The following is a 57671-nucleotide window of genomic DNA, read 5'->3' on the forward strand; positions in this document are numbered from 1 at the left end:
TGCTGTGCCCTTACGAAAGATATGGTTTTTAACCTTGATTCATATTTGGTATTTCTTGTCAATGCGTAAGTCCTAACATTATTCACCCATTTAGCCGTTAGCAAAGTGCGTAGTTTACCGCACTAGGCATCGCCTAATTCTCACGCCAAAGTTCAACTAAGCTGCAATTAGTGCTAGCTTTAATAAAAGAATTTTATATGAGAGCAGCACACCATGTCATCCGCAGCGATCGCTACTGTAGTGAAGATGATGGAGTCTTTATCTGTTGAGGTACAGGATAGAGTTGCAGAGCATCTTCGAGAATACATTAATGACTTACAAGATGAAACTCAGTGGAACGAATCTTTCCAGAGAACGCAACAAAAGCTTATAGCTGCTGCACAGCGTGCTAAACAAGAAATCGCTGAGGGAAAAGCTAAATTTTCCTAACTCCCTACTCCCCACTCCCTATCCCAGTTATTGGTACATTTGCGTTGCTTTCAACATATGGTAGGTAATTATTAACTGAGTCAAAGCCAAGGGGTAACTTTGCAGTGTTTCTCCAGTTGTACCAGCAATTTTGCCCAGTTCTGGATTACTTTCGCGATCGCAAATACTTCGTAAATGGGGCATATCAGAACAAATAATATGCTCTAGCTTATTCACCTGTTCTAAGGTTGCATGGCCATCAACTTCTAAGACATCCACGGGCTTACTCATATCCCTGTCTAGCCCCAGGCGGATCGCTGAAGAGGAATTACCATAGCCAGGGCTGATAATCTGGGTAAAATCTGGATGGGGAATTGTCGGACGTAGTACCAAACGCACATTTAAATGTCCATTGGTTTCATCAGCTTCCTCAGTGGGTGGATAGAAACTAATGACTATATCAGACCATTGTCGTTGCGGACGAATAAATTGTGCTGAATCTGGTTCACGCTTTTCTAATTCGGCTAGCACCTGTTCAGCAGTGTAGCCGCGCTTTTGCGTGTCTCGCCTGACTTTCCACTTAGTGCGTAGTGTTTCCGGGGGTGCAAGGTAAACTTTAACATCGTAACAGTCACGGGCGGCACGAGTAGAATAACCGAGTAATCCCTCAATAATTACGAATTTATTCGGCTTGATATATTGTGGTGGCTCGAATGTGCCGGTTTTATGGCTGTAAACTGGTTTGAGAATTGGCTGTCCTGTGCGTAGCAGCGACAGATGTTGCTGCATAATATCTAAGTGGTTGCAGTCCGGGTGCAGGGCAGTGATGCCAATATCTGCACGTTGTTGGCGATCGTAACGGTGATAATCATCTGTGCAAATGAGCGTAACATTTTCTGGGCCGAGTACCTGAGCGATTCCTCGCGTTAGTGTTGTTTTCCCAGCAGCGCTGTCGCCTACAATACCAAGAATTATTGGACGGCTCATGATACCTCCCAGAATAAAAGCAAGTTTAGTAATAAAATTTCCCTACAATAGTTTTTATTCTAGAAGGGTTTAGGCAAGTAACTCAAGCAAAGGCTTGGTATGCAATATCTCTACATATATAATGTCTGTGTGCTGGTTTATTGCATAACAATTACAAACCACATCGCTTTTATAGTCGTCTGTACGCATAATCATCGATATAGCTGCTGAGTTTCAGAATAAGCATCCTAATTTTGTGGTATTTTACCCTGGCGATAGAAATAGCTCAGGTTGAAGTACCAAATTTGACCTAACATTATCTTTCACTCAGCGCCATCAAGATTAAACTAGAGCGTACACTTTTGCTTCCCAAGGGAAGATACCTTCTCTGCCTACCCATTCAGATGGAACTATCCGCTCTTGAGTAATTTCCTTCCACTGCTTGCCAACTGGGGTTGCAGGCCAATTTGGGACTCTGTACTCAGAACCAACAGGAGTGCCGTAGTCAGAGAAATTCGCTACTACAATTACTAATTGATCGGCTTTATTACCACGCTGCCAGACTAGAACTCGTTTACCATCATTAAAGTCAACATGAATAAATTGAGTATCATTCACAGCTAAAGCATCAGAAGTTTTACGCAAACGAACCAACCTGGCAACGTATTGGAAAATGCGTTGCCGCCAATCATCTTTCACACGGCTGTAGTTAACAGGGTCAATCTGCTTATGATCATCTGTTGGTGGCAAATCCTGCTGATCGGCAAATTCATCTCCGGCAAGGATCATCGGAATTCCTACAGAGGTAAGCAGGGAGACAAATGCTAACTTAATACGCGGTTCAGTATGATCAATTCCATTACTAGCAAGGTAGGTGAAAAAACGCTCGTTACCATAACCGCCAACATCATGAGAAGTGATATAGTTTACCGCCTGAGAACCATCTGTAAAACCTAAGTTTCGGCAATCAATTAGTTTGCGGATACTCCATTCAAAGCTGGGTTCGTCCCAGGCATTTTTACCTAAAATCACCTGTCGGATAATTTGCTTAAACTTTTCATTCCAAAGTCCATCCAGACGATTTTGTTGGATGAGAGATAGGGGTACACTCAACTCTTCGCCAACTACGAGGAAGCCAGACGCAGTTCCGCCTCTTTTGTCCCAAAGGCTGCGGGCAAAATCCTTGAATTCCTGCAAAAAGTCATAGTTGGCAATATTGTTGACACTATCCAACCGCAGACCATCAACCCGATAGTATTCCAACCAGTGAGCAATATGGGCTTTTAAATATTCACGGGCTGGGACAAGCCATGACTTTTGCCCAGTAATCGGGTTATAGCCCTCTACCCAATAGTTGTACTTAAATAAATCCCCACCAAAGCCATCTCTTGATCCTTGTTCTGGATCGCCACTGGCCCATTTGATGTAAAATTCCAAAAAATTAACGTTATGGTAAGGATTATTCCGCGAGAATGCCATCACCAGATCCACAAAAAAGCGCAAGCCTTGCTGATGGCAGACTTTGATCAGATTAGCTAAATCAGTCGAAGCAGTAGGTGCTGACTGGCTATCTGGGCGTCCTAAGTCAAAATCTGCTGCAAAATAATTTGCTGTACCATAGCCCCAATTGAGATTATCATCACTGTCTTCAGGTGGCAGAAGTTCTAAGGCGTTGATTCCCAGTTCCACAAGATGAGCGCGGTCATTTAAGGCGCTGAGTATGGGAAAAGTCGGAGCGATCGCTTCTGGTATTAACAGTGCCAGTACGTCACGAAATGTACCCGTTCCTTCTTCAATCAATCCATTTGAGTTAATCTTTGTCCATCGGGTTGGTAATTCGTAAATCACCAGTTGATTATTGGTTGGTAGCGTCTCTAAAGGAGCATCGCCTTCCCAATTTACAGTTTGCCCTTCGGGATCACAGGGAATCAGCGTCCCATTTTGATAAAGCACGACGCTTGCCGGATCGAAGCTAGTAACGCCTCCCGATTCTAACGGCGTTGGTGCAAGTAAGCGTCGATCCACAGTCGTCGCTGTTGGATCTGTGCAGTAAAGAATTTGGTTAGCATTGGCAGAGTCGTAAGGGTCTGAGTTGCGGACTTTAAACCAGTAAAAGTAGACCTGTCCTTCAGTTAGACGAGATTCTTGAGCCGAAACTTCCCACAATTCTGGAAATTCTGTTGATTGACGAAGCGGAATTTCTCTGAATTGAGCTAATCTGTCTGGGCTTTCGGGAGCAGTGTTGCCAATGTAGAGAGTGGGAGCTAGTTCTGAAGCACCGGGACGCCACAAAACAAAATGAGTTTTTTTGCGCCTAAATAGATCGATAGACATTAGAAAAACCTCTGGGTGATCAAAGTTCAGCGATGAAGTTGTTACACAACAGCCAAGTGTTATTCCAGACGATAGGTTGAATTTATTTAAACTGTCAATATTAGGCAGTGGATTGAATATTTTGCTGGTAAATTTAGCTTTATCAAACAGAATTCAGGAGTCATACCATTTCACACAAACCCTGATACATATAGATTTCTCGTAGGGGCACAGCATTGCTGTGCCCCTAGAATATATGGGTTTAGTAATGGTAGTTCTTTTCTCACCTTCTACCAAAAAGGGGACTGTATTCAATCAGACACCCCTTTTTTCTTGCTGATTATCATTATTGTATTATTTTATCGGCAAGCATACTACACAATAATTGTTCAAGGTCGCGGATGCTTTGAGGCTGACAAGATAATATTTTTAACCTCTAATTCCATTTGGTTTGCGTTCTCTCATATCGCTTTTAGTCTAAACTCCAGTACCAGAGAGTTAGTGGAGTATATTAAAAAATTTAGGGAGACGCGATAATTGTAATAAAGGCATTTTATTCATTTGGAGGGGAATTATGTCAGCAAGAGTAGAGCGGCAGAATACTATCACTAGAAAGAATCTTGTTTCTAGCTTGATAATTGGGTTAATTGTTGGACTATTGGCTGGTCTTCCCTTGGGTTGGATAGCTCATCGGTTCTATGCTGAAGGACGGTTAACTGATGTGTTAGTTTGTCGGGAAAAGAATCGGAACTTGCCGGAAGTTCAACTTCAGTCTCTTTGCGGGTCAAGATTCTAAAGTAAATCGCCAATAATCAATACCTGTCCATGGACAGTATGTAGGGCAGACGGACACAGGTAGCGTTAATGTGGTTTAAATACATGAAAAGTGCTGTAAGTACTAAGTGTAGTGTTGAGTTGGCGATCGCTAACTATCAATAAATCTTGTTTACTCCAGCAAATCTGGTTAGATAGGTTCATGAATATATCTATATGTTGCTTTTGAGAGATTTACAGACGTTGACGTATTTCTCCCGTGGGACTTGCCCAAGGGAGTGGAGAGAATTAGTGTATAGGGTTTAGGCAAAATAGGAACGCATATTATGACAACTCAAACACTAGGACTCGAACAAAACCTCTATGACTATTTACTGTCAATCTCTCTCCGAGAACCGGAAATTTTGACCCAACTGAGACAGGAAACAGCCCAGCATCCAATCGGGAGAATGCAGATTGCTCCCGAACAGGGGCAATTTTTAGCGTTACTGGTACAGTTGTTGGGAGCTAAAAAAACTTTGGAAATTGGGGTATTTACAGGTTATAGTTCCCTGGTGGTGGCGTTGGTGTTGCCGAGGGACGGTAAGCTGGTAGCCTGTGATATTAGTGAGGAATTTACCATGATCGCTCGGCGCTATTGGCAGCAAGCAGGAGTGGCGGATAAAATTCAACTGCACATTGCCCCTGCTTTGGAGACTTTGGATCAACTACTGGCAACAGGAGAAGCGGAAACTTTTGATTTTGCCTTCATCGATGCAGATAAGAGCAACTATGATGGCTATTATGAGCGATCGCTGCAATTAGTGCGATCGGGGGGACTGATTGCGATCGATAATGTTCTCTGGTCAGGGAAGGTTGCCGACCCCGAAGTGCAAGATAATAGAACTAAAAGAATTCGTGCCTTTAATCAAAAGCTGCATCAAGACCAGCGAGTTAGTCTGAGTTTAATTGCGATCGCAGATGGCTTGACTCTGGCACTGAAGAAGTAATGTCTTTGAATCCCTATTTATCCATTTTTTACGAACGCAGAAGCGGCCGTAGTGTCGCTTTTACAAAAAATGTATTGATATTACACCTAATTTATTTTTCCAATAACTCAAAGAAAGTTTCCTTGTTAATACCAATATCCTGAATCATGCCCATTAGAGTCCCTTATTTAAGGTCTTTTCCAGCATGAATAGCAACAACAACCCTTTGTCCATGACTATCGGTAAATAGCATGACTCCCCTTTTGACGGTCAAGATAAAAACCTAAATTTTCGATGACTTTGATAAATTCTTTAGCTTTGACACAGGGAAAATTACTCATACCAAGATGCTTAATGACTTAACAATTAAATCTTCTCTAGGAATTGACTGATTATCAGCCCTTAAACTTTCAACATATAATTCAATAGCTTCTGTAATATTCTCGATGGTCTCTTCAAAAGAATCTCCTTGAGAATGACAACCTTTTAGGATTGGAGAAAAAGCGTGATAACCTCCATCTGATTCTTTTTCCAGAAGAACTGTGTAATTGTAAATTTGTTTATTGTTGTTGTCCATAATGTTTTCAAGTTGTTTGCTATCTACCTACTTTTACTTCAGCATGATTCCATGATAAAGGCTTTTAAATTATGTTGGTTAAAGCAGTGCGATCGCCTGATATTGTAGCGACAGTCTTAAAAATTTAAAAATCAAGAGCCGTTACAGAAAGCCCAGAATAATGGTCATTAAAAAACTTAGCTAGGGACTCAGCTTGAGATTGGCTAACTTTACGTTGACCATTAAGCACTTCTCTAACAATCTCAACAGTGCCAAAAACTCCCACTAAAGAAGTTGGCTCCACATCAAACTCATGCATGAGGGATTCTAAAGTAGCCACAGGTTTTGATTCACCCATCGAATAATGACGTTCTTCGTAATTCTCAATGAGAAGAACCAACAACTCAAAAAGTGCAGTTTCTGCCTCTGTCAACTCGCCAGACATCATCCCCTCTACTGCTGTTAAGGCTTTGTTATACTCCTGTTCTGTTTTAATTGGCTTAGGCTGATACTGAATTAGTAAGTCAGTGTAGGTTTGTTGACTAGAAATAGGGGTCATCTTTCCACCTTTCTTTATCGTATTCAGGATGTGTAAGAACGTATTTAATAAAAATTGTCTGGCTGGAATATCTAATGTCTACTATCAAACGATAGTTATTACCTTTGATGTTAAACACTGTAAATTTACCAACGGCTTCTGCCTTTGGATATCTTTTCTGAACATCTACTAAATTAGACCAGTTCGCAGTCGATGCAAACTTGTACCAGTCATTGAGAGCATCTTCAGAATCAGCGTGTTGAACCCAGAATTTCCGCAATTTCACTTTACTGATTACATGCATCCCTAAAGTTATAAATTTGTGTTAATTTTAGCATTGATTGAGACGAACGCCAGGGCAATAGTGTGATCACTAATTTTCTCGCAACTATTTCAAAAGAAAAGCGATGTCTACGACGGGCTATCGGTGACGCTCATGTATGATAATTGAGTTAGTGCGATAAGTTAACATGAGTTTGACGAAGCTAAAAAAGCAATGAGGGTAAGACTTATAAGTTTATATCTTACGAGTCTGTTATCAACGCAAATAATTAAGAGGATGAAGCAATTGAGTAACCTAGATAAAGTTTTAGATGCCGCAATGGAGCTTACTTTAGAGCAACAAGAAATACTGGTACAAATTCTCAAAAACCGAATTATTGAAAGTCGGCGAGATGAAATTGCCTCAGATGCAGCAGCTTCCATTGCTGAATTCCAAGCAGGTAGGCTCAAAGTCCAGACTGCTAGTGAAGCAATTCAAGAATTACGGGAATATCTCAATAACCCAAGTGCAGCCGATGTATAAGTTGGTTATCACGAGCAAATTTAAAAGAAGTTTCCGAAAATTTGCTCGTCGTAATGCTGACTTGCAGTCCAGAATAGAAGAAACTATTGCTGCTATGGAGAATGATATATTTGCAGCTAACTTGGGCACTCACAAGCTAGAGGGAAAGCTATCAGGGCTGTTTTCATGCTCTTGTGGATTTGATTGTCGCATTGTTTTCTCACTGAAAACCGATGACGATAGTGAGGAAGAAGTTGTTCTTTTGCTAGACATTGGTACTCATGACGATGTTTATTAGCTCAATACAAGTAAGATTGCCGATTTTTTAGCGACTGTCTAAAAAGAAAAGCGATGTCTACGACGGGCTATTCGGTGACGCTCATGTATTGTAGGTTGATGAGCGTGCGATGCCTGCGGCGGGCTATTCGGTGACGCACAACAGAAACGCAGTCCTTCCCAAAGCTACGGATGATGTGAGTTAAAATCCTGATATCTTCAATAACTACTCACGCAAACAGCCCCCGAAAAAGCGATCGCTATGCTTCAGTACCCCAATCTCGAACAAGCGCTGAAATATCACTTCGGTTACGACAGATTCCGTCCCGGACAACGGCAAATTATCGAAGATGCGCTGCAAAATCGAGATTTATTGGTTGTGATGCCTACGGGTGGGGGAAAATCTCTGTGCTTTCAATTACCTGCATTGATCAAAAAAGGTTTAACGGTGGTGGTGTCGCCATTAATCGCTTTGATGCAAGACCAAGTGGAAGGATTGCGAAATAATAACATTGCTGCCACATTTCTGAATAGTAGTCTGAATCCCTATAAGGTGCGATCGCGGGAAGAAGCCATTCTCAGTGGTAAAGTGAGATTACTTTACGTCGCCCCAGAACGTCTGTTGAGTGAAAGATTTCTCCCGTTTCTCGATTTAGTCAAGGAAAAAATTGGGATTGCGGCTTTTGCTATTGATGAAGCACACTGCGTCTCTGAGTGGGGACACGACTTTCGCCCAGAATACCGTCAGATGAAATCTCTGCGGAAACGCTATCCTGATGTTCCTACCCTCGCCCTCACCGCCACAGCAACCGATCGCGTCCGTGCTGATATTATCCAACAACTAGGGCTAAAGCAACCCAGTATCCACATTGCTAGCTTTAACCGCCAAAATCTTTACTACGAAGTTCGTTCTAAAACCAAGTCTGCGTATGCTGAATTATTAGAACTTATTCGAGAAAATGAAGGTTCAGCAATTATTTATTGCTTGACGCGAAAAAAAGTTGATGAACTCACCTTTAAATTGCAAAATGATAAAATTGCCGCCTTGTCTTATCATGCCGGATTAAGTGATGAAGAACGCAGCAGCAATCAAACTCGATTTATTCGAGATGATGTGCGCGTTATGGTGGCAACAATTGCCTTTGGTATGGGAATTAATAAACCAGATGTACGGTTAGTAATTCACTTTGATTTACCGCGGAATTTGGAAAGTTATTATCAAGAATCAGGTAGGGCGGGAAGGGATAGCGAACCCTCACGTTGTACACTTTTTTTCAGCTTTGGTGATATTAAAACCATTGAATGGAGTATTAACCAAAAAACTGACCCCCAAGAACAGTTGATTGCTAAACAACAACTACGTCAGGTAATTGACTATGCTGAAGGTACTGTTTGTCGGCGGACAATTCAGTTAGGTTATTTTGGCGAACGTTTTCCAGGTAATTGCGGTAACTGCGATAATTGCCGTTATCCCAAACCAATGCAAGACTGGACAATTGAAGCCATGAAGTTCTTATCTTGTGTGGCGCGTTGTAAAGAAAGATTTGGGATGCTGCACATTATTGATGTGTTGCGGGGGGCAAAAAAAGACAAAATTATCCAGTACGAACATGATAAACTTTCTACCTACGGTATTGGCAAAGATAAGAGTTTAGATGAATGGCGAATGTTGGGGCGATCGCTTTTACATCAAGGGTTGCTAGAACAGACTAGCGATGGTTACTCAGTTTTGAAACTTAACCCCCTCAGTTGGGAAGTGATGCGGCGACAGCGTACAGTTTCCCTTGTTGTTCCCGTAGCACAGAAGGTTACTTGGGAAGAAGGGAGTGAGAAGGCTGTTGAAGCAGAGATATTAATGCAGAGGTTGCGATCGCTGCGTAAACAACTTGCTGATGAACAGTCTGTTCCACCTTACGTTGTCTTTCAGGATTCTACCCTGAAATTGATGGCACAAGTACAACCTACAACACTAACTGAATTTGGTAAACTTTCGGGCGTAGGTAGTCACAAACTTTCCCAATATGGCGATAAGTTCCTCGCAGAAATTCGCGCCTACCGCCAAGAAAAAGGTTTGGTAGATCCGCCACAAGTTAATTTTACACCCTCTGTTGGCTTACCTTCTGACACAGAAATATTCACATTACAACTACATAAACAAGGTTTGAGTGTTGTTGAAATTGCTAAAAAACGTAACATTCGCCCCACAACAATTATTCGCCATTTGGCAGATTTAATTGAGAAAAATCAGCCTGTAGACATAAATCAGTTAGTACCTATTGAACATCAACAAAAAATTTGGCAAGTTTTAGAAGTGCTTGGTGATATTTCTTTAACGCCAATTCGAGAACAACTCGGTGAAAGCTACACTTTTGATGAAATTCGCTTAGTACGGGGTAAGTGGCGGCGCGAAAATCGTAAGTGATAATTAAATTTTAGAAGGTGTTTTCAAAGGGCGAATAGAATTCGCGGCTACACAAGCAAAGTCCACCTCCGTGGACTAAGAGAAAATCAAGGGCTTCAAACCCACGGAGGTGGGTTTTGTCTGTATAGCCGCGATTTCTAATCGCCAGGGCTAGTATTAATTGAAACTTTACAAATATCCTCTTATTTTGTTGCGAATGCACCCCTCATGGCTGTAATTGGAGATGAACTAAAACTCTCCGAAAAATGGGCCGCCTTTGATAGTGCCATCGGGCATAGTAGTCTGGTAAACAAAATTCCCATAACTCCAAATAATGTTTGGAGCAATGTAAGCATCTCTGAAGTTAGTTTTAATCAGAATAGCGAACTCAAAACTACTGATGTTTGCTCCACAGAAGACAGCACTACTAGCATTCATCTGAGCCAAATTGGTTCCTCCCAAATCAGCTTCAGTCAAATCACACCAACTCAAGTTGGCGGAATACAAATTAGCATCCCTGACAATAGCACGTTTCAACCAAGCGCCTTCCAAGGAAACACCAAACAAATCGGCTCCAGTCAAATCGGCTCGACACAAATCGGCTTGTCTCAAATAGGCTCCACGCAAGTTGATATCTCTCAAAATAGCCCCTTCAAGGTCAATCGAACTGTCGAGGGGAACACCCTCGGATTGGATCAACTCAATCCCTCGAAAATCGCGCTCTCCATCAGCATACCGAGCCAACAACTCCTCAGCAGTTATTTCCCAAGGCATGATTTAACCTCCAAGTTTTTTCTAATCTCAAATATATCGATGTCTAAGCCTTTCTGGGCGGTTTCCGTCTAGAAAAAAATAGCCCTTTATAGTATAGTTTCTGAATTTTAAAACATCCTTTTATGATTAAAATACAAGAGCAAGATTATAAGGAGTTAGCCGATGAGTCAGATGCTAACAGCAGGAATACGCTGGACAATTCACGATGTGGAACTCTTCGCAGAAAATGAAGGGACGCGCTACGAGATAGTTGATGGAGAATTATTTGTGACTAGGGCACCTCACTTTAAACATCAGCAAACTTGTGGCAGAATTTTCCAACATCTTAACATTTGGTCAGAATCTACTGGTTTAGGAGAAGCTGTAATCAACCCCGGCGTTTTGTTTTCAGAATCAGATAATGTGATTCCTGATGTAGTTTGGGCTACTAAAGAAACCTTGGCCCTAATGTTGGATGAAGAGGGACATTTAACTGGCGCACCAGATTTAATAGTAGAAGTCTTGTCTCTGGACAAGTCAGATGAAAGACGGGATAAGGAAGCTAAACTTAAACTTTATTCTTCCAGAGGAGTAAAAGAATATTGGATTGCTGATTGGCGATCGCGTAAACTAGAGGTCTATCGGCGCGAACAAAGTCAACTTAAGTTGGTAGAAACCCTATTTAGTAGTGATAATATAATTTCTCCCCTATTGCCTGGTTTTAGCTGTACTGTAAACCAGTTTTTTCCTGTATAAATTTTAGGTTTAATGGAAAAACAAATCTCAAGTAATACATTAACTAAAGTCCAGGTACTGATTATGGCGATCGCATCTGGTGTCTGTGTTGCTAACGTCTATTATAATCAGCCAATCCTCAAAGATATTGCATCATCTTTTCGAATCAGTGAAGGCGAAGCGGGTAGCATATCTGTGCTTACACAAGTTGGTTACGGTTTTGGGCTTTTCTTTTTAATCCCCTTGGGCGATAAAATCAATAAGAGAAAATTAATTCTTTCCTTACTGATATGTTTGTTCTGTTTGCTGATATTCATGACGTTTTCACAAAACATCATCGAAGTTTGGATATTGAGCGTAGCAATTGGGATTGCGACAGTCTCCGCTCAGATTATTCTTCCTTTAGCAGCAAGTATAGATAGAGTAACTACAGGCCAAACCGTAGGTAATATTTTTACTGGTATATTAATTGGAGTTTTAGGAGCAAGGGTTTTTAGTGGATATATTGCTGAATGGTTGAGTTGGCGTTATGTATATGGATTTTCGGCAGTAATGATTTTAATTGTTATTGTTTTACTAAATATATATTTGCCTAGTGTGGAAAATGAATTTAATGGTTATTATTTGGAATTATTAAGCTCAACACTTCACCAATTAAAACGCTTTTCGTTATTAAGAGAAACTTCTTTAATTGGCGGGTTATTGTTTGGTGTATTTTGCTCATTTTGGACAACATTGACTTTCCATTTAAGCGGAGCGCCTTTTAATTTTCAATCTGACACAATTGGGATGTATGGCTTTGTGGCGATCGCAGGTGCATTGATGGCACCAGTTTTTGGTAAACTAGCCGATCAAGGTAACTCGCAACGTTCCTTGACTTTTGCTGTATCAATGGTGATTGCAAGTTTAGTAATTGCTAAAATTGCTTCTAATTCTGCGATAGCGATCGCAGTTGCTGTATTGTTACTAGATATAGGTGTACAGGCAACCCAAGTTACTAATGTTGCAACAATATACACTCTTGATGCTCAATCGAATAGTCGCATCAACACAGTTTACATGACTACCTATTTTATCGGCGGTTCTATAGGTACTAGCATTGGTCTATTATGCTGGCATTTTGGTGGCTGGAATTTGGTGACTTGGCAAATGTTAGCTTTTACTTTGCTCGCATTTTTTATTATTGTTAGACCGAAAACAACTACAGCAAGAACAAATAATAAATAATCAAACTCTGATTTTTGAATATTACCTTGAGACATCGCCTTGCACCAATAACTAAATTTTCTCCTCATCAAGGCGATATCTGTAGATAGTCAGCTTATATTAAGAAAAGCTGGGGATTTCAGAGTTGGAAACTTCTGAGGTTGCAGCAGATGCTGATATTGTAGTATTTTGGCGTTTTGCGGACATAATTGCTAGCAATTTAGGCAGCGCTAGGCAAGCAACAGTATTTAGCAGCGTCAGTAATATACCATCCATTAAACTCATATTGCGATTCTCCAGATTTCAAAATTGGTGTTTACTATATTTTTAGTTTGCAGCAAAATTAGTACAATTGCTTTAAACCAATATTTTGAATTTGCTTTATTAGATATAAGCTAACTAAATATATTCTTACAATTTCAAGGTGACTAGTACTGCAAGGCAGAAGCCAAATATTAAAAGAGTTAGCCGATGAATTAGATTTTGCTGATAAAGCAAGGCTTTGAAAAAGATTCAAAGTCATCATCTTATTTTTGTCTCTTCAGAGATATAAAAGATCGCTAGGATATCTTACTTCAAGCATCAGCAAACCTGTAAGCTCACCCTGTAACAAAATGTAAACCCGTCAAAGTCTTTGTGATTGCTTCTCTACGAGACGCTACGCGAACGTTGTACTGGCAATGATATAGTTATAAATTTTTATAATTACCTATTGAAGACAGGAACTGGTAGTATTTATGTTGTCCTTTTTTATGTAAAATAAGGGCAATAAAACTTAATTTTTCAAAGGAAAATACTCATGTCTTATTTCGCAAAGCTAAGTCGTTCACCACGTTTAATGACTCTTGCGGCTTGTGGTGCAATCATAGCTACAATTCCTATTAATGCTGCTTTTGCAGCACCCACCGATCCTAGTAGTTATCCAGCTTCCTGTCGGAATATTCGTGTTACTGGAGCTACCTTAACGGCAAGTTGCCGCAAAATTAATGGCACATATAACTCAACATCAATCCTGATTCGGGGAATATTCAATGGTAATGGAATTTTGCTTTATAGTGGTAATCCCAGATCCGCTAGTAGTTATCAAAACTCTTGTCGGAACATTAGTGTTGCTGGAGCTACTTTAACGGCAAGTTGTCGCAGAATTAATGGCACATACAACTCAACATCAATTCTGATTAAGGGAATATACAATAATAATGGAGTTTTACGCTATTCATAGGTAGACATTAGAGGATGTTTTAAAAGTCATCTTGTCGGTATCAAAAGTTTTTGATCCTCCTAAATCCACGCCAGTTGCTCATGGGGAGCCACTGCGTTGGACGGGTTAAGAGGCTTAAAGCAAGTGGCGTGGAAACCCCCTTCTCTACGAGACGCTCCGCGTTCGCGGAGCGTTCCGTTGGCGTAGCCTCTGGCAGAGAAGGAAAGGCGCTAGCCTCTCCCTTTGGGAGAAGATCGCACTGGCTCCACGATAAATTGGGGGACTTTGATTCCGGTTCCCCCCAATTTATCGGGGGGTTAGGGGGGATCAATAAGTACCTAAAGTCACAGTGAAACACTTTTCAAACAGCCTCTTACCCTGCCTGCGTTAAAGTCGGTTGTGTTGCCAAAATTTAGGTGAGGTAGTTTATCTACCTCACCTAAATTTTAAAATAATTTACTGGTAACTTGTCCATCAATTTGGAGAACACTTGGCACAAAAATCAGGACTGAATTTACAGTATTGGCTACCTGTCAATTGGTAAGCTGTACAAAAAGGAAAACTGGTAAGTTGAATTTTAGCTGCTTGGAATTTGGAACCATTTGGCAACGCTTCTGTAAGTTTGGTTTTCTGGGCCAGAAGAAGAGATAAAAGCTTAGGCAACGCCATGCAAGCAGTAATATTGAGCAGCGTTAACAGTATAGGGTCTATCACATTCATAGGTAATCATCTCCTGTGAAACGTAGGCGATTGCTGTTCTTAGCTGCAAACCCAATCATTGCTTGCAGTCTATCTTAATTCACTTTAACATAAATTTTTGTAAATATAAACGTGGAATTCCTGGAATTCTCATATACAGAAGAGAATGTGGATAATAAGGACGGTTATTGTAGCGTAATAACAAAATAAACTGGAAAACGATCAGTTTACAATATTTAGGTAAGGTGTTATGTCAAAAACCCAAACCGCGTCTTCTTTTTTATCTAACATCAGTGAGCGAGAACGCGAGGCATTAAAGCAGTTGGTAGATTACACAAATGTGGAATCGCTGCCAGAAATTTGGCCTTTGGCAGCTCAACGATTTGGTGATGTTGTCGCCCTCCGTAACCCTCATGTTAAACCAGAAGTAGCAATTACTTATACCCAGCTAGCAGAGCAAATGCAACTATTTGCTACTGGGTTGCAGGGGTTGGGAGTAAAAGTTGGCGATCGCATTTCCCTAATTGCTGACAACAGTCCTCGCTGGTTTATTGCCGATCAAGGCATAATGACTGCTGGAGCAGTTGATGTGGTGCGTAGCTCCCAAGCGGAAAAAGAAGAACTGCTGTTTATCATCGCTAATAGTGGCAGTACGGCAATAGTAGTTGAGGATTTAAAAACACTTAAAAAACTGCAAGATCGCCTCAAAGATTTACCAATTCAGGTGGTAATATTACTTTCAGATGAAGCACCACCAACAGACGAAACCCTAAAGGTGCTGAACTTTGCCCAGTTGCTCGAAATTGGGAAAAATGATAATTTGGTGGCAGTCAAGCAAAATCGTGACGCTCTGGCAACCCTAATTTACACCTCTGGCACTACAGGTAAACCCAAGGGTGTGATGCTGTCTTATAACAACTTGATGCACCAAGTACTCACTTTCAGGACAGTAGTGCAACCAACCCCTGGCGATATCGTTCTCAGTATCCTACCTTCCTGGCACAGTTACGAACGAACTGTTGAATATTACCTACTATCTCAAGGTTGCACGCAAGTTTATACTAACTTGCGCTGCGTGAAAGCAGATTTGAGACAATTTAAACCCAACTACATGGTGGGTGTACCCCGGCTGTGGGAATCGATTTATGAAGGAGTGCAAAAGCAGTTCCGCGAACAACCAGCGAATAAGCAACGCCTAATTAACTTTTTATTGGGCAATAGCGAGAAATATATCAAAGCGCGGCGAGTTGCTCAAGGATTGAGTTTAAATAATCTTCATGCTTCAGCCATTGAACGATTAGCAGCTAAGATCCAAGCATCAGCTTTATTACCCCTCCATGCCTTGGGAGAACGACTGGTTTATGCCAAGGTGCGAGAAGCCACAGGAGGGCAAGTTAAGCAGATGATTAGCGGCGGCGGTGCGCTTCCCAGACACATAGATAACTTCTTTGAAATTATTGGTGTGCAGATTTTGCAAGGTTATGGCTTGACAGAAACTTCTCCTGTTACCCATGTGCGCCGTCCTTGGCGAAATTTGATTGGTGCATCAGGGCAACCACTTCCGGCTACAGAAGCTAAAATTGTAGATCCTGAGACAAAAGCGCCTCTACCAATAGAGAACCGAGGCTTAGTATTGTTGAGGGGGCCGCAGATTATGCAAGGCTATTACCAAAATCCGGAAGCGACAGCGAAAGCAATTGATGCTGAAGGTTGGTTTGATAGCGGCGATTTGGGTTGGCTGACACCGCAAGACGACTTGGTGCTGACTGGCAGGGCGAAGGATACGATTGTATTGACTAACGGGGAAAACATCGAGCCGCAGCCAATTGAAGATGCTTGTTTGCGATCGCCATACATCGATCAAATTATGCTCGTCGGCCAAGATCAGCGCAGTCTGGGAGCCTTAATTGTCCCCAATCTCGAAGCCATAGAAAAATGGGCAGCAAGACAGAATCTGACACTGGATACGCCCAATGATCAGGTGATTTCCTCACCTAGTCAAAAAATTGACTTGGAGAGTAGAATGATCCAGGATTTATTTCGGCAAGAATTGAATCGGGAAGTGCAAAATCGTCCAGGCTTTCGACCGGATGACCGCATCGGGACGTTCAAACTCATTCTGGAACAGTTTTCCATCGAAAACGGCTTGATGACACAAACACTGAAAGTTCGGCGACACGTCGTCACCGAACGCTATCGCGATATTATTGACGGCATGTTTGCCTGATGATTCCACCTGCTAACTACAAGAGTGAACGTGAAATATTTATGGATATCTCCAAATCTAACTTGCTCCTGAAACGCGTCGTTAACGTCAAAGTAATTGTGACTCCCCTTTGGAAAGAGGAAGTACAACAGCAGCTGCAAACGCAGATCAATCAACTAAATCAGCAATTGCAACAGCTGGAAGTTGAAGGACAAAGAGCGATCGCAGCAATTCAAAAGCAGAGTCTGCAACCACCTGGCCCCCAGACCCTCCAACAAATTGACAATATCCAACTCCAAGTCAATCAAAAGAAAAGTGAATTCTTAGAGCAGAAAAATCAATTGCTGCAAAACCTTGAGCAAGTACAGGTTCTCCAGCAGGATCAGGAAGTTAACCAATTCCAAATGGAAGGCTTTTTCCGAGTAGAAATCGGTGATAACCTAATTAGCAAAATGCAGGTTGAAATCCTTCTGCGCGATGGCGTTGTCGAAGAAATTCGCGGCGACATTTAAATAGTTAGGAGTTATGAGTTATGAGTTTAAATTCCTAACTAACTCCTGTACAGACGCGATTAATCGCGTCTCTACTCCAAACTCCTGTACAGACGCGATTAATCGCGTCTCTCCTAACTCCTAATTTCTCACTGCTCACTGCTCACTCCAGCCCAAACAATTTGCCACACCGGAGGAGAGCTTATAAAAAGCGATCGCCCAAAGGTGGTCATCTCAACTCGATATTTAATACCAACTGAATCACCATCCCCCTTGATTTGCGTAATCGTCACAAAGGACTGATTTCGTTGCGGATAAGCTACCTCTACCTTTCGCGTTCCTCCCACTGATCCTATGTCGTCAAAGGCATTCAGGGCAAGCGTAGCAGGATCACTACCTTGGAGAGATGAGTTGATCTTTTCTAGGGGTATAGTTTTATAATCGGAACGCTCTGGGTATGCCACAACCTCTTGAGACTGATGTATTGCTGCCACTTGCTGGGTTTGCCCATCAGTAGTCTCAACAATCGGTACAGATGGCTGGGACTGGATAATATAAACTCCAGCGCCAGCAGTGGTAAAAATACTTAGTATCACAATCAAAAAGAATTTCAACTTGGCCGACATAAAAGTAAACAGGAATTTCAAATAGGTTTATTACCAATTTTGAATTCTAGATTGAACTGCGTGCCATATCCTCTACCTGTGAGAAGCTCCTGTATTTTAAGCAGTGGTTATGAGGAATATAAATAGCAATCCCATTTAATCTGTGAGAAACTCATGGTGGTTTTTGCAAGTCAACGACTAAAACGAGAACGAGATATTGGCTAACCATTGGGGATAGCTCTGTATTATAGACTTCTAAGTTATATTTAGGTTCCAAGAGTTGGGAGTTAGGAGTTAGGAGTTAGGAGTTAGGAATTGGGGGAGATCAGGGAGATGGGAAAATTTCAATGCCCAATGCCCAATGCCCAATGCCCAACCTAAAATATAAACAGTCCAAAACTCTCCCACCAAGATACAATTCGATCTGATAAAAGCTGTTAAAGTCCATAAACCATTGATTCCCAAACCACCCTATGAGCATTCACGAAGTATTTATGCCGGCGCTGAGTTCTACCATGACCGAAGGCAAAATCGTCTCCTGGGTGAAATCGCCAGGTGACAAAGTGGAAAAAGGCGAAACAGTGGTGGTTGTAGAGTCAGATAAGGCAGATATGGATGTAGAAACCTTTTATGAGGGATTTCTGGCACATATCATAGTTGAAGCTGGTGAAACTGCCCCAGTAGGATCTGCGATCGCCTTCATCGCCGAAACGGAAGCTGAAATTGAAACTGCCAAATCTCTTGCCAATTCCGGCGGTGTGGCTGCTAGTGCTACTGCTTCCCCTGAACTAGTCCCCGCCACAGCTTCAGCTGCAACACCTGCCTTAGCGTCTCAAAACGGGTCTAACCACAAAGAAGGAAGGCTTGTAGCTTCACCCCGTGCCCGCAAGTTAGCCAAAGAACTCAAAGTTGATTTAACTACACTCCAAGGCAGTGGCCCCCACGGTCGCATTGTCGCTGAAGATGTAGAAGCATTGTCTAATAAGGACAAACAACCCGCCACTGCCCCAGTTGCCCCACCAGCACCTGTACCAACCAGTGCCCCAGTTACACCCCCAGCACCTCGGACACCAGCACCCGCGCCAGTAGTAGCGGCTGTTCCTGGTCAAATCGTGCCTCTAACTACCTTCCAAAATGCCGTAGTGCGGAACATGGTAGCTACCATATCCGTGCCCGTCTTCCGTGTCGGTTATACAATTACCACCGATGGATTAGACAAACTTTATAAACAAATTAAATCCAAAGGCGTGACAATGACAGCGCTACTGGCGAAAGCTGTAGCGGTAACGTTGCAAAAACACCCATTGTTAAATGCTAGTTACTCAGAGCAGGGTATTGTTTATCATTCTGATATCAACATTTCTGTAGCAGTAGCGATGGATGATGGCGGATTGATTACACCTGTGTTGCAAAATGCAGACGCAGTGGATATTTATTCTCTATCGCGTACTTGGAAGTCTTTGGTAGAACGTGCGAGGGCAAAACAATTACAGCCCCAAGAATACAACAGTGGTACTTTTACCCTGTCTAATTTGGGGATGTTTGGTGTAGACAAATTTGATGCGATTTTACCGCCTGGACAAGGTTCAATTTTAGCGATCGGGGCATCTCGTCCGCAAGTAGTAGCAACACCCGACGGTTTATTTGGTGTGCGGCAACAAATGCAAGTCAATATTACTTCTGACCACCGGATTATTTACGGTGCCCATGCTGCGGCGTTCTTGCAAGATTTAGCGAAATTGATTGAGACGAATCCTCAATCTTTGACAATGTAATTTTGAAAAGACACCAAATTTAAATGTTAGCGCTATCAGCGAGCAGTAGTTTTTCGTAGAGTAGCGCTAACAACAAACAATACCTACACTTAACTTTTTATGGACAAACTATGTGGCGATATTACGTCTCTACATGAATTTATGTCCAAAGTGATATCAAAGTGACATACGACTTTGAGGAGAGAAGATATGAGAGAATCTAGCATTTATCAAGAAATTCTTGAAGAAGGACTCCAAGAAGGTAGACAACGAGGTATTGAACAAGGCATTGAACAAGGCATTGAACAAGGTATTGAACAAGGAAGACAATCAGAACTAAGGCTAGTGATACGTCTATTAAATCGTCGGCTTGGTTCAATTAATTCTCAGTTACAATCTTGGTTGCAAGAGTTGTCCTTGGCTCAGTTAGAAAACTTGGGTGAAGTATTACTAGATTTCGCCAGTGAGGCTGATTTGATGAATTGGCTTAATACAATAGAAAGTTAGAGTTTGCTCTAAACCTTTCTACCAGTTACAAAAAAAGTCAGATTTTCGTACCAAGCTCCTTGCTCTGTTGCCTCTACTTCAATTTTTTGACGATACTCTGCTTTTAATTCTGCCATTTGCTCTGATGAAACCTGTAACAAGGGATTTTCTCTGGGATGAAACCATCCTCCATTCCATTCTCTAGCTTGCTCTAGATTGCGGTAGAAACCTAGTTGTTGGGTCTTCACTTCAATATTTTGAAAACCAGCTTCTGCAAGCAGATGATGACACTTGTCAGGAGTACCTGTTGGCTCATTGATATTTGTTAGTAAAATATTATGTTTGTCACAAATCTCGATGATGAGTGGCGCTCCACAAGATTCTTCAGAGCAACAAGAAAAACCTACAACTCCCCCTGGTTTGAGAAAACGATACCATTTACGTAGAGCAGCAAGAATATCCTTGAAATACACTATTGCTATAGAGCAAAGAATTACATCGAAACTCTCATCATTGAAGTCGATATACTCAGCATCAGCTTCAATGAGTTCGATATTTTGTAAGCCTAATTCTTCAATTTTATGTTGTGCTTGAACTAGCATTCCTGAAGAAAAATCTACTCCAGTTACTTTCCCTTCAGAACCAACAATTTGTGCAACAGCAATGGCAATGATACCTGTGCCAGTTGCCATATCCAATACTTTTTGTCCCTTTTGCAGTTGAACTAAATCTAGTAGAGGCAGAGCGCGATGAATTGTATAATCGTTGTCATAGCTAGTTCTGCTATCGAAGAAATCAATTACTTTTTTTTTATACTGTTGTTCGTATTGGCTATTTTGCATGATATTCTCGATTTCACTGGTCAATTATGAGAATAAATTATGAGTGAAACTTCTGTCTTCTGAAAAGTTGCTTTCAAAATATTTAAATCTTGCAAAATCCCAAAAGTTATATCATTTCTCTATATGCTTTGGGTGTGATTCCTATATGCTTACGAAAAAGGGTAGTAAAGTTGCTTTGGCTAGAACAGCCAACTTGAAGTGCAATTTCGATAATAGGTAATTGAGTATAAGCGAGTAAAAATTTAGCTCGCTCAATCCGGCATTGAATAACGTATTGATGTGGAGAAAGACCCATTAAACGTTTAAACCAACGACAGAATGAATAAGAACTCATATTCACTAGACTAGCCAGTTCTACCAGCGTTAATTCTAGTGCTATGTTGTCATAAATATAATCAATTACCTCCCGTAATTGACGCTTGGAAAGATTAACCTCAAATGCAATTAGTTGCCGTGTTCCAGAATAAGTCTTGAGGAGATGGGCTGCTAGAGCGATCGCAACTGATTCACCATATAGTTTACCAGATGGACATCCGGCTTCAAGCTCTGCTTTGAGTGCCATTCCCAGATGAAGAATTTGGCGATCGCAGACTCCGCGCTGTGGGATAATTTCAATAGTGCGATTGCTTCCAACGTTCAGCTCATCTGCTACTCTCTTAAAGAGACCCGAATCGAAAGAGACTAAGAGAAATTTTATTTCCTCATGCCAACGCGCTTCAGTCGGAATCCCCTTTGGAGTAACATTTACCCAACCTCTCCTCATCTGCGTACTGTGTAACCTTCCACCCGCTAGTCGCCAGTCTATTTGACATGAATTACCAAGCCAAATATTAATGCTGTGCTGCTGTAAGCAAAGCTCTGGACATTCAAAGGCGGGTAAATAATGCTGTTCAAGCACAATCCCGTTCCAGTGATTAGTGCTGGATAAAATAGGAGGTTTGCTGCTCATCGGCACAAGATTTCCGCTTGCCACATGAATGGCTGAGAGTTGTTCAGATTTCATGTTGCTACTCACTTGTAAGCTACTACAAAAAAGATGGTAAGCTAATGCGTGACAAAATTACACTATTAATTTATTTTCGCTAGCGCTAGCTGATGGCTCTATTTGTTCAGTCGATTCACTTAAAACAATCATTTATTCTTTCTTCAGCGTACCTCTGCGCTTACCTCAGCGTCCCTCTGGGTTTAAAAAATAAAAAAGGCGGGCATTACCCACCCTACAAATTTATCCTTTCACACAAAGAACTTGCTTGAGCGTTGCTACAACCTCAACCAAATCAGCTTGATTTTTCATAACTTGTTCTATCGACTTATAAGCACCGGGAATTTCATCTAACACACCCTCATCTTTACGGCATTCTACGCCTTGAGTTTGCTCAATCAAATCATCCAGTGTGTAGACATTTTTTGCCTTATTTCTAGACATCAAACGCCCTGCACCGTGAGAACAAGAACAAAAACTCTGGGCATTACCTTTACCTTTGACGATGAAAGACTTTGCCCCCATCGAACCAGGAATAATCCCATAGTCTTCAGTCTGGGCGCGGACTGCACCTTTACGAGTAACGTATACATCCTCATCAAAATGCACTTCTTTTTCAGCGTAATTGTGATGACAATTAACCTGCAATAAAGGTTTAGTTGCCTTCCCGCCTACCAAATGCTTTTCAACTATGTGCTTAAAACGCGCCATCATCACATCACGGTTGACACGCGCATAGTTTTGTGACCATTGTAAATCGTGCCAATATGCCTTGAATTCTGGCGTACCAGCGACAAAGTGAGCCAAATCAGGGTCAGGCAATTTATTACCTGCCATTTTTGCTAATTCTCTGGCTGTATGAATATGACACTGGGCGAGTTTATTGCCGATGTTACGCGAACCAGAATGCAGCATCAGCCAAACTTGATTCTCTGTATCGAGGCACACTTCAATAAAGTGATTTCCTCCACCGAGAGAACCCATCTGTTTCATTGCTTTACTTTGTAGGTCTTGCACACCGCGATGTAAGTCTTTAAAATCATCCCAGTGTTGCCAGTTGGTAACAGATTTTTCAACGTCTTTGTTTTCGTTGAATCCAGTCGGAATTGCTGCTTCAATATCTAAGCGGATTTTCTTGAGTTTACCTTCTAGTTGTTCGGCGGTAAATACTGTTTTGATAGCGCTCATACCACAACCAATATCCACGCCGACAGCAGCCGGCATAATTGCCTCTTTGGTCGCAATTACAGAACCAACTAAGGCACCTTTTCCTAAGTGAACATCTGGCATTAATGCCACGTGCTTAAACACAAATGGTAATGATGCCACATTCTTTGCCATCTTGGTTTCTTCTGATCCCAAAGAGTGATTTGCCCAAGATAAAACGGGTGCTGGTGTGGTAATTTCTAACTTTTCGTAGGGCATAATTGTTTCTATTTTGGATTTTAAATTTTAGATTGGGCAGATGATACTGATAATTATCGGTATGGTTTATAACCTATTATTTAGTACTTCTCCAAGCTATTTTTTGGGTTTGTAGTAAGCACTTTAGTGCTTAGAATATAAGGACTAAAGTCCTTACTACGAACTTCCTTACCCTACTTAGTTGTAGCAATTTAAATGTTGTATTGTCTTGCATTTGGTTCGCTCAATTTTCGTAAAGCTAAATAACTACTTTTAGCGAGTACCACCTCTATACTACAATTGTAATAATATAAATTACAAATGTCAAGCCGATCGCTCCCAGAAAGCAGATGTTTCCCAGATGTATTAAAATTTGTAAATAAAATCACTCAAGTTCAAATACAATACTCATGCCAGTGCGTCAAGATACAATTTGGGAACGTTTTTTATCCCCTGTAGTACGTCTTTTGATTGATGAAGACGGCTTGAAGCGTTACGCCGATGAGTATTGACTGGGAGAACGAGTGCGTAGGCGTAGCCCGTCGTAGACATCGCTATCGACGAGATGATGTGATAATTCCGTCATACTACAGCAGTCAAAACTTTCACGGTGTTACTGGCGGATATCTCAATTTTAGTGCAGCAGTTACTTACGATCCGATTATCCAATACGTTCTCCCACCGACTGAAAGTATTGTCCGTCAGGCTTTAGTTGATGCCGTCAAGGTAAAACCACGACGCATACTTGACTTAGGCTGCGGCACAGGTTCCACTACTTTAATGTTAAAACAGGCTTTCCCAGAAGCGGAAGTTATTGGTTTGGACTTATCACCCTATATGCTGGTAAGGGCGGAAGATAAAGCTAGAAATGCTGGTTTAGATATAGTCTGGCGACACGGGAATGCTGAAAAAACTGGTTTGAGTGACGCAACATTTGACTTAGTGACAGCTTCTTTGCTATTCCACGAAACACCAGACGCGGTTTCCTTAGCAATTCTGCGGGAAAGCTTCCGGTTGTTGGTAACTGGAGGGCAAGTATTAGTTCTAGATGGGAATCAGAAGACTCTGCGTCAGTTAGAATGGCTGAATGATGTTTTTGAGGAGCCATATATTCGTGAGTATGCTGCTGGTAGCGTAGACGCGAATATGGGTGCAGCCGGATTTGAAGCTGTGCGATGTCTACGACGGGCTACGCTTACGCACGATGTATGGTGGATCAATCAAGTAACTAGCGGCATTAAACCAATAGCAACCGAAAATATCCGTCAGTATACTCCCACATCAATAGATAATAATGATTTGGAGGGACTTGGATCTCCAGCATTTGGCATAAGGGCATGAGTTTAAAGGCAGTTCTCTTTGATTTTAATGGTGTGATCATTAACGATGAGCCAATCCACCTACAACTGATAGATGAGATTCTCATTGAAGAAAATCTCCAACCCCAACGGGTGAGTGAGCGTCAAGCTTCTTTGGGACGTAGCGATCGCGCTTGTTTTGGGCAATTACTCGCTAATCGTGGTAGAGTAGCTGACGAAAACTATTTAACTCAGTTGTTGTACCGCAAAGCCCAGTCCTATGTGGTGGAACTAGAGAAAATCGAGAAACTGCCTTTATATCCAGGTGTAGAAGATTTAATATTTCAAGTGCGATCGCGTCATCTGAAGCTAGGATTAGTTAGTGGCGCTATTCGCCAAGAAATAGAATTGGTACTCCATCGCGCTAAACTAGCCGAACATTTTAAAATTATCGTCGCCGGTGATGACATTACCACCAGTAAACCACAACCCGATGGTTATCTATTGGCAGTAAAACGCCTGAATCAAGAATATCCCGAATTGAATCTTCAACCATACGAGTGTTTGGCAATTGAAGATACTCCAGCAGGTATCGAAGCGGCGAAGCGATCGCAAATGCAAGTTGTTGGTGTAGCGAATACTTACCCATTCCACATGCTCCAGCGTTGCTGTAACTGGACTGTTGATTATCTCAGTGATTTGGAACTCGAACGCGTACAGAAGGTTTATTCCCAAAAACAGCCTCAGCAATCGGTAACTGAATGTTAGAATACTCTATGGTGATAGTGTATTGAGTTAATGAGTAATATTACTCTTGACTTAGCAGAGATTTTGGGGAATTAGCTCAGTTGGTAGAGCGCTGCGATCGCACCGCAGAGGCCATCGGTTCAAATCCGTTATTCTCCATCTGACTGTTAAACATTATTGAGCCTTGTTCCAAGGTTACGGGAGTATGATGAACTGGCAAGAAATCTTTGTAATGTTGATGAGCTAGAGCGCTCGCCTACAAACTTCCATATATTTCCCCAAAGATATCCACGAGGCTTTGGTGAGATGGGCTGAGGAAGAAGACCGTCCCATCAGTAATCTTGTTGTGCAGATGATGAGTAAGGCAGTTGAAGAACGAGAAAAGCAACAGACTCCACGGCAACAATAATCACGGTTATCCCATCGTTACTTACCCTTGGCGCAAGCAAATGGATTTTTGTTCAGAGCCTGTGCAACAATAGAAAGCCGCGAACTTTTGGTTCAAAATAGTAATGCCAGAGGAAATTACAGAGGTTCCAGGGAGGGTTCATAAAGACCTAAAAATTGGTTTTAAAAGCGCCTATGCAGGTCTGGAAGTGACACAAACAGCGGTTTGGGAGGAGGCGATTAGAGATTGGCTGCAAAAAGAAGATTCCAGTGCTGAGGGAAAGTGATATTGCTTATGACTAACATCACCCACGATATTGTTGCCAAGCTTTGGAATCTCTGTAACATCCTCAAAGATGATGGCGTGACGTATCACCAATACGTCATTGAACTGACGTACCTGCTGTTCCTGAAGATGGCAAAGGAAACCCGCACCGAAAACCTGCTTCCTGATGGTTACCGTTGGGACGATCTGGAAAGCAAAGCAGCACTCGACCGCCTGGAGTTCTACAAAGGTTTATTGATCCACCTTGGTAGTCACGGCTCCACGCTCGTTAAAGAAATTTTTGCCAATGCCAGTTCCTCCATCAAAAAGCCCAATACACTTTCTACACTGGTCACTGAGATCGACAAGCTTGACTGGTACAGTGCTAGGCAGGAAGGTCTGGGCGACGTGTATGAAGGGCTGCTGGAGAAGAACGCCAATGAAAAGAAATCCGGTGCTGGTCAGTACTTTACACCCCGTCCGCTGATCGATAGTATGGTGCATGTTATGCGCCCTACGTTGGAGGACATTATTCAAGACCCCGCAGCAGGAACAGGCGGTTTTTTAATCGCCGCCAATCGCTACATACACGAAAACAGCGACCCGGATAGCTGGACAGAAAAACAGCGACGCAAATACCGTAGCAATACCTTCTACGGTATGGAGCATGTGCAGGATACGCACCGTCTGGCGTTAATGAACCTGATGCTACATGGACTGGAATTTGACCTGCAAGGGGTGGGTATTCACTACGGCGATACGCTCTCCCCAGAGGGAGAAGCTTTGCCGAAAGCGACGCTGATCCTAACCAATCCACCCTTTGGCTCTAAGAAAGGGGGTGGCTTACCTAACCGCAAAGACTTTACTTTTCCTACCAGCAACAAACAATTTTGCTTCTTGCAACACATCTACCGTGGTCTCAAGCCTGGTGGTCGTGCTGCTGCCGTGTTCCCGGACAATGTATTGTTTGACAGCAATTTAGGTAAGCAGATCCGCACTGACTTGATGGAAAAGTGCAATCTACATACCATCCTACGCCTACCTACTGGTATTTTCTACGCGCAGGGTATCAAGACTAACGTGCTGTTTTTCACTCGTGGCAAAAAGGAAAAAGGTAATACCCAAGAAGTTTGGGTATATGATCTGCGCGCTAATATATCGCAATTTGGCAAGCGTACCCAACTCACTCGTGAACACTTTGCAGAGTTTGAAGTTGCCTTTGGGGATGACCCCTTTGGTAGCCCAGTAAGTCTTGCCAAGCGAGTAGATACTGGTGAGCAAGGACGTTTCAGAAAATTTACCCGTGACTGGATAGCAGAAATTGGTGACAGCCTAGACATTTTCTGGGAAGACAAGACTGATGAATTACCTGAACCGACAATGCTCGCACAAGAAGCGATGAGTGAACTGGAAGCCGCACTAGAAGAATTGCGGGGGATTTTAGAGGAGTTGGGTGAGGAGGTTGAAGTGTGAGTGAAAGCCTTGAAATTCCCACCTCTTGGCTTCAGCTACCTCTTGGCGAAGTTATCGACTATGGCAAGACGGACAAGACCGAAGATAACCAAATTCCTGCCAATGCTTGGGTGCTTGAACTTGAAGACATTGAGAAGGATACGTCAAAGCTATTACAGCGCCTTTCGTTCGCTCATCGCCAGTCAAAAAGCACCAAGAATCGATTTACTTTAGGCGATGTGCTTTATGGCAAGCTTCGCCCGTACTTAAACAAAGTTCTTGTGGCTGACCGCGATGGTTACTGCTCTACGGAAATCGTACCGCTCAAGCCGAATCAAGCCATCAATGGTCGTTTTCTGTTTTATTGGCTCAAGCATCCTGCATTTCTCGATTATGTAAAGTTTGTTAGTCATGGTATTACCATGCCACGACTAGGTACTGAAGCTGCACTACAAGCTCCATTGATATTGGCTCCACTCAATGAACAAAAACGCATTGCCGATAAGCTCGACGTACTGGTAGCAAGGGTAGATGCCTGTCGTTCGCGCCTTGATCGCATCCCCCTTATCCTCAAACGTTTCCGCCAAGCCGTCCTCACCGCAGCAACATCGGGGCAACTCACCGAAGATTGGCGGAACCCAGACAGCACTAACAAGATGGCACGTTGGGTTTCTCTTGAAGACGTTGCATCAACGTTGAGTTATGGATCATCCGCGAAGTCATCGCCAGCAGGTTCTGTTCCCGTATTACGCATGGGTAATATTCAACAGGGCAAACTAGATTGGAATGATCTGGTCTTCACTTCTGATATAAACGAGATCGAGAAATACCAATTGCTCACTGGAGATGTACTATTTAATCGAACCAATAGTCCTGAACTAGTAGGCAAAACAGCCGTCTATAAAGGCGAACGACCTGCTATCTATGCAGGCTATCTTATTCGTGTTCGCTGTAGTGCCGATCTACTTCCTGACTATCTTAACTACTGCCTCAATAGTCCGGCAGGGCGCGATTACTGCTGGCACGTTAAGTCTGATGCTATCAGTCAGTCAAATATCAATGCGAGGAAGCTCGCAGCATTTGAGTTTGAACTGCCACCTATAGAAGAACAAGCAGAGATCGTTCGCCGCACCGAAAACCTCTTTGCCTACGCTGATCGTGTCGAAACCCATTATAAAGCCGCCCACACTCAGGTCGATCGCCTGATACCTACATTGTTGGCTAAAGCATTTCGCGGCAAACTTGTGCCTCAAGACCCCAACGATGAACCGGCATCAGCGCTGTTGGAGCGGATTAGGGCTGAACGAGCAACACAACCTGCCAAAGCTAACAGAGCCATAACTCCTAGAAAACCAGCGATGACCAAGATGACTAAAGAATCTGTGAAGGAAGCAATTTGGCAATTACCCAAGGACAAATTTTCATTCAATGAACTGCGTGAAAACCTCACTGGTGATTATGACTTATTAAAGGATATCCTGTTTGCACTCCTCAGTGAAGCCGAGCCGATTCTTAAGCAGGTCTTTGATCAAGAGGAGCAAGCGATGCATTTCGTTCGGGCAGGCAAATGAAGCTTTTAAGGGTTCACATCATTTCTGCTAAAACTTGCGGCGGGCTACTTGATGGACTTGACTTACGGTTGCGAAGTCCATTGAGTGGCTATTCTGGGTTTGAGCCTCTATGTCTTATTGGACCGAATGGCGCGGGCAAATCTCAGTTTTTGCAAGTGCTAGCAGAGATTTTTCACTCTGTGTTCCACAAGTGTATTCCCAATGAAGAACGTAAGGAAAGTAATCCCGACTTGCAATTCGAGCTTGAATACCTCATTCAGCCAGAGGATGAGCAGCTACCTGTCCGTGTCCGTATTTCACAGAAAGCCAGTGGTAAAAATCGTCTTTTAATCGAGCGGAGAGATGAAGATGCCTACGAATGGATAGGGTGTAAACTAGATGCTCCAAAGACCCACGCACTGCTGCCTCGAAAAGTTGTTGGCTACACGTCAGGGGATAATGAAACCCTCAGTGTGCCATTCCTTTTAAGTCGCAATGGGTATGCAAAGGATGTGACCGAAAGTGCATTACATGATCTAAAACCCGATCCAAAATCCGTTCCAGATACTCGGCTGATGCTGATTGACTATGGAACAAATCTTGAGGTTCTTGTGGCTAATCTCCTGTTGGGTGAGCCTTCCCAGCGGGATTTTCTACTACAGGATGCAAAACTGCAAAATCTGCACTCATTTCGTTGCATTATCCAACTTGCTCACAGTGCAGCCCCTAATAATCCGAAAAAGAGCAAATCTAATAACAGGCAAAGAGAAGTTCTGATTACAAAGGAACTCCAAACCTCTCTCGACCAGTTCAAGCGCTGCGCTACCTGCTACACCTATGACGAAACGACAGAGACGTATACCTTTGATTATTGGATCAATGACCAGACAAGAGAAGCATTTCGCTTATTTTGGAACAGCACGCTTGATTTGTACTCGTCATTCCACAAGTTGGCAATGTTAAACGACTTGGTACTTCCGAAGAATATGCGCGTGCTGTTTCGGAAAGCCACTAAATCGATAAGGTTTGCTTCACGTCTTGTAGAGCCTCATGATGAAGATAAGGTTTTCCGATTTGAACGGGTTGTGTTTACTGCCCAAAGGACTGGCAAAGAGGTAGACTATGTATCGCTCTCCGATGGCGAGCATCAGCTTGGGCAGATTCTGGGAACGTTTTGTATGTTGTCATCTCCTAATGTACTTTTCCTCCTTGATGAGCCTGAGTCGCATTTCAATCCGCAATGGCGAGTGAATTTCATTTCCCGAATACTCGATTTGCCTACGAAAAATGGCGATCGCAGAGAATCTTCAAAAGCTACTGAACAAGAGTGCTTGCTGACAACACACTCGCCCTTTGTACCTTCAGATATGCATAGAGACAAAGTTTTTATTTTCAGCAAAGATGAAGAAGGAAAGATTCAAGTCCAAAATCCCTATATTGAAACATTTGGCACTACATTTGACACAATCATTGAGGAATGTTTTAACGTCCGTCCGCCTATGTCACAAGTTCCTCTAGACAAGATAAAAGAGCTGATGCAGAGTGAGAATCCCGAAGATATCAGGGTAGGGATGCAACAACTGGGTGATTCTGTCGAGAAAGCATTTCTTGCTGATCGATTGCGGCAATTAACAAATAGGGATGGGGTATAGAATGCTTTTTGGATATCCCGTTTCAGCGGCGACAGCGAATAACTGGCTCCACGAGTGCTTGTGCGAAATTTTACGTTCAATCCATGCCAGTCTAGAGACAGCAACACCGCTGCCCCTGCCAGCATGGCCTGATATTATTCCAGCGCGATACCGTAAAAGGCTGGAAAAACGCCGAGGACTGGAAGATAGGTTGAATATTTACAGGATAACTCTGGAAAAGCTTACCACCGCAGAACAGAAACAAATTCTTCAAGCGCTCCATGACCAAAATCAGATTGAACTTCTCTTGTCTTGCCATCTGAACTGTGAGGCCATCGGTAACTTTCCAGAAGCCATTCATGAGCCAGTAAAAAAACTTTTTGAATTTGGGTTTGAACTTCTCACAACGCTGGAAATCCGCGATAAGCACTACAAAGCGATTTATGATGAGACTCCTCACGTATGTCCCTTCTGCGGGTGTCAACCTTTTGATGCATTAGGATCGCGCCGTGAAGCATTGGATCATTACCTAGCAGAAAGCAAATACCCGTTCGCAGGTTCAAACTTGCGTAATCTGGTTCCAATGTGTAATAAATGTAACTCTTACAAGCTTGCTCAGGATATTCTCGTTAAGAAAGACGGTACTCGTCGCAAGTCGTTTGACCCATATAACTGTACAGAAATCAGACTCTCTCTAGAAAACAGTCAGCCTTTTGCTGGCACAATTACACCAACTGGTCAAATACCGAAATGGCAAATAGACTTTCAACCTAACACTGAAGAGATAACTACTTGGGATGAGGTGTTCCACATTCGAGAACGATATGAAAGAAACGAGTTAGACCCGAAATTCAAAAGCTGGATGGATGATTTTAAACGTTGGTGTAAATCTGCCAAGATTCTGCCTAGTTCTGACCAAGAATTGGTGGAAGCGATCAATCGTTATGCAACTTATTATGAGGAAATGGGCATTAGCGATCGCGCGTTCTTAAAAGCATCTGTATTCCGAATGCTGCACACGCATTGTCAGCAGGGCGATCAACGACTCATTTTCTTTATCATGAGTAATTTAACTTAGGGCAAACCCCATAAACTCAATCAATTTTGGTGTGATTGCCTACCGCACTACTTAATATATGTATCTTAAATGACTAAAGCTCTTGACTATAAGAACTAAATACTATTGATTTAACCTAGTAATACCGTTTCTTTGTGAAGCTGCGCCAAATCTCTTAATTTCTCATTTCTTGGCGTATTTGCCATACTTGGCGGTTCGTTCTTTATTTATTGCACTATGAGCGCATCTTCATACAGAATTGGTATAACCCCTCTTTAATCACTACGGGTAAAGAAAAATACTATACCCAATCTGAACCTTTCTATTATTTTTACAAAAACCGTAATAAAAAAAAGGAGCCTAAGTTAGACTCCTTAATAAAAAACTAATAATAAAATTGTGACTACTTAACAGTCACCTTACCGCCAGCTTCTTCGATGCGCTTCTTAGCATCTTCAGCAGCATCCTTAGCAAGACCTTCTTTAACAGCCTTGGGCGCAGCTTCCACCAAGTCTTTCGCTTCTTTCAGACCCAAACCGGTCAATTCCCGGACAATCTTCAGCACGGCAATCTTCTTATCAGCTGGAACTGATTCGAGAATAACTTCAAACTCGGTTTGCTCAACAACTTCCGCCTCAGGAGCAGCACCAACACCAGGGCCTGCAAACGCTACGCCAACGGGTGCAGCAGCACTCACACCAAAAGCTTCTTCAATTTGCTTAACTAACTCAGAAGCTTCCAACAAAGAAAGGGTTTTTAGTTGTTCTAAAATTTGATCGGTTGCAGTAGACATTGATATAACTCCTGTAATTTTGATTATTTATTTGTCATGGGTCATTAGTCTTTAACTATAGACTCTTGACTCTTGACTGATGAACTACTAAGTCTATTCAGCAGCCGTTTCAGTACTGCTATCTTGTACAGCAGAGGTTTCGGTATTGCTATCTTGTACAGCAGCCGTTTCGCTACTGCTATCTTCTACAGCAGCCGTTTCAGTACTGCTATCTTCTACAGCAGCGCTTTCGGTGCTACCACCAGCTTGCTCTTGGTCGGCCACAGCCTGCAAAGCACGAGCCAGTGAACCAGGAACTTCGTTGATACCCACAGCAATCTTGGTAGCCAAGGCGTTGATAGCCCCAGCAATTTGGGCAATGAGTTGTTCCTTAGATGGCAAGTCTCCCAGTACCTTGACATCAGGTTCTTTGAGTAGGCGACCTTCCAGTACACCACCGCGAAGTTCTGTCTTCTTGCTGACTTTTTGGAATTCTTGGTATGCCTTAATTGCCGATGAAAAATCTTCTTTTACCAGCAAAAAGGCGGAAGAACCGTTGAGCAATTCCGACAAAGGCTGCCATTTTTCATCATCTTTAATGGCAATGCCCATTAGAGTGTTCTTCGTCACCTTACAAACGGTGCCACTAGGACGCAGCCGCCGCCGTAAGTCTGTGATTTCAGAAACTGTTAGCCCCTGATAGTCAATTACCAGTGCCAGAGTTGACTGACTCAAAGTTTCTTTGAGGTCAGCTACTATCTCTTTTTTATTTTCTAGTGTTCTACCCATTCCAATCTCACCTCCTTAAAATAATCGGTGAAGTGCCCTACTTGTACGTTTTTTCTAAACCTGAACCCAAACAACAAACCCCAGCTAATCTAGCCGGGGTTGAGTATTAAGACTCTTAACGCCATAGTTATCACACCTTTTTTTATGGGTGGTAATTCTGACTATTAGAGTTTTAACCTCGGCAGGATATTTAAGCTTTTAGCACCTGCTGTCTCCGGCTTTGCCTATTTAATTTAAAGTTAGGAGTGAGGAGTGAGGAGTTAAAAATAAAACTCATAACTCTTAACTCCTAACTCTTAGTTAACCAGCTTCGCTCAGTTTCAAATCTCGTAGGGCGGTGACATCAATTTTAATCGATGGCCCCATTGTGGCTGACACATAAAATGTGCGCCAATAACGACCTTTAGCTCCTGAAGGACGGTTACGATCAATCGTCTCCTGCAATGCCTTCAGGTTGACTAACAAATCTTCAGGCGAGAATGTTGTCTTACCAAACATAACATGGACAATACCAGTTCGATCAGCTCGGAATTCTAATTTACCAGCTTTGAATTCTGCGATCGCACCTGCTAAATCAAATGTTACGGTTCCACCTTTGGGCGATGGCATCAAACCACGCGGCCCAAGCAACTTACCCAGCCTTGCCACCTGTGGCATCACATCGGGTGTGGCGATCAGCTTGTCAAAATCCATCCTACCTTTCTGGATTTCGTCAATCAGTTCTTCTGAACCTACTATATCAGCACCAGCGTTGCTTGCTTCGTTTACCTTTTCGCCTCTGGCTATCACCGCCACCCGAACGATTTGTCCTGTACCTTTGGGCAGTGCTACCGTTGTCCGCAACTGTTGGTCTGTATACTTGGGGTCAATTCCCAGGCGGACATGCGCTTCCGCAGCTTCGGTAAATTTAGCTGTTGCTGTCTCTTTGAGAAGGGTTAAAGCCTCTAGGGGTAGATAGTCCTTATCTTCTACTTTTGCTTGCAGCGTCTGCAAACGACGCGATATTTTTGGCATTTTGTTCTCCTGGGGTAATTCCGAAGCTTCGCCTCTCCCCCGATAAATTTTACTTATTTGTCCCTTGTCATTTGTCCTTTGTCATTTGCTAGTTTTTTGCTAATGACCAATGACTAATCCGTGACTGTTATACCCATATTCTTAGCCGTTCCTCCCACAATCTTCATTGCTGCGTCTATGTCGTTAGCATTGAGATCGGGGAGTTTCGTTTGGGCTATTTCTTGCAATTGTGCTTTGGTAATTGACCCAACCTTCTTTTTGTTGGGTTCATTCGAGCCTTTTTCAACTTTCGCCGCCTTGCGAATCAGCACTGATGCTGGTGGCGTCTTGAGTACAAATGTGAAACTCCGGTCTTCAAAAACCGAAATTTCTACAGGTATCACCATTCCAGCTTGATCTGCTGTCTTGGCGTTGTACTCTTTGCAGAACATCATGATGTTGACGCCGTGTTGACCCAATGCGGGCCCCACTGGCGGTGCTGGGTTGGCTTTTCCAGCATTCAGGGCCAATTTAATGACCGCTACTATTTTCTTCGCCATTTGTATTTAGCTCTGTTTCTCTACCTGATTAAATTCCAATTCTACTGGTGTATCCCTGCCGAAAATCGAGAGCAAGGCTTTAAGTTTACTCCGCTCTGGAGAGACTTCAATCACCTCGCCTTCAAAATCTTTAAATGGCCCAGAAAGCACCATTATCTTATCACCAGTAGCCATGTCAATTTTCAGAACCGGCTCTTGTTCGCTGGTTTGTTTGAATATGCGCTCAACTTCTGAAGAACTCAGTGGTATGGGGTTCACATGACCGCGCCCCTTACTACTACCACGTTTTTGTTCTGCACCCACAAAATTAATTACATGGGAGGTGTTTCGTACCACCTGCCAGGTATCATCATCCATCATCATCCGCACCAGCACATAGCCAGGGAAAACTTTTTCTTCTGTATGCTGGCGACTGCCATCTTTGCGGATTTTCACCGCCGGCGTCTGCGGAATTTCTACCTGAACAATTTTGTCAGCTACATCAAAAGTTTGAATGCGTTGCTCTAAGTTAGTCTTTACACGCTTTTCACAGCCTGAGGCTACTTGCACTGCATACCAGCGTGCTTCTTTTGACGCTGCTTCTGCCGTTTCTGCTGTTTCTTCCGACGGCAACGTTGAGTTGCGAGGTTCATCTGTTGCAAAAGTCATCAGAACACCTGTTTTGCTGCCCAACCAAACAATCCATCGACCAAGTATATCAAAGATGCGGAGAGTGCCACCATTAACAACACAGCGGCGGATTCGCTCACTATCTGTTTCCGACTGGGCCAAACTACTTTTTCAAGTTCTTCTCTGATTCCCTGTATGAAGTTGCCAATGCTAAAACCATTTGTGGCTTCTGGCAATTCTGCTTCACTTTTTTTGGCCACGACCCTTTATCCCCCGTTTGTTACTCAATTTTGGATTTTGGATTTTGGATTTACCCCATGCCTAAAGGCAAAGGCGTTTAATTTTATAGATTTTGGTTTGTCGATTTTAAATTTCTTCTCAATCGAAAACCTTAAATCGGCAGATTTGTCTTTTTAATCCAAAATCTCAAATTCGATGATCCAGGTTTGCAGTTTCGACTCTATTCCACTTAACTGAAAGTAAAACAACTGCAAATACAATAAGTTTACCCGAAATTATTAACGCTAACTGCTATATTAGCAGCTGCGTAATTATTTCGGGCTTTGTTTTTTGCTCTTGAGCGCGCCCTGGAGGACTTGAACCCCCGACATCAGGTTTTGGAGACCTGCGTTCTACCAACTGAACTAAGAGCGCACAAGCTGTTTTTGATTCACTCATTGCGCTGAACTAAATTTCAGTTTAACGCAATATGCGATTTCTATCATACCTCAATTTTCTCTGGAGAACAAGTCAGCGGCAGATGCCGCTTGAGGCTTGAGATTTCTCCCATAGTTATGAAGGACGAATCACAAAGGGCGGTCAAACCGTTGCTTGATCCGGGTTGCCTTACCTACGCGATCGCGGAGATAATACAGTTTAGCACGGCGTACTTTACCGCGACGTAATACCTTGATGCTGTCAATTCGGGGAGAATGCAACAGAAATACCCGCTCGACGCCCACACCTTGAAAAACTTTACGGACTGTAATAGTTTCGTTGATGCCGCCATTCCGCATGGCAATTACTACTCCCTCGTAGGGTTGTACGCGGTATTTTTCGCCTTCCTTGATTTTCACTCCCACTTTTACGGTGTCGCCCACATAAATGTCGGGCAGATTCGATTTTATCTGTTCCGCTTCAATCGAGCGGATAATCTCTTGAGCGTTCATAGTCTTTCTGTCTGCTTAAAAAAAAACTCACAATCATCAATCATAAATCGATAATCCTATTTCAGTCTACTTGTTAGGATTGATAATTTTACTGATACAACAGCCTAGATATCAAAGCTATATTGCAGAATGCTGTACCACAAGGGTGAAATTTATGAAATTTAGCGTCGTCATCAGTACTTATAATCGCTTGAATTTGCTACAAAGAGCAATTGACTCGGCTCGTAACCAAACAATCGAGTGCGAGGTGGTTGTTGCTGACGACTGTTCATCTGATGACACCGAAACCTATGTTAAAAGCTTAGGGGACAAGGTTGTTTACCATCGTAACGAAGTGAACCTTGGTCATGCAGCAACGGTAAATGCTGGAGTTGCCAAAGCTAGCGGCGACTGGATTAAGTTTTTAGATGACGACGACTATTTAGCTGCTAATTGCATAGAAGAGATGGCAAAGGCGATCGCACTTCGTCCCGATGCTGTAATCTGCTCTTGTGTGGCGGCTCAGGTGGATGGCAATGAAATTGAACTCTCTCGCACCCCCCAAGTTGGCCCCGGATTAGCTTTTTATATCCCACAAGCCGATATTCACTACGGTATGCTTTTAGAGCTTGTACCTTTTGGCACGCCTGTACAAGTAGCTTGCCGACGTGATGCTTTCCTACAAACTGGTGGTTGGGACTCCACACTCGATGCTAACTGTGATGACATCGATTCCTGGATTCGGATTGCCCAGTTTGGCGATGCTATTTTCCTTAATCAGTGTCTTGCTTACCGTACTGTTTGGCCTGGTGCGTATAATCAAAAGTTTTCTTTGTCTCGGCGCTTGGCGACAAATATTTTGATGAAGGAGAAAATTTACGCCTTGGTAAATGACCAACATCGCTCAAATATTCCCGTGTTTCAGGATATAAAAAATTACCTGAAACTCCATTGGATTTTAGTTGCACTGAAGCAAAAAAATATCAAGAGTTTTCTTTCAATGATAGATGCGTCTATAGTTTCTCCTCAGTCTTGGAAGTTTTTGCTAACTGCTGCTTCATCACGTCGTCAGGGAAACAATTCTCTGGTTCGTAAACTTGTGTTGATTGAGCCGTAATTTTTTAACAAAACAGAATTCAGGAGTCACACAATGAGAGGATTTTAGATTTTAGATTTTAGATTTTAGATTTACCCCAGCAATCAAGTCACTTGCTCTATCATTTAATTTTAGATTCTGGATTAAAGAATTTAGGACTTACGCATGAGTTACGGAATAACGTAGACGCGGAGCGGCTTGCCGCAGGCTACCGCAGAGGCGCAGAGAAGCCAGTGCGTTGCGGGGGTTCCCCCCGTTGTAGCAACTGGCGCGACACGGAGAAATCAGAGTTTGAGAGATATTTTGCGTAAGTCCTATCTCTGTTTTAGCAATCGCTGTGTTGAATGGAGTTTTCAGAATTTTGGAGTTTTACCCCGATTTCTTGAGCGGTTACTGAATAAATCTTTAAGCTAAGTAACTGGTTAGAAGTGCTCTTAGTCAGTAGCAAATTGTGAATTTTATGCACTACTGACTACTTTTGAGTTGTCGCTGAAGACCTCAATAATTATGTTGATTGATACTCAGTTACTTATCTTAATTTTTTATACATCTCTCAAAGATTATGCGAATCATACATATTTTGAACCACGTTCAAGAAATAGGTAACGGTATTGTGAATGTGGCTGTGGATCTGGCTTGTTTCCAGGCAAAATCTGGTCATCAGGTAGCGGTTATTTCTGCTGGTGGTGAATACGAGAAATTACTAAATAAATGTGGTGTCCTACACTACCAACTAGACCAAACTAGGAAACCAATAAGTATTATTAAAGCTGCTGTGCGTTATCGAGCGATCGCAGCTGAATTTCACCCTAATATTGTTCATGCCCATATGATGACCGGAGTCATACTAGCACGCATTTTTAAAGGGAATAAGTATGCTTTAGTTTCCACAGTCCACAACGAATTTCAGCGTTCCAGCTTGCTGATGGGTTTAGCTGACAGGGTAATTGCCGTCAGCAAAGCTGTGCGAGATTCTATGGCAAGGCGCGGTATTTCAGAAAACAAGTTGCGGGTAGTATGCAATGGAACTTTAGGCAGCCCCCGCACGCGACAAATACAAGATTATCAACCTTTACCATTACAGCGTCCAGCGATCGCTACCGTAGCCGGGATGTATCAACGCAAGGGAATCGCTGAGTTAATCGCTGCCTTTGAAAAAATTGCTTCAGATTTTCCGCAAGCGCATCTTTATTTGGTAGGAAATGGCCCTGATAAACAGCTATTTGAGGCACAGGCACAAGCAACTTCTGTAAAAGAACGCATTCATTTTGAAGGTTTCCAGCCGGAACCTCAGCGCTATCTGATATCTTGTGACATATTTGTGCTGGCTTCCCACCGCGATCCTTGCCCTCTCGTACTTTCGGAAGCTAGGGAAGCTGGAAGTGCGATCGTTGGCACTCAGGTAGATGGCATTCCTGAAGCTTTGGACAATGGGCAAGCAGGTCTTTTAGTGCCAGCAAAAGATAGTAATGCTTTAGCTGGGGTTTTAGTACAATTACTGAGTAATGCCGATATGCTGCACGAGTGGAAAAAGCGGGCAAATCAAAACCTAGAGTGGCTAAGTGTTGCCCGCGTTCATCATGAAACACTGGTAGTGTATCGTGAATTAATTACACAGTGAGAGCATTAACACTGTAGCGATCGCTTTAATTTTAAAGCTACACCTAAAGTGCCAAAGATTAGTACACCCAAAACATTAGTTGATTCAGGAACAGCAGTGTAATAACCACCCACTCTGATCGGCCCATCTTTATCCTCTTGGTCTGCTGGCACTGGTGGAATGATTCCAGCACCTGGCGCTAGATTGGGCAGGGTAGCGAATGGATTGTAAAACAGGGTTCCGTTTGGGATTACGCCACCACTAAAAGTGATGATGTTATCTTTTACGGTAACGTCTGTAAAAATATTCTTTAGATCAGGGTTAGCAGAGTAACCAATCTTGCCATCTCCATTAACATCTCCCCACTGCACCGGCTCATTATCAAATGGTGGAGTAGAATTCGGATTACTATAGGACAGCGTTTTTAAATCAAAGACCAAGCTTTTTATATCGTACCCGGTGGCATTGAGAAAGTTATTAGCTACATCTGGAACACCATATTCTATTACTTCCCCTGGTTGATAGTCTGTAAGGGTTCTTGGTTTTTTGGCGGCGAGGACTTCTTCATTTTGAGTTGTCACGGTGGGTTCTACCAAGATAACGGCTCTTGCTGGTGTCCAAGACAAAAAACTAATTCCTGCTGCTCCTAGTACAGATAAGGCTATTTTGGTTGCGATTGTAGTCATATTTGTGTCCTCTTGATATTGATTGAGAGAATACTATACCGCGTGGGTTAAATCAAATAGCAAGAACTCACTTTTAAACTGCTATTTACCTGCTAGATAAATAGTGTCTAATCTGTGCCTGCTCACGGAGTTTATATCTACTCATAGGTTGATTTATAAAGCAATTATTGTAATGCTTCATCACGATAACTAGTAATTTCACGCAATCTTTATAAAAAAGCTAAATTAGAGCTTATGCGTTGACAGATTGGGCAATATATGAATTGAAAAAATTTAATTTAGGGATTTCCAAGAAATAAACGTAGACGCGGAGTCACAGAGAACACAGAGGAATGAGGAAGAGAGAGTTTTTTAATCAGTTTTTTGGATATTTTTTTTATCGTAAAATAAAGCGAATTTAAAAGCGAAATGGGGAAACTGTTGAAAAAGAGAATTTATTTTACAATTATTGCAGCGATCGCGGTTTTTGGTGCTGGTGTAGTTACTGCAAACAATACAACCAATTCTTTAGCGCAAAGTACCGAAAAAGTATCTGTAAATACTGAAATTGTTGAGGGTTTGACAGTTACAAGAACAGAAGGGAGTATTATTGTACCAAAAGATGTAGAGGATTTAATTGCAAAATCAGATATTATCGCTATTGGAAAAGCAACACAATCGATCACGGAAAGTACACCTTTAATTCAACGTGATTTGGAGGGTTACGTTACTCAAGCGATCTCCCAAACTAAATTTAAAGTACAACGTGTGCTCAAAGGTGCGTCATATTCTGACACGTTATTGATCGGACAACAAGCAGCTATAGTTGCAGACAGAATCACCGATAAAAGTTTCCTTCAGGTATTGGAGGATTACCAACCGCTAGTCAAGAATGCAAAATACATTCTTTTCCTTAAGAAAGGTTTGAATGGTAGTCCATTGTATTTTCCTGTAGGAGTTTATTACGGAAAATTCAATGTTGATGGCACAGACCAAGCTGAAAATAAAATAGAAGATTTAGATTTCAAGTTGATCCGAAAGGACGTGATTGAGAGATTTAAGAAGATTATAGACGAGACATTAGCTAGTTAACGATGCAATGCCGCTTTACTTTAGGGACTTCCAACAAATAAATTACCCAATATTGTGGGGTGGGCCGAAAAGCCCGCCCGTATAGAAAGGCGGGCTTTTCGGCCCACCCCACAAGAAGTAGTTGAGTATTTTTTTATTTGGAAGTCCCTTAAAGCAAATAAATGGCTTGGCATTGTTTAATAACTATTTTAAATAAGGTGTTCCTCCATTTACCCGAATACGGTGTACACACAGTTTATCGAATAGCCCAAAGAAACCTCACCCTGGTTCTGCTACGCAAAACCTGTCCCTCTCCTTACTAAGGAGAGGGATGTCTGTCAGGACAGGGTGAGGTTTTTGTTTTGGGTAATTCGATAAACTGTGTACACTGTTTTTGCGTTAATCCTGATCAAGGATTCAGATAAATTTTTTCGTAAATCCACGCAACCGGCTTAACACTGGTTTCGCCCAATTTCCACCTAGCAAATCGTGCAGCAGAATATAAAAACAGGGGATGATAAATAGTGTCAGCATTGTTGCGATCGCCATCCCAAAGAAAACTACAATCCCTAAAGGCTGCAAAAACTCGGAACCTTCGCCAATGCCTAATGCCAAAGGAAACAGTCCCAAAATAGTAGTGACTGTAGTCATGATAATTGGGCGTAAGCGTTGAGGAGCAGCTTTCATGATTGCAATTTGGCGAGTACAACCTTCTTCATCCCGAATTTGGTTCGCCAGTTCTACCATTAGAATCCCTGCGTTTACCACAATTCCCACCAGCAGCACGACACCAACAATTACAGTTGCGCCAATTGCAGTTTTGGTAATGTAAAGTCCAAAAATTCCCCCAGCTAACGCTAGTGGTACGGTGAAGATAATTACCAATGGGTCAATGAGCGAATTGTATTGCACCGCCATGACTACAAAGATTAAGAACACTGCCAACGCCCCCAAGGTTTTTAAAGCATCTTGAAGTTGCTGATTAGTTTCTTGGGCAGAACTAGGTACAATTGAAACGCCATCAGGTAAGTCTACATCCTTGAGTACTTTGTTTACTTCGGCGATCGCTTCACCAAGACTAGCTCCTTCGCTGAGATTTCCGGCGACAATAAAAGCTTGGCGCTGATTAATCCGTTGCACTTCACCAGGCGCTTGACCTTCTTGAATATTCGCAACGTCTGAAAGGCGGATTAGCTGATTGTTTTCTGTAAATAGCGGTAATTGCTCTAGTTGCGAAGGACGTTGAATCGCTTCTTTATTTAGCTGCACCCGCACATCAACTAAACGATTACCGCGTTGAATTTGCGTGGGAACTGAACCTTCAATTGCTGTTTGAACTGTTGCACCAATTTGCCCGGCGCTCAATCCTAAAGCCGAAACCCTTTCCCAGTCGGGGCGAATTTGGATTTCCGGTTGTCGGGGGTCGGCATCTGGTCGAAATGTCGCTAATTTTGCCCTTTCTTGCAATGCTTGCAACACTTGTGCGCCTGCTTGCGTCAGGTTTTCTTCATTCTCACCTTGCAGAATTACGTCAACGTCTGACCCTTGCACTGGGGAATTACTCAAAATTAAACCCCGCACCTGTCCAGGATTGAGGCGCAGCAGAATTCCTGCTAAATTGAGTTTGTTAAATTCCTGAGTTACTTTTTTTACGAAAGCTTCGACATCTGTGCCTGGTTTTAGATTGATAGTGCTACTGGCACGTAAAGGATTTTCTGTAGTACTGTTGCCAAATAAATTACCACCCACAGTTGTGAAAGCAGACTGGGTTTCTGGTTGTTTAAGCAAAATGTCATCGACAATTTGCATAACTTTTTCAGAAGTTGCTAAAGGTGTACCGGGAGGAAACTGTGCTCTCAAGTTAGCTTGACCAGTACTGATGCGGGGTAAAATTTCTTGGGGAATTTGACCAAACATAAAGAAGCTGCTGCCGCCTAAAATTAGCAAAGCAGCAGTAACTACGAGAAGCCGATAGCGTAAAATTTTGGTTAAGAAACTACCGTATCCTCGCGTAGCATCTTCAAATCGGTGATTAAATTGTCTAAGCAGCCAAAATTCACTGATTCGACTAGACCAGCGAATTCCCAAAAGTCGAGAAGACAGCATCGGCACTACTGTGATCGCAACGACAAGGGATGCTGCGACTGCGAAGCTAATTGTCAGAATCAATTCATTAAATAGCAGTGCAATAAAGCCGCCAATTAACAGGAATGGCACTACAGAAACTAAGTTGGCACCTGTAGCAGCAACTAAAGCAGATTCTACTTCTTGGGAAGCTGCGATCGCAGTCTCAATTATAGATTGGGGAGTAGGGAGTGGGGAGTAGGGAGTAGTGGAGGATTTTTCCCCACTCCCCATTCCCCATTCCCCATTCCCTTTTCTCTCTTTTTGATTGGGAGTCATGCCTGTTTTTTCGGAAATGTTCTCCAAGATCACTACCGATGTGTCAATTGCTTGACCGACTCCTAATGTCAACCCTGCTAAACTGAATACATTCAAAGTCAAGCCAAAGATTTTCATCAGAGCGATCGCTGCCAGAGTACACAACGGAATCGTCAAACTGATAATAAATGTTTGCCTGAACGATCCCAAAAATAACAACACTGCTGCCGCTGCTAATAATGCCCCAGAAATCCCCGAAAAGATGACATCATTTAAAGAATTGCGGATGAAAACAGATTCATCTGTGGTGGGACTCAAAGTCATGTCTGCTGGAATTAAACCCGATTGCCGTAATTGTTCAATTCGCCGCTTCACAGCATCTACAACTGTGATTGTATTGGCCTCTGGCTGCTTTTGAATTGAAAATTTCACCGCCGGCTGACGATTGAGGTAAACAAATACTCGCTGTTCTTCTGTATCGTCAATTACCTCTGCAAAGTCTCGCAAGTAGACGCGGCGAGAAGGTGTAGGTGTAGGTGTAGGTGTAGTAGTCGTAGTAGTATTGGTATTACTGGTATTAGCAGTAGCAGAGGAAGCAGAGGATACTTCCAAGGAAAGGTTTTCAATTTCCCTAGCATTTTGGAAGCGTCCTACAGTCCGAGTCAATGGCTCGGAATTTTGCCCCAGAATCCGACCACCAGAAGTATCTTGGTTACGGGCTGTTAATTCCTCTAAAACATCATTTAAGCCCACACCCAAAGCTTGCAATCGGTTTAAGTCAACCAGCACTCGTACTTCTTCCTCAGCACCACCAGATACATCAACTGAAGCGACTCCTGGCACGACACTGAGTTCACGGGTTAACTCTTCATCAGCAAATACGCGTAAATCTTTACCTGGCAACGAGGCAGATGTCAGCGCCAATTCATAAACCGGCAATTGGGAAGGATCGACTTTAAATAAGCGCGGCTCCTCTATGGTATCTGGCAGTTGTCCTCGGCCTCGGTTAAAAGCAGCAGTCGCATCATTTAGGGCTTGGTCAATATCGCCCCCTGGTTGGAAGTATAAATCCAGGTTCACCTGTCCTTCACGGGTGCGGGAAAAAATTTGGACTACATTCTCGGTTGCCGCTAAAGTTTCTTCTAAGGGTCTGGTGATTTCATCTACGGCTACTTCTGGTGAAATACCAGGGGCTTCTAGCCTGACGCTAACTCGTGGATAGGTAATTGACGGTAGGAGATCGACTTGGATCGTTGTGAGAAAAAATACCCCAATGACAATAACTGCCACGGTGAGCATGAGTGTACCAATGTGTTGGCGGATAGCGATCGCGCTGAGGCTAAATCCGCCATGGCCATTATTATTATTTGCCTGTTGCATGATCCTAAGTGATAAGTGCTAAGTGCTGACTACTGAGTACTTTTTTCAACGGTATGGTGGTTATTACCCACCGAATTTTAGATTTTAAATTTTGGATTTTGGATTGTTGGCGAAGCCTCTCGTAGAGAAGATTCTTGCATCCAAAATTTAATAGGACTTACGCAAAAACTCTGATTTCCACCGTTCGCGCAGCGTCTCCCCTTCTCCCAAAGGGAGAGGCTAGCGCCTGCCGTAGGATGCCCGCAGGGCTGTAGGGAGAAGTTCAGATGCCTGCGGCGAGCTGCGCCAACGGCACAAGCCGCCGCTCCGACTTCTCTCTGTGTCCTCTGCGCCTCTGTGGTTCGTTATTCCGTAAGTTGTGCGTAAGTTCTATTTAAAAAGGTCTGAGAGCAAGCGGATTTATTCGTGGAATAATTCTTTAATCCAAAATCTAAGATTAAATGACTTGTCCCTGACTTGATTGCTCTTTTCAATTCTTTAATCTAAAATCCAAAATCCAAAATTGTCTGACCCTACTATTGCTTTTCTGAAAGAATTGAAAGACTTACAGTGTCACCTTCTTTTAACGGCTTACCACTACGAACAACATAGCGCTCTCCCGCTTGCAAACCAGATAAAATTTCGACTCTAGCATCAGCCTTTTTTCCTAACATTACGGCTCGTGCTGTTACCTTCGTTTTGCCTTCTGCGTCTTGCACGACAAATATTGTCCCACTTCGATCTTGTGACTTTGCCTCTGCCATACCAGATGTATTAGGTGAGGAATTCTGCCGGACATTTGTTTGCGTCTCCCCTGTATTTTTGGAGTTCTTACTGCCTGCTTGTTTTTGGATAGCTGTTTGCGGCACTACTACGCGCTGTGTTGTCTGGGTTTCAAAATTGACTCGCGCCAGAAGTCCGCTACCAATTTTCCCTTGAGTGTTGGGAATCACTACCTCTACAGGTATCAAGCGAGCTGTGGCATCGGCAGCTGGGGAAATGCGCGTCACTCTACCAATTAATGCTTCATTGGGGAAGGCATCTAAGCGCACTTGTACAGACTGCCCAATCTGAATTTGTGCCAGTTCTAATTCGGAAATTTGGACGACGACTTTCACACGGTTAAAGTCGCCAATTTTCAAGACTTCGCTACCTGCTTGCAGAAGGTTGCCAGGTTCTGTCACCTTTTCTGTGACTATGCCAGTAATCGGGGATGTCAGCCGAGCGTAAGAGCTGCGCTCTTTGGTTTGAGCAACCAATGCCTGTTGGGCAAGTACTCTACCTTGGGCGGCAGCGACGGCTTGCTGTTCTGTACGAACTTGTTCTTGAGCTGCCCGCAATGCTTGGGCAGCTGTTTGTGCCTGGGTACGTGATTGCTGGGCAGTTTGTGCCGCGATCGCTCCAGCTTTGAATAGTCTCTGTTGGCGTTCTGAGTCTGCCTGAGCTTGTACCACTTCTAGCCGCGCCCGTTCCACGTCTGCACGGGCATTGCTTACCTGATTGCTTGCTCTGGCTACTTCTGATTTCAGGGCTGCTAGTTCTGCTTCGGCTTGCTTTAATTGGGTCGAAAGTATGGCATCATCTAACTGCCCAACGTTTTGCCCAAGCTTTACTCGATCGCCGACATCTAAGTTCAAAGCCAACAACCGCGCTTCTACCTGCGATCGCACTGATATAATTCGGAAGGGTGTTGTATTACCTGTGTATTCTGGTTGTGTTTGCAGCGAGTCAGTTCGAGCGATCGCCATATCTACAGCCGTTGCACCACCACGTTGCCCACTACCAGGACTCTGAGATTGTGCATCAGCTGCATCTTCCTTGGGCAACGATCCACAATTTGCTATCAGCAGTCCTATCCCCAGCAAACAGGGAATCAATAATATGGATGTAAAATCAAAACGACTCTTTACATCTGCAACAGCCACATCAGTCTTCATAACTGAATCTAACTGGGTATTAATTACCTGGTTAGCGGCTGCGAAAGGTGAGATTTTCGCCTGCTTGTGCGGCTTATTTCTGTCCAAAATCATTTATTTTCTCCTATTTGGGGAGCTTTTGGGGTTAAACAGCCGTGCATTACCAAGTAATTTTGAGACAACAAACAAATATATGACTAATAGAAAGCGGCGAGACTAAATTAGCTATCTTCTTGCAAAATTTTGGATCAAAAATTACTTTTTATCACGAAAAATTCTCACCACTTTAACTCATTACATCGATCAGGCAGTTTTTTTGCTGACGATGCAATTCTTAACTTACTATAAATATTTTTAAATTTCTTGGAATCTGCCCTTAGTAGAAGACTTACGTTTCCTGAAGATACGGGAATTTTACCTCCCTGCTTCTAAAACGGGCAGTATCACATACCTGTATTTAGGCTTACATAGCCAGACTTACGATAGCAAAATGCCTAGTAATTTTTACGCTTAATCCGATATTATATTAAGAATAGTAAATATAAATTGCTTTTTGTTACGCTGCCAGATTGAGATTCAGCGTCGGCGTAGCCCGTCGTAGACATCGCGTAGACAGCAAAGACAAAGATCGATATATATTACAGCCGCTAAGTATTAGGTGAGGAAAGTTACAAGTGACATCATTGCTAAAAATTGCACAAACCACTGACGAATCCCAGATTTCAGAATTTTTCCAGGAATCGGCGGGTAACTGGCAATCGCAACGGCGCTACTACACTTTACCTGAGGGAGAAACTAAGGAGATGGAGAGTATCGTTACGATCAATTTTCTCAAGCAGGGCTGTGATGAATTGCAAAAGCTAGCTCAGATGCACGATTTGGCTGATACAGGTAGTTTGATCTGTGGTGCAGCAGTTACATGGGAAAGTACGGATGTGGCCAAGGCAAGGAAAGAGTCGCAAGGTTCAACGATATTTGGGGCTGTGGGAAACATATTGTATCGCGATCGCGGTTTTGCCATATCCAAACCAGTCACCGCCCACTATTATTTCTCCAACCCGAAAACACTGTGTTTGCGAACTGAGTACAACGGTTCAGTGTTTGAGGAAGAGTTAAAGCTAATTGGTAGCAAATACCGCACCAGACAGGCGATTATCTCCCGTGCTGGTGAGCAGTTGATGATTGGCCAATATTTAGAAAAGAGAGTGGATTAGTTTATCGACTGAGTAGCGCTGGTTACAGCCTTACCTGTTTTGTTACTAGCCAGCACCTAGCTATCAACTTGTAACATAACTTTTTATAACAGTTTTTCAAACTTGCCCCCAAAAAGTTAGTTGCTATGCCATCATGGGAAGTGAAATGAGAATTAATTCGGCGACAGTGTTTGTTTTTAGTATTGACAGGCTTTTTCCTTTTGGTATTACAGACTTCTCTCCGAAATCTAAATCTCTACAAACTTCTTATGATTTTGGAGACATTTAATGTCAATTTACGTTGGTAACCTCTCCTATGAAGTTACACAAGATGCGCTGAGTGCTGTATTTGCAGAATATGGTACTGTAAAGCGTGTTCAGTTACCTACTGACCGTGAAACAGGTCGTTTACGCGGCTTTGCTTTCGTGGAAATGAATTCAGAAGATGAAGAAACGAAAGCCATTGAAGCCCTTGATGGTGCTGAATGGCTTGGTCGTGACCTGAAAGTTAATAAAGCCAAGCCCAGAGAAGACAGGGGTGGTTCTTCCTTTGGTGGTGGAAACCGTGGCGGTGGTGGCGGTGGCTACAACCGTAACCGCTACTAAGCTCAATAGGCGAAAGTAACTTAATTGAATTTAGAAAAGGCTCAGGTAGGAATGCTTGAGCCTTTTCTATGCAAAACTTTGACTCTAAATAATTTCTATTGGGACGCTTTGGCAATTGTGAGAGGAACTCGCTAAGTTTATTATTGTCACAAATATATCTAAAGTTAATTTCAGCAGTCTATGTTTGAGGCACAGAGGCAATGACTCAAAACCCCCTGAAGGATTCTACTAGTACTCAATCCTCTAAAACACCTGGGTTGAAACCAGCACTAGCAGCAGCGCTAGCGAGTTTAGAGGTGCCGCTAGATCAAGAGTTAGCTCGATACCGACGCACGCGAACTGGTTTGGCGTCATCGATCCAGCCCCGTGTTAGAAGTTACATGAACAGTCAAACCCAGCCCTTCGCTGCCATGACGACAACATCCGGCACAACTCACTCATCAGTAACTCAAATTAAAACCAACGTGCCGCCTGCATCTGCACCCATGAATGATCACCAAACCCCAGCGCCAGCTACGGCAAAAATTGACGTACCACCCACATCTGTAGCTGTGAATGCTGAGAATAACCCAGCGCCAGCTACGGCAAATACTGAGGAACTAAATAATCTTAATCTTACCTCCAGATCAGATTCTGCTAAAACACAAACTCAACTTCCACCACCCCCGCCCAACTTTACTAGCAGCATCGTGCCAGTAGTCGTTAAAGATAGTAAGAGCGAAAATCTCTTGCAGTCAGATCACACCCCTAAGCAGCCAGATGACTTTTTGGAATCGAGTGAAGCGCTGCTGCGAAGTCTGAAAGAAGAACAACCAGAAACCAAAAAGCCAAGCAATTATAACGACAGTCTGCTATCACCTTTGGGTATCGGTTCCATGTTGCTGCTATTGGTGGCGAGTCTTACCTTGGGTTATGTAGTATTCAATCCTAAAAGCTTACCACAATGGAATTTAGGCAAGTTGTTTAACGGGAACTCGTCTGCTGCACCAGAAAATGCTGAAGAAGTTGGGAGTAATGTCCAAGCTCAAATCCAGCCACCAAGCAGTTCTATACCCAAGTATCCCAATCTAGCTGCCCAAGAGTTTCCTGAGGTGAGAGATCCCAATGATGTAGTTGGCTTACAACCCAAAGTCCAGCCAAGCCTCGCAGTAGTGCCTAATCCAGCCGTTCCCCAAAAAAGAGCTAATCCTCAAGCGGCATTGCCTTTAACCAACACAGATATAAAACCGCCAAATCCGATCGCCTTAGCACCAGTACCGACGGTAGAGCCTTTGCCCCCCCTGAATTTGCCTCCCACTTCAATGGCAAAAACCTCGCCCAACCCAATCGCAACCTCACCACAGCCAAATGCAGAAATCAAACTAGGAACAGATGGGTTCTATCATATAGTGATAGATAATAAAGGCGGGGCTTTAGCTTCAGCTCGTTTAGTAGTTCCGGATGCTTATTTATCAGCCAACAAAGAATTGATTTATCTGGGTGCTTTTAAGACTAAAGAGCAAGTAAAACAACAGATGCAACTGTTAGAGGCAAAGGGAATTAAGGCACGGGTTCAGCAGCCATGAGTTGCAAAAATCTACGATACCATGAGATAACAGAGACGCGATTAATCGCGTCTGTACAGGAGTTAGGAGAGACGCGATTAATCGCGTACAAGAAGGAGTTAGGAGAGACGCGATTAATCGCGTCTGTACAAGAAGGAGTTAAGAGTGCTGAGTAGTCAGGGCTATTTCATTGTTGGCATAACCCGCCTGGAAATAAATTTCCTTTTCTTATAGTCTAAGTCCGTTAAAACGGACTCAAAAGCTGATTAATAATCGGTTAAAACTGATTTTAGCTGTAAGATGGGGAATTTATTCCCTGGCGGACTAGGGGAGAATGAAATAACCCTGGCTGATTCGTGAATGGAGAGCCGACATGGAATTAATCAAGCGTATCCTGCGAGTGATTCGCGCTAATCTCAATAGTTTGATCGGTGGTGCAGAAGATCCAGAAAAGATTCTGGAGCAAGCTGTGCTGGAGATGCAGGAAAATCTGGTGCGGTTGCGGCAAGGTGTAGCACAAGCGATCGCTACCCAGAAACGTACCGAACGACAGGCTGCGGCTGCTCAGTCTCAAACAGAAGAATGGTATCGCCGCGCCCAATTAGCCCTGCAACAAGGCAACGAACCTCTAGCACGCGAAGCTTTGACTAAGCGCCAAGCTTATAAAGAAACCACTACTGCCCTCTTTGCCCAGATAGAGCAGCAAAACGAGATAGTAGCTAGGCTAAAAAAGGATATGCGATCGCTAGAGTTAAAAATTGGCGAGGCGAAAACAAAAAAAGATATGTATATTGCTCGCGCCCGTTCTGCCGAAGCGTCTTATCGCCTTCAGGAAATGCTCGGTGGAGTTTCTGCCACCAGCAGTCTGAGTGCCTTTGAGCGCATGGAAGAAAAAGTTTTGCAAATAGAAGCTAAATCAGAAGCGATCGCTCAACTCAGTAGCGACGACTTGGAAACACAATTTACTTCTTTGGAATCTACTAATGATGTAGATGCGGAATTGGCAGCGATGAAGGTGCAGGTTTTGAACCAGTCAGAAAACACACCGCACAACAGTCTCCTCACCCAGGAGAACCAGAAGGCAGCGCAGCAGTTACCCAAAACTCAGGACTCTTGAAGTTCGACTAATTACCCCAGTTTCGAGATATCTTAAAAATTAAGAGTTGTTAGAAGGTACTGATTCAAACTGGAAAGATTACATTGAAATAGGTAGCTATTAAAAACTAAAAAAGCTAACTGTCCAACAAAAAGCGTAAACCAGACAAGGAAAAACAAAGTTATGGGATTATTCGATCGCATTAAGCGAGTAGTTAGTTCTAACCTCAACGACCTGGTTAACAAAGCTGAAGACCCCGAAAAAATGCTAGAACAAGCCATCCTGGAAATGCAGGAAGACTTGGTTCAGCTGCGTCAGGGAGTAGCCCAGACGATCGCCGCCCAAAAACGCAGCGAGAAGCAGTACAATGATGCCCAAAATGAAATCAATAAGTGGCAACGCAATGCCCAACTAGCCCTGCAAAAAGGTGATGAGAACTTAGCACGGCAAGCTCTAGAGCGCAAGAAGACTTATACGGACACCAGTAGTGCCCTCAAAGCTAGTTTAGATACGCAAAGCACTCAAGTTGAAACCCTCAAGCGCAACTTAATCCAGCTGGAAAGCAAGATTTCTGAAGCTAAGACCAAGAAAGAAATGCTCAGAGCTAGAATCACCACTGCCAAAGCCCAAGAGCAACTCCAAGGCATGGTGCGTGGGATGAATACCAGCAGTGCAATGTCTGCCTTCGAGCGGATGGAAGAAAAAGTCTTGATGCAAGAATCCCGGGCCCAGGCACTAGGAGAGTTAGCAGGTGCAGATTTAGAAACCCAATTTGCCCAGTTAGAAGGTGGTAATGATGTTGATGATGAATTGGCAGCCTTGAAAGCCCAAATGTTACCACCCGCTACTCCACAAAATCAACCCCAACTGCCACCGCAAGAACAAACCACTGCTCCTAAGTCTAATGAGGTGGTTGATGCCGAGTTGGATTCCCTACGCAAGCAATTGGATCAACTGTAAAATTGGTAGAAAACAAATTTTAAGCCAGTCCCACGCCTGTTGGCTGTGGGATTTTACATTTCGAGTCAGGAGTGAGGAGTGAGGAGTCAAGAGTGAAGAGTGAGGAGTCAGAAGTGAGGAGTGAGGAGTTTTTAATTAACTCTTGTCCTCTGCGTTTGTGCGTTTCTGCCTGAGACAAATTCAGAAAAATTGTAGTTAAATTATTTCTCCTTTCTCACGAACTCAGCACTCAGCACTCAGTTTGGGATAAAGTATTGTGTGTGCCAACTTCGATCGCCACTTGATGGAGACTGCAATGAGTAAGGCTGTAATCACCATAACGGATGCTGAGTTTGAAACCGAAGTATTAAAAGCCGAGCAGCCTGTATTAGTTTACTTTTGGGCTGACTGGTGTGGGCCTTGTCAATTGATGTCGCCCGCGATCACTTCAGCTGCCAGCAAATATAGCGATCGCCTCAAAGTCGTTAAAATGGAAATTGACCCCAACCCACTTACTGTTAAGCAGTACCAAGTAGAAGGTGTACCCGCCCTCAGACTATTTCAAGGTCAGGAAGTTTTGATATCCACTGAGGGAGTCATCGGCAAAGATAAATTACTTGCTCTTTTAGATACACACTTAAATAAATAGTCATTATTCATTAGCAAATGATCAAAGACAAAAGACAAATAGAGAAGTCTGATCGGAGGCTTCCAAGCATCAGAACTTCTCCCAAGCTAGACGCTGCACGAACGCAGACAAATGACTAACATGCAATTTGCAAAGCGTTTACAACCCCTGCAATCTAATGTATTTGCTGATATGGATAGAGCCAAGGCAGTCGCTTTGGCAGCTGGAAGACAGGTAATTGATTTGTCGTTGGGGTCTTCTGATTTGCCAGCTGAGGCACATGTCATCGAGGCGATCGCCCAGTCTCTCCACGATCGCAGTACCCACGGCTATCTGTTATTTAACGCCACCCAAGGGTTTCGTGAAGCCGCAGCCAACTGGTACGAACAAAAATTTGGCATCAAAGTTGATCCTCAAACTGAGGTACTACCTCTGATTGGTTCTCAAGAAGGCACTGCCCATTTACCCTTAGCAATACTCAATCCAGGAGATTTCGCGCTGTTACTCGATCCAGGTTATCCCTCCCATGCCGGGGGAGTCTACCTAGCTAGTGGTCAAATCTACCCGATGCCACTACAAGCAGAAAACGCTTTTTTACCAGTGTTTGCTGATATTCCTGCCCCAGTCTTGGCCCAGTCGCGGATGATGGTATTAAGTTATCCTCACAATCCCACCGCCGCGATCGCTCCTTTATCTTTCTTCCAAGAAGCTGTCGCCTTCTGTCAACAACACAATCTCGTCCTAGTTCACGATTTCCCCTACGTAGATTTGGTATTTGAGGAAACTGGAAAGTGGGCAGATTCTTCTTCTAATCCCAAATCCAAAATCCAAAATCCAAAATCCCTAGTTCCTTCAATTCTGCAAGCTGATCGTCAGAAAAGCGTCTCGATTGAATTTTTCACCCTTTCCAAGTCCTACAATATGGGCGGCTTCCGCATTGGCTACGCCATCGGTAATGCCCAGTTAATTAACGCCTTACGCCAGGTAAAAGCCGCAGTTGATTTTAATCAGTATCGTGGGATTTTGAATGGTGCGATCGCTGCCCTAACTGGCCCTCAATCGGGGGTAAAAACTGCTGTCGCTACCTTTCAGGGGCGGCGTGATGCTTTTATCAGTGCTTTACACCGCATTGGCTGGAATGTGCCTACTCCCCAAGCCACAATGTACATCTGGGCAAAATTGCCCTCAGCTTGGAGTCAAAACTCCATAGAATTTTGTACCCAGCTAGTCAAACAAACTGGTGTAGCTGCTTCCCCAGGTGCGGGTTTTGGCAAATCTGGAGAAGGGTATGTCCGTTTTGCCTTGGTGCATGAGCCACCTTTGTTAGAAACTGCTGTAGAAAGAATTGCCCAGTTCCTTCAATGAATTTCTTCTCAAGCTGAACGCCAAAGATTTTTGGCGGCAAAGTCTACGAATGCAACACGCGGTAGAGGCGCACACTTGTACGCCTCTACGAATCACCGTATTATACTGAACTTAAAATATTGGAATGTATTTTTATAACTAGAAAAATTTGAAAAAATATGTAATTAAACGTATAAAAATATCGAATCTTCGTCATCTTTTATTGATACTCAGCAGTAACTTTACCCAATCAGGTCTCTCCGTTTCTTAAACTGGGTTTGTACGCTTAAGTACCAAAGACGGCTAATAATGCAGGTCGTGCTTAAAAGCCGCCGTATTGCCAAAAAGCCTGTAGTCAAGACAGCCCAAGCCTAAAAACGGCAGTAGTTTAAAACTTAATTTCCAAACTGACAGAGACTTGAAAAAATGAAAATGACTTTTCAGAAACTTGTAATTGGTGTCTCAATCGCTATTGGTATGAGCGCGATCGCCACTGTACCAGCGCAGGCTGGCACGCTCACCGGTGCTACTATTGGTGGAACAGCAGCAAGTGATTATTTAGTCTATGATTCCAATGCTACAAATACCTTTTTAGTAGCAAATACTAGTGCAAATGTACAAAAAGTTATAAGTGGTAACGTCGCCAGCCCTACTGGAAATGTAGAGCTAGCTGCTAGTAGTGAACAAACTGGTTTTAATTTTACCAACAACACCACCTTGACAGGTACAATCGGTGGGAAAATCCTGACTCTAAGCAGCCTCACTTCAGATGACTGGTTTGGAGTCGGCAAAACAACTACGACGTATGGGTTAACTAACTTAGCTAACACCTGGTTTAACCAGGTTCTAACTTCTAATAGTATCACTAGTCCTTTACTCGCTGCGTTCGGCTATACTAAACAGACTTTGTTTGACAGCTTTCTTACAAATGGCGGATTTCAACGCTTTAGTGACCCGAATATTTCCTATGTCAATCAAGATGACACCAGTGGTTTAATCAGTATTGGTTTAGCAGGTCACTATAATGCCGCACCCCTTTTAGGACTGCCGTCTAACCCATTTACATCTTCATTACAAGCAAGTGAATTAGTCAAATACACTTATGAGGGCAAGACTGACTACCTGTATAGCTTTAAAGCTACCCTATCTGGTTTAACTGAAAAAAGTGATGGTATATCCCATAGTGGTAATTATGAAGTCACCATCCAAGGTGTACCTCCCGCAGCAGTCCCCGAACCATCAGTAATGCTTGGTCTGCTGGGTGTTGCTGGTGTGTTTGCTACCCAACACAAATTTAAAAAAGCGTCTATTTAAGATTGCTGTTTCAAAACTACAAATAAATCAGGGAGCTAACAGCTCCCTTTTTTGATGAATATTTTCAACTTTATATCTACTTGACAAATAGTCGGTTAAATCGGCACGAAAAAATAATTTTTCTTAAAATAGAGAAAGATTACCTAATTTGGATTGTGACAATATCTACTGAAATATTACCACTGGTTAAAGAACCAGAACGACTGGAAAACCGTCTAGCCGAAATTCCACCGGAACCGGGGGTTTATTTCATGCGGGACAAGAGCGATCGCATAATATATATAGGTAAATCACGTAAGTTGCGATCGCGTGTCCGTTCCTATTTCCGGGATGGCTACAACAAGAGTGAACGCATCGCCACGATGGTAAAGTTGGTGACAGAAATTGAATTCATTGTCACTGATACTGAAGCCGAAGCGCTAGCGCTAGAAGCCAATTTGATCAAGCAGCACCAGCCATACTTTAACGTGCTGCTCAAAGATGATAAAAAATATCCCTATCTCTGCATCACTTGGTCAGAAGATTATCCGCGAATTTTTATTACCCGTAAACGTCAATTCGGCAAAGAAAAGGATAAATTTTACGGCCCTTATACTGATGCTGGTCTTTTACGAGAAATTGTCCGTATCTGTAAGCGGATCTTTCCCCAGCGACAACGACCTCAACCACTTTTCAAAGACCGTCCTTGCTTAAATTATGATTTAGGGCGGTGTCCAGGTGTCTGTCAACAGATGACTTCACCAGAAGAATATCGCAAAATTGTGCAAAAAATAGCGATGGTCTTCCAAGGGCGAACTCAGGAACTAATAGATATTTTGACCCAACAGATGAACGCAGCAGCTGAAAACTTGAATTTTGAGTCAGCAGCGCGAATTCGTGACCAAATTTCTGGGTTAAAGTCGCTGACTGCCAATCAAAAAGTTTCCTTACCAGATGATACAGTTTCGCGGGATGCGATCGCACTGGCAGCCAACGAAGAATACGCCTGCATTCAACTATTCCAGATTCGCGCTGGGCAATTAGTAGGACGTTTAGCCTTTGTGGCGGATGCTCACGCGGAACCGGGCGCTATTTTACAACGCGCTTTAGAGGAACATTACCAAACTGCTGACTCAGTGGAAATACCCACAGAAATTTTGGTGCAGCATGATTTACCAGATGGTGAGATATTGGCGGATGTCTTAACTCAACGTAAAGGCAAAAAAGTCACAATATTGACTCCTTTGCGGCAAACTAAGGCAGAATTAATTGAGATGGTAGAGCGAAATGCCCAGTATGAATTGCAAAGAATGCAAAAATTTGGCGATCGCAATCACCAAGCAATGCAAGATTTAGCCACCATTCTCGATTTACCAGATGTACCCCACCGCATCGAAGGTTATGACATTTCCCATATTCAAGGGTCAAATGCTGTAGCTTCACAAGTTGTGTTTATCGACGGATTACCCGCCAAACAGCACTATCGCCACTACAAAATCAAAAATCCCACGGTGACAGCAGGACACTCAGATGATTTTGCCAGTCTTGCTGAAGTTATCCAGCGACGGTTTCGCAAGTATGCCGAAGATCAGCAATTAGCACGTTTGGGTAATCCCGACTGGCCTGATTTAATCATGATCGATGGTGGTAAAGGTCAATTATCATCGGTTATCGCCATCTTGCAAGAGATGAATTTATTAGAAGACTTGCGAGTTGTGAGTTTAGCAAAGCAGCGAGAAGAGATTTTTTTACCGGGAGAATCTCAACCCTTGATAACTGATGCAGAACAGCCGGGAGTACAGTTATTGCGGCGGTTGCGGGATGAAGCGCATCGGTTTGCAGTGAGTTTCCATCGTCAGCAGCGCAGTGATAAATTAAAGCGATCGCGTTTAGATGAAATTCCTGGCTTAGGACATCATCGACAAAAGCAGCTACTAGGACATTTTCGCTCAGTTGATTATATTCGGCAAGCAACAACCATACAACTAGCTGAAGTAGCAGGAATTGGGCCGCGTTTGGCTCAAGAAATTTACGATTATTTTCATCCTGCTTGAAGTCACAACTCCCATCAATACTGCTTAGGTTTTGCCTAAAAAAGCACTCCGGGGTAGGTTGGGGAGCCACTGCTACAAGGTTGCTCCCGACTTGTCCCTTGTGCGTCTCCCAAGCACTCCCTCACGCGCGTGGCTAGCGCCTGCCGTAGGATGCCCGAACGCACAACAGCGTCTCCTCTCTTGAGACATTGGAGATAAATTTCACCAGTTGTGGAAGTTTCGAGCGAAAAAAGCCATTCCTGTTGAAATTTGGTGGTTTTGATCAAAAAATCTCACCAG

Annotated in this window: 55 protein-coding genes, 2 tRNA genes, 2 pseudogenes and 1 other annotated feature; of the genes and pseudogenes, 34 read left to right on the plus strand and 25 right to left on the minus strand. The window is 43.0% G+C overall.

The features are described from left to right. Positions 1-213: 213 nt before the first annotated feature. On the plus strand, positions 214-429 hold the full coding sequence (locus tag HWQ23_RS27760; RefSeq protein WP_292835874.1) for a hypothetical protein: 216 nt from the start codon (positions 214-216) through the stop codon (positions 427-429). Between the two features lie 27 nt (positions 430-456). Here the strand turns inward: HWQ23_RS27760 and HWQ23_RS27765 are convergent, their stop codons facing one another. Beyond that, positions 457-1395: a phosphoribulokinase gene (locus HWQ23_RS27765; protein ID WP_292835877.1), complete on the minus strand. Its 939-nt coding sequence runs from the start codon at positions 1393-1395 to the stop codon at positions 457-459. A 321-nt stretch (positions 1396-1716) separates the two neighbouring features. Further along, a complete protein-coding gene (locus tag HWQ23_RS27770; RefSeq protein WP_292835880.1) occupies positions 1717-3708 on the minus strand; it encodes an alpha-amylase family glycosyl hydrolase in 1992 nt (663 codons plus the stop codon). A gap of 553 nt (positions 3709-4261) precedes the next feature. On the opposite strand from HWQ23_RS27770, the gene HWQ23_RS27775 reads away from it, so the two are divergent. Beyond that, entirely contained in the window at positions 4262-4483 is a 222-nt protein-coding gene (locus tag HWQ23_RS27775) for a hypothetical protein (RefSeq protein ID WP_292835883.1), read from the plus strand. Positions 4484-4787: 304 nt separating this feature from the next. After that, entirely contained in the window at positions 4788-5450 is a 663-nt protein-coding gene (locus HWQ23_RS27780; protein WP_292835886.1) for a class I SAM-dependent methyltransferase, read from the plus strand. Positions 5451-5665: 215 nt separating this feature from the next. Here HWQ23_RS27780 and HWQ23_RS27785 read toward each other — a convergent pair whose 3' ends face one another. The 4 genes from HWQ23_RS27785 to HWQ23_RS27800 all read right to left on the minus strand — a co-directional run bounded on the left by HWQ23_RS27785 (position 5666) and on the right by HWQ23_RS27800 (position 6827). After that, positions 5666-5770: a type II toxin-antitoxin system HicA family toxin gene (locus tag HWQ23_RS27785; protein ID WP_292835889.1), complete on the minus strand. Its 105-nt coding sequence runs from the start codon at positions 5768-5770 to the stop codon at positions 5666-5668. Beyond that, positions 5767-6006, minus strand: coding sequence for a type II toxin-antitoxin system HicB family antitoxin (locus HWQ23_RS27790; RefSeq protein WP_292835892.1), 240 nt, complete (start codon positions 6004-6006; stop codon positions 5767-5769). The genes HWQ23_RS27785 and HWQ23_RS27790 overlap by 4 nt, the downstream gene beginning before the upstream one ends. 124 nt (positions 6007-6130) lie before the next feature. Continuing rightward, on the minus strand, positions 6131-6544 hold the full coding sequence (locus HWQ23_RS27795; protein ID WP_292835895.1) for a helix-turn-helix domain-containing protein: 414 nt from the start codon (positions 6542-6544) through the stop codon (positions 6131-6133). Next, a complete protein-coding gene (locus HWQ23_RS27800) occupies positions 6528-6827 on the minus strand; it encodes a type II toxin-antitoxin system HigB family toxin (protein WP_292835897.1) in 300 nt (99 codons plus the stop codon). Before HWQ23_RS27800 ends, HWQ23_RS27795 begins: the two co-directional genes overlap by 17 nt. A gap of 255 nt (positions 6828-7082) precedes the next feature. Between HWQ23_RS27800 and HWQ23_RS27805 the strand changes: the two genes are divergently transcribed. From HWQ23_RS27805 to recQ, 3 genes are all read left to right on the plus strand, one after another. After that, positions 7083-7328, plus strand: a complete 246-nt coding sequence (locus HWQ23_RS27805) for a hypothetical protein (RefSeq protein ID WP_292835900.1) — start codon at positions 7083-7085, stop codon at positions 7326-7328. After that, a complete protein-coding gene (locus HWQ23_RS27810) occupies positions 7321-7605 on the plus strand; it encodes a type II toxin-antitoxin system RelE/ParE family toxin (RefSeq protein ID WP_292836093.1) in 285 nt (94 codons plus the stop codon). Before HWQ23_RS27805 ends, HWQ23_RS27810 begins: the two co-directional genes overlap by 8 nt. A gap of 240 nt (positions 7606-7845) precedes the next feature. Beyond that, on the plus strand, positions 7846-10005 hold the full coding sequence (recQ, locus tag HWQ23_RS27815; RefSeq protein ID WP_292835903.1) for a DNA helicase RecQ: 2160 nt from the start codon (positions 7846-7848) through the stop codon (positions 10003-10005). 228 nt (positions 10006-10233) lie between these two features. On the opposite strand, the gene HWQ23_RS27820 is transcribed toward recQ, so the two are convergent. Then, on the minus strand, positions 10234-10758 hold the full coding sequence (locus tag HWQ23_RS27820) for a pentapeptide repeat-containing protein (protein WP_292835905.1): 525 nt from the start codon (positions 10756-10758) through the stop codon (positions 10234-10236). A gap of 162 nt (positions 10759-10920) precedes the next feature. Between HWQ23_RS27820 and HWQ23_RS27825 the strand changes: the two genes are divergently transcribed. Further along, positions 10921-11493, plus strand: coding sequence for a Uma2 family endonuclease (locus tag HWQ23_RS27825; protein ID WP_292835907.1), 573 nt, complete (start codon positions 10921-10923; stop codon positions 11491-11493). 12 nt (positions 11494-11505) lie between these two features. Further along, complete coding sequence (locus HWQ23_RS27830) at positions 11506-12699, plus strand: MFS transporter (protein ID WP_292835909.1); 1194 nt, start codon at positions 11506-11508, stop codon at positions 12697-12699. A 99-nt stretch (positions 12700-12798) separates the two neighbouring features. Here HWQ23_RS27830 and HWQ23_RS27835 read toward each other — a convergent pair whose 3' ends face one another. Further along, positions 12799-12963, minus strand: coding sequence for a hypothetical protein (locus tag HWQ23_RS27835; protein ID WP_292835912.1), 165 nt, complete (start codon positions 12961-12963; stop codon positions 12799-12801). 514 nt (positions 12964-13477) lie between these two features. Here HWQ23_RS27835 and HWQ23_RS27840 point away from each other — a divergent pair. Next, a complete protein-coding gene (locus tag HWQ23_RS27840; RefSeq protein WP_292835915.1) occupies positions 13478-13900 on the plus strand; it encodes a CVNH domain-containing protein in 423 nt (140 codons plus the stop codon). 453 nt (positions 13901-14353) lie between these two features. Here the strand turns inward: HWQ23_RS27840 and HWQ23_RS27845 are convergent, their stop codons facing one another. Next, positions 14354-14599, minus strand: a complete 246-nt coding sequence (locus HWQ23_RS27845) for a hypothetical protein (protein ID WP_292835918.1) — start codon at positions 14597-14599, stop codon at positions 14354-14356. A 229-nt stretch (positions 14600-14828) separates the two neighbouring features. Between HWQ23_RS27845 and HWQ23_RS27850 the strand changes: the two genes are divergently transcribed. Then, positions 14829-16805: an AMP-dependent synthetase/ligase gene (locus HWQ23_RS27850; RefSeq protein ID WP_292835921.1), complete on the plus strand. Its 1977-nt coding sequence runs from the start codon at positions 14829-14831 to the stop codon at positions 16803-16805. 41 nt (positions 16806-16846) lie between these two features. Then, complete coding sequence (locus HWQ23_RS27855) at positions 16847-17296, plus strand: YlqD family protein (RefSeq protein ID WP_292835924.1); 450 nt, start codon at positions 16847-16849, stop codon at positions 17294-17296. A gap of 128 nt (positions 17297-17424) precedes the next feature. On the opposite strand, the gene HWQ23_RS27860 is transcribed toward HWQ23_RS27855, so the two are convergent. Then, entirely contained in the window at positions 17425-17901 is a 477-nt protein-coding gene (locus HWQ23_RS27860) for a hypothetical protein (RefSeq protein WP_292835927.1), read from the minus strand. A 452-nt stretch (positions 17902-18353) separates the two neighbouring features. Here HWQ23_RS27860 and HWQ23_RS27865 point away from each other — a divergent pair, with 452 nt between their 5' ends. Next, positions 18354-19655: a dihydrolipoamide acetyltransferase family protein gene (locus tag HWQ23_RS27865; RefSeq protein ID WP_292835930.1), complete on the plus strand. Its 1302-nt coding sequence runs from the start codon at positions 18354-18356 to the stop codon at positions 19653-19655. Between the two features lie 189 nt (positions 19656-19844). Then, positions 19845-20141, plus strand: coding sequence for a DUF4351 domain-containing protein (locus tag HWQ23_RS27870; protein WP_292835933.1), 297 nt, complete (start codon positions 19845-19847; stop codon positions 20139-20141). An 8-nt stretch (positions 20142-20149) separates the two neighbouring features. Here the strand turns inward: HWQ23_RS27870 and HWQ23_RS27875 are convergent, their stop codons facing one another. The 3 genes from HWQ23_RS27875 to HWQ23_RS27885 all read right to left on the minus strand — a co-directional run bounded on the left by HWQ23_RS27875 (position 20150) and on the right by HWQ23_RS27885 (position 23369). Further along, a complete protein-coding gene (locus HWQ23_RS27875) occupies positions 20150-20962 on the minus strand; it encodes a class I SAM-dependent methyltransferase (RefSeq protein ID WP_292835935.1) in 813 nt (270 codons plus the stop codon). A 106-nt stretch (positions 20963-21068) separates the two neighbouring features. Then, entirely contained in the window at positions 21069-21965 is an 897-nt protein-coding gene (locus tag HWQ23_RS27880) for a helix-turn-helix domain-containing protein (RefSeq protein WP_292835938.1), read from the minus strand. Between the two features lie 222 nt (positions 21966-22187). Continuing rightward, positions 22188-23369 carry an RtcB family protein gene (locus tag HWQ23_RS27885; RefSeq protein WP_292835941.1) on the minus strand — a complete coding sequence of 394 codons (1182 nt, stop codon included), beginning with the start codon at positions 23367-23369 and terminating at the stop codon, positions 22188-22190. A 389-nt stretch (positions 23370-23758) separates the two neighbouring features. On the opposite strand from HWQ23_RS27885, the pseudogene HWQ23_RS27890 reads away from it, so the two are divergent. The 9 genes and pseudogenes from HWQ23_RS27890 (at position 23759) to HWQ23_RS27930 (ending at position 31756) form a co-directional block, all read left to right on the plus strand. Beyond that, positions 23759-24689 (plus strand): annotated as a pseudogene (locus HWQ23_RS27890) (class I SAM-dependent methyltransferase). Beyond that, positions 24686-25414 (plus strand): HAD family hydrolase, encoded by a 729-nt coding sequence (locus tag HWQ23_RS27895; RefSeq protein WP_292835944.1) that lies wholly within the window; start codon positions 24686-24688, stop codon positions 25412-25414. Before HWQ23_RS27890 ends, HWQ23_RS27895 begins: the two are co-directional and overlap by 4 nt. Before the next feature lie 65 nt (positions 25415-25479). Further along, positions 25480-25552, plus strand: a tRNA-Ala gene (locus tag HWQ23_RS27900). A 109-nt stretch (positions 25553-25661) separates the two neighbouring features. Continuing rightward, positions 25662-25802 (plus strand): ribbon-helix-helix domain-containing protein, encoded by a 141-nt coding sequence (locus HWQ23_RS27905; protein ID WP_292836097.1) that lies wholly within the window; start codon positions 25662-25664, stop codon positions 25800-25802. Between the two features lie 103 nt (positions 25803-25905). Then, complete coding sequence (locus tag HWQ23_RS27910; RefSeq protein ID WP_292835947.1) at positions 25906-26067, plus strand: hypothetical protein; 162 nt, start codon at positions 25906-25908, stop codon at positions 26065-26067. Positions 26068-26075: 8 nt separating this feature from the next. Continuing rightward, a complete protein-coding gene (locus HWQ23_RS27915) occupies positions 26076-27518 on the plus strand; it encodes a class I SAM-dependent DNA methyltransferase (protein WP_292835949.1) in 1443 nt (480 codons plus the stop codon). 110 nt (positions 27519-27628) lie between these two features. Then, positions 27629-29068 carry a restriction endonuclease subunit S gene (locus tag HWQ23_RS27920; protein WP_365742970.1) on the plus strand — a complete coding sequence of 480 codons (1440 nt, stop codon included), beginning with the start codon at positions 27629-27631 and terminating at the stop codon, positions 29066-29068. Then, a complete protein-coding gene (locus HWQ23_RS27925) occupies positions 29065-30699 on the plus strand; it encodes a restriction system-associated AAA family ATPase (RefSeq protein ID WP_292835954.1) in 1635 nt (544 codons plus the stop codon). Before HWQ23_RS27920 ends, HWQ23_RS27925 begins: the two co-directional genes overlap by 4 nt. 1 nt (position 30700) lies before the next feature. Beyond that, complete coding sequence (locus HWQ23_RS27930) at positions 30701-31756, plus strand: hypothetical protein (protein ID WP_292835957.1); 1056 nt, start codon at positions 30701-30703, stop codon at positions 31754-31756. A gap of 382 nt (positions 31757-32138) precedes the next feature. On the opposite strand, the gene rplL is transcribed toward HWQ23_RS27930, so the two are convergent. From rplL to rplS, 8 genes and pseudogenes are all read right to left on the minus strand, one after another. Beyond that, positions 32139-32528: a 50S ribosomal protein L7/L12 gene (rplL, locus tag HWQ23_RS27935; protein ID WP_292835961.1), complete on the minus strand. Its 390-nt coding sequence runs from the start codon at positions 32526-32528 to the stop codon at positions 32139-32141. Between the two features lie 240 nt (positions 32529-32768). After that, positions 32769-33296, minus strand: a pseudogene (rplJ, locus tag HWQ23_RS27940) (50S ribosomal protein L10); the annotation flags it as partial. A gap of 63 nt (positions 33297-33359) precedes the next feature. Next, positions 33360-33532: a sequence feature (ribosomal protein L10 leader region), on the minus strand. 64 nt (positions 33533-33596) lie between these two features. Continuing rightward, the gene (gene rplA, locus HWQ23_RS27945; protein WP_292835964.1) at positions 33597-34310 is read right to left on the minus strand and encodes a 50S ribosomal protein L1; all 714 of its coding nucleotides are present in this window, start codon (positions 34308-34310) and stop codon (positions 33597-33599) included. Positions 34311-34423: 113 nt separating this feature from the next. Continuing rightward, a complete protein-coding gene (gene rplK / locus HWQ23_RS27950; RefSeq protein WP_292835967.1) occupies positions 34424-34849 on the minus strand; it encodes a 50S ribosomal protein L11 in 426 nt (141 codons plus the stop codon). 6 nt (positions 34850-34855) lie between these two features. After that, the gene (nusG, locus tag HWQ23_RS27955; RefSeq protein ID WP_292835970.1) at positions 34856-35497 is read right to left on the minus strand and encodes a transcription termination/antitermination protein NusG; all 642 of its coding nucleotides are present in this window, start codon (positions 35495-35497) and stop codon (positions 34856-34858) included. Continuing rightward, positions 35497-35718: a preprotein translocase subunit SecE gene (secE, locus tag HWQ23_RS27960; protein WP_292835973.1), complete on the minus strand. Its 222-nt coding sequence runs from the start codon at positions 35716-35718 to the stop codon at positions 35497-35499. Before secE ends, nusG begins: the two co-directional genes overlap by 1 nt. 321 nt (positions 35719-36039) lie before the next feature. Beyond that, positions 36040-36112: transfer RNA gene (locus HWQ23_RS27965), tRNA-Trp, on the minus strand. A 152-nt stretch (positions 36113-36264) separates the two neighbouring features. Continuing rightward, a complete protein-coding gene (rplS, locus tag HWQ23_RS27970; RefSeq protein WP_273766612.1) occupies positions 36265-36627 on the minus strand; it encodes a 50S ribosomal protein L19 in 363 nt (120 codons plus the stop codon). A gap of 154 nt (positions 36628-36781) precedes the next feature. On the opposite strand from rplS, the gene HWQ23_RS27975 reads away from it, so the two are divergent. Continuing rightward, the gene (locus HWQ23_RS27975; protein ID WP_292835976.1) at positions 36782-37723 is read left to right on the plus strand and encodes a glycosyltransferase family 2 protein; all 942 of its coding nucleotides are present in this window, start codon (positions 36782-36784) and stop codon (positions 37721-37723) included. Between the two features lie 541 nt (positions 37724-38264). Further along, positions 38265-39323: a glycosyltransferase gene (locus HWQ23_RS27980; RefSeq protein WP_292835979.1), complete on the plus strand. Its 1059-nt coding sequence runs from the start codon at positions 38265-38267 to the stop codon at positions 39321-39323. 5 nt (positions 39324-39328) lie between these two features. On the opposite strand, the gene HWQ23_RS27985 is transcribed toward HWQ23_RS27980, so the two are convergent. Beyond that, positions 39329-39988 carry a hypothetical protein gene (locus HWQ23_RS27985; RefSeq protein ID WP_292835982.1) on the minus strand — a complete coding sequence of 220 codons (660 nt, stop codon included), beginning with the start codon at positions 39986-39988 and terminating at the stop codon, positions 39329-39331. A 408-nt stretch (positions 39989-40396) separates the two neighbouring features. Between HWQ23_RS27985 and HWQ23_RS27990 the strand changes: the two genes are divergently transcribed. Continuing rightward, positions 40397-41059 (plus strand): hypothetical protein, encoded by a 663-nt coding sequence (locus HWQ23_RS27990; RefSeq protein ID WP_292835985.1) that lies wholly within the window; start codon positions 40397-40399, stop codon positions 41057-41059. Between the two features lie 396 nt (positions 41060-41455). Here the strand turns inward: HWQ23_RS27990 and HWQ23_RS27995 are convergent, their stop codons facing one another. Both HWQ23_RS27995 and HWQ23_RS28000 read right to left on the minus strand, forming a co-directional pair. Then, positions 41456-44800, minus strand: coding sequence for an efflux RND transporter permease subunit (locus tag HWQ23_RS27995; protein WP_292835988.1), 3345 nt, complete (start codon positions 44798-44800; stop codon positions 41456-41458). 515 nt (positions 44801-45315) lie between these two features. Next, entirely contained in the window at positions 45316-46809 is a 1494-nt protein-coding gene (locus HWQ23_RS28000) for an efflux RND transporter periplasmic adaptor subunit (RefSeq protein ID WP_292835991.1), read from the minus strand. A gap of 560 nt (positions 46810-47369) precedes the next feature. Here HWQ23_RS28000 and HWQ23_RS28005 point away from each other — a divergent pair. From HWQ23_RS28005 to uvrC, 9 genes are all read left to right on the plus strand, one after another. After that, entirely contained in the window at positions 47370-47909 is a 540-nt protein-coding gene (locus HWQ23_RS28005) for a phycobiliprotein lyase (protein WP_292835994.1), read from the plus strand. A 267-nt stretch (positions 47910-48176) separates the two neighbouring features. After that, positions 48177-48494, plus strand: coding sequence for an RNA recognition motif domain-containing protein (locus HWQ23_RS28010; RefSeq protein WP_292766654.1), 318 nt, complete (start codon positions 48177-48179; stop codon positions 48492-48494). A gap of 200 nt (positions 48495-48694) precedes the next feature. Further along, positions 48695-50059, plus strand: coding sequence for a hypothetical protein (locus tag HWQ23_RS28015; RefSeq protein ID WP_292835997.1), 1365 nt, complete (start codon positions 48695-48697; stop codon positions 50057-50059). Between the two features lie 352 nt (positions 50060-50411). After that, positions 50412-51155 carry a PspA/IM30 family protein gene (locus HWQ23_RS28020; RefSeq protein WP_292836000.1) on the plus strand — a complete coding sequence of 248 codons (744 nt, stop codon included), beginning with the start codon at positions 50412-50414 and terminating at the stop codon, positions 51153-51155. Between the two features lie 162 nt (positions 51156-51317). Continuing rightward, a complete protein-coding gene (locus HWQ23_RS28025; protein WP_292836003.1) occupies positions 51318-52094 on the plus strand; it encodes a PspA/IM30 family protein in 777 nt (258 codons plus the stop codon). A 295-nt stretch (positions 52095-52389) separates the two neighbouring features. Then, positions 52390-52722: a thioredoxin family protein gene (locus HWQ23_RS28030; protein WP_292836006.1), complete on the plus strand. Its 333-nt coding sequence runs from the start codon at positions 52390-52392 to the stop codon at positions 52720-52722. A gap of 111 nt (positions 52723-52833) precedes the next feature. Further along, positions 52834-54066 carry an LL-diaminopimelate aminotransferase gene (locus HWQ23_RS28035; RefSeq protein WP_292836009.1) on the plus strand — a complete coding sequence of 411 codons (1233 nt, stop codon included), beginning with the start codon at positions 52834-52836 and terminating at the stop codon, positions 54064-54066. 411 nt (positions 54067-54477) lie between these two features. Beyond that, on the plus strand, positions 54478-55359 hold the full coding sequence (locus tag HWQ23_RS28040) for an NF038130 family PEP-CTERM protein (protein WP_292836012.1): 882 nt from the start codon (positions 54478-54480) through the stop codon (positions 55357-55359). 155 nt (positions 55360-55514) lie between these two features. Next, positions 55515-57392: an excinuclease ABC subunit UvrC gene (uvrC, locus tag HWQ23_RS28045; RefSeq protein WP_292836015.1), complete on the plus strand. Its 1878-nt coding sequence runs from the start codon at positions 55515-55517 to the stop codon at positions 57390-57392. A gap of 35 nt (positions 57393-57427) precedes the next feature. Here the strand turns inward: uvrC and HWQ23_RS28050 are convergent, their stop codons facing one another. Further along, complete coding sequence (locus HWQ23_RS28050; RefSeq protein WP_292836018.1) at positions 57428-57658, minus strand: hypothetical protein; 231 nt, start codon at positions 57656-57658, stop codon at positions 57428-57430. Positions 57659-57671: the final 13 nt, after the last annotated feature.

Source organism: Nostoc sp. JL33 (genome assembly GCF_017114985.1).
Taxonomy (GTDB): Bacteria; Cyanobacteriota; Cyanobacteriia; order Cyanobacteriales; family Nostocaceae; genus Nostoc.

What these genes read in the sequence shown, in the direction of transcription:
- HWQ23_RS27775 (WP_292835883.1), top strand. Translation starts at nt 4,262, where the DNA reads ATGTCAGCAAGAGTAGAGCGGCAGAATACTATCACTAGAAAGAATCTT.
- HWQ23_RS27790 (WP_292835892.1), bottom strand. Translation starts at nt 6,006, where the DNA reads ATGGACAACAACAATAAACAAATTTACAATTACACAGTTCTTCTGGAA.
- HWQ23_RS28040 (WP_292836012.1), top strand. Translation starts at nt 54,478, where the DNA reads ATGACTTTTCAGAAACTTGTAATTGGTGTCTCAATCGCTATTGGTATG.
- HWQ23_RS27780 (WP_292835886.1), top strand. Translation starts at nt 4,788, where the DNA reads ATGACAACTCAAACACTAGGACTCGAACAAAACCTCTATGACTATTTA.
- HWQ23_RS27785 (WP_292835889.1), bottom strand. Translation starts at nt 5,770, where the DNA reads ATGAGTAATTTTCCCTGTGTCAAAGCTAAAGAATTTATCAAAGTCATC.
- HWQ23_RS27820 (WP_292835905.1), bottom strand. Translation starts at nt 10,758, where the DNA reads ATGCCTTGGGAAATAACTGCTGAGGAGTTGTTGGCTCGGTATGCTGAT.
- nusG (WP_292835970.1), bottom strand. Translation starts at nt 35,497, where the DNA reads ATGACTTTTGCAACAGATGAACCTCGCAACTCAACGTTGCCGTCGGAA.
- rplL (WP_292835961.1), bottom strand. Translation starts at nt 32,528, where the DNA reads ATGTCTACTGCAACCGATCAAATTTTAGAACAACTAAAAACCCTTTCT.
- HWQ23_RS28010 (WP_292766654.1), top strand. Translation starts at nt 48,177, where the DNA reads ATGTCAATTTACGTTGGTAACCTCTCCTATGAAGTTACACAAGATGCG.
- rplA (WP_292835964.1), bottom strand. Translation starts at nt 34,310, where the DNA reads ATGCCAAAAATATCGCGTCGTTTGCAGACGCTGCAAGCAAAAGTAGAA.
- HWQ23_RS27805 (WP_292835900.1), top strand. Translation starts at nt 7,083, where the DNA reads ATGAAGCAATTGAGTAACCTAGATAAAGTTTTAGATGCCGCAATGGAG.
- HWQ23_RS27760 (WP_292835874.1), top strand. Translation starts at nt 214, where the DNA reads ATGTCATCCGCAGCGATCGCTACTGTAGTGAAGATGATGGAGTCTTTA.
- HWQ23_RS27995 (WP_292835988.1), bottom strand. Translation starts at nt 44,800, where the DNA reads ATGCAACAGGCAAATAATAATAATGGCCATGGCGGATTTAGCCTCAGC.
- HWQ23_RS27885 (WP_292835941.1), bottom strand. Translation starts at nt 23,369, where the DNA reads ATGCCCTACGAAAAGTTAGAAATTACCACACCAGCACCCGTTTTATCT.
- HWQ23_RS27795 (WP_292835895.1), bottom strand. Translation starts at nt 6,544, where the DNA reads ATGACCCCTATTTCTAGTCAACAAACCTACACTGACTTACTAATTCAG.
- HWQ23_RS27830 (WP_292835909.1), top strand. Translation starts at nt 11,506, where the DNA reads ATGGAAAAACAAATCTCAAGTAATACATTAACTAAAGTCCAGGTACTG.
- HWQ23_RS27860 (WP_292835927.1), bottom strand. Translation starts at nt 17,901, where the DNA reads ATGTCGGCCAAGTTGAAATTCTTTTTGATTGTGATACTAAGTATTTTT.
- rplK (WP_292835967.1), bottom strand. Translation starts at nt 34,849, where the DNA reads ATGGCGAAGAAAATAGTAGCGGTCATTAAATTGGCCCTGAATGCTGGA.
- HWQ23_RS27835 (WP_292835912.1), bottom strand. Translation starts at nt 12,963, where the DNA reads ATGAGTTTAATGGATGGTATATTACTGACGCTGCTAAATACTGTTGCT.
- rplS (WP_273766612.1), bottom strand. Translation starts at nt 36,627, where the DNA reads ATGAACGCTCAAGAGATTATCCGCTCGATTGAAGCGGAACAGATAAAA.
- HWQ23_RS28020 (WP_292836000.1), top strand. Translation starts at nt 50,412, where the DNA reads ATGGAATTAATCAAGCGTATCCTGCGAGTGATTCGCGCTAATCTCAAT.
- HWQ23_RS27915 (WP_292835949.1), top strand. Translation starts at nt 26,076, where the DNA reads ATGACTAACATCACCCACGATATTGTTGCCAAGCTTTGGAATCTCTGT.
- HWQ23_RS27930 (WP_292835957.1), top strand. Translation starts at nt 30,701, where the DNA reads ATGCTTTTTGGATATCCCGTTTCAGCGGCGACAGCGAATAACTGGCTC.
- HWQ23_RS27925 (WP_292835954.1), top strand. Translation starts at nt 29,065, where the DNA reads ATGAAGCTTTTAAGGGTTCACATCATTTCTGCTAAAACTTGCGGCGGG.
- HWQ23_RS27865 (WP_292835930.1), top strand. Translation starts at nt 18,354, where the DNA reads ATGAGCATTCACGAAGTATTTATGCCGGCGCTGAGTTCTACCATGACC.
- HWQ23_RS27975 (WP_292835976.1), top strand. Translation starts at nt 36,782, where the DNA reads ATGAAATTTAGCGTCGTCATCAGTACTTATAATCGCTTGAATTTGCTA.
- HWQ23_RS28025 (WP_292836003.1), top strand. Translation starts at nt 51,318, where the DNA reads ATGGGATTATTCGATCGCATTAAGCGAGTAGTTAGTTCTAACCTCAAC.
- HWQ23_RS27980 (WP_292835979.1), top strand. Translation starts at nt 38,265, where the DNA reads ATGCGAATCATACATATTTTGAACCACGTTCAAGAAATAGGTAACGGT.
- HWQ23_RS28035 (WP_292836009.1), top strand. Translation starts at nt 52,834, where the DNA reads ATGACTAACATGCAATTTGCAAAGCGTTTACAACCCCTGCAATCTAAT.
- recQ (WP_292835903.1), top strand. Translation starts at nt 7,846, where the DNA reads ATGCTTCAGTACCCCAATCTCGAACAAGCGCTGAAATATCACTTCGGT.
- HWQ23_RS27850 (WP_292835921.1), top strand. Translation starts at nt 14,829, where the DNA reads ATGTCAAAAACCCAAACCGCGTCTTCTTTTTTATCTAACATCAGTGAG.
- HWQ23_RS28030 (WP_292836006.1), top strand. Translation starts at nt 52,390, where the DNA reads ATGAGTAAGGCTGTAATCACCATAACGGATGCTGAGTTTGAAACCGAA.
- HWQ23_RS27990 (WP_292835985.1), top strand. Translation starts at nt 40,397, where the DNA reads ATGGGGAAACTGTTGAAAAAGAGAATTTATTTTACAATTATTGCAGCG.
- HWQ23_RS27825 (WP_292835907.1), top strand. Translation starts at nt 10,921, where the DNA reads ATGAGTCAGATGCTAACAGCAGGAATACGCTGGACAATTCACGATGTG.
- HWQ23_RS27810 (WP_292836093.1), top strand. Translation starts at nt 7,321, where the DNA reads ATGTATAAGTTGGTTATCACGAGCAAATTTAAAAGAAGTTTCCGAAAA.
- HWQ23_RS27895 (WP_292835944.1), top strand. Translation starts at nt 24,686, where the DNA reads ATGAGTTTAAAGGCAGTTCTCTTTGATTTTAATGGTGTGATCATTAAC.
- HWQ23_RS27765 (WP_292835877.1), bottom strand. Translation starts at nt 1,395, where the DNA reads ATGAGCCGTCCAATAATTCTTGGTATTGTAGGCGACAGCGCTGCTGGG.
- HWQ23_RS27880 (WP_292835938.1), bottom strand. Translation starts at nt 21,965, where the DNA reads ATGAAATCTGAACAACTCTCAGCCATTCATGTGGCAAGCGGAAATCTT.
- HWQ23_RS27800 (WP_292835897.1), bottom strand. Translation starts at nt 6,827, where the DNA reads ATGCATGTAATCAGTAAAGTGAAATTGCGGAAATTCTGGGTTCAACAC.
- HWQ23_RS27910 (WP_292835947.1), top strand. Translation starts at nt 25,906, where the DNA reads ATGCCAGAGGAAATTACAGAGGTTCCAGGGAGGGTTCATAAAGACCTA.
- HWQ23_RS27840 (WP_292835915.1), top strand. Translation starts at nt 13,478, where the DNA reads ATGTCTTATTTCGCAAAGCTAAGTCGTTCACCACGTTTAATGACTCTT.
- HWQ23_RS27875 (WP_292835935.1), bottom strand. Translation starts at nt 20,962, where the DNA reads ATGCAAAATAGCCAATACGAACAACAGTATAAAAAAAAAGTAATTGAT.
- HWQ23_RS28000 (WP_292835991.1), bottom strand. Translation starts at nt 46,809, where the DNA reads ATGATTTTGGACAGAAATAAGCCGCACAAGCAGGCGAAAATCTCACCT.
- HWQ23_RS27870 (WP_292835933.1), top strand. Translation starts at nt 19,845, where the DNA reads ATGAGAGAATCTAGCATTTATCAAGAAATTCTTGAAGAAGGACTCCAA.
- HWQ23_RS27855 (WP_292835924.1), top strand. Translation starts at nt 16,847, where the DNA reads ATGGATATCTCCAAATCTAACTTGCTCCTGAAACGCGTCGTTAACGTC.
- HWQ23_RS27985 (WP_292835982.1), bottom strand. Translation starts at nt 39,988, where the DNA reads ATGACTACAATCGCAACCAAAATAGCCTTATCTGTACTAGGAGCAGCA.
- HWQ23_RS27770 (WP_292835880.1), bottom strand. Translation starts at nt 3,708, where the DNA reads ATGTCTATCGATCTATTTAGGCGCAAAAAAACTCATTTTGTTTTGTGG.
- HWQ23_RS27845 (WP_292835918.1), bottom strand. Translation starts at nt 14,599, where the DNA reads ATGAATGTGATAGACCCTATACTGTTAACGCTGCTCAATATTACTGCT.
- HWQ23_RS28015 (WP_292835997.1), top strand. Translation starts at nt 48,695, where the DNA reads ATGACTCAAAACCCCCTGAAGGATTCTACTAGTACTCAATCCTCTAAA.